The organism is Pantoea phyllosphaerae (assembly GCF_051025595.1).
GTDB lineage: Bacteria > Pseudomonadota > Gammaproteobacteria > Enterobacterales > Enterobacteriaceae > Pantoea.
This window is the reverse complement of sequence record NZ_JBPFDE010000022.1, coordinates 1-42,275: the sequence shown is the minus strand read 5'-3', so window position 1 is coordinate 42,275 and position 42,275 is coordinate 1. Positions and strand designations below refer to the sequence as shown.

Annotated in this window: 37 protein-coding genes, 1 tRNA gene and 1 rRNA gene; 22 read left to right on the top strand and 17 right to left on the bottom strand. The window is 58.1% G+C overall.

What is annotated here, in order from left to right:
- Position 1: 1 nt before the first annotated feature.
- Both ACR6A7_RS20170 and orn read right to left on the bottom strand, forming a co-directional pair.
- Positions 2-77: transfer RNA gene (locus ACR6A7_RS20170), tRNA-Gly, on the bottom strand.
- A gap of 154 nt (positions 78-231) precedes the next feature.
- On the bottom strand, positions 232-780 hold the full coding sequence (orn, locus tag ACR6A7_RS20165) for an oligoribonuclease (protein ID WP_434127038.1): 549 nt from the start codon (positions 778-780) through the stop codon (positions 232-234).
- A gap of 102 nt (positions 781-882) precedes the next feature.
- On the opposite strand from orn, the gene rsgA reads away from it, so the two are divergent.
- The 3 genes from rsgA (at position 883) to mscM (ending at position 6,316) form a co-directional block, all read left to right on the top strand.
- Positions 883-1,926 (top strand): small ribosomal subunit biogenesis GTPase RsgA, encoded by a 1,044-nt coding sequence (gene rsgA / locus ACR6A7_RS20160; RefSeq protein WP_434127037.1) that lies wholly within the window; start codon positions 883-885, stop codon positions 1,924-1,926.
- A gap of 137 nt (positions 1,927-2,063) precedes the next feature.
- Complete coding sequence (gene asd, locus ACR6A7_RS20155) at positions 2,064-2,960, top strand: archaetidylserine decarboxylase (RefSeq protein WP_434127036.1); 897 nt, start codon at positions 2,064-2,066, stop codon at positions 2,958-2,960.
- Between the two features lie 20 nt (positions 2,961-2,980).
- Positions 2,981-6,316, top strand: coding sequence for a miniconductance mechanosensitive channel MscM (mscM, locus tag ACR6A7_RS20150; protein ID WP_434127035.1), 3,336 nt, complete (start codon positions 2,981-2,983; stop codon positions 6,314-6,316).
- Between the two features lie 115 nt (positions 6,317-6,431).
- On the opposite strand, the gene mdh is transcribed toward mscM, so the two are convergent.
- Positions 6,432-7,370 carry a malate dehydrogenase gene (mdh, locus tag ACR6A7_RS20145; RefSeq protein WP_434127034.1) on the bottom strand — a complete coding sequence of 313 codons (939 nt, stop codon included), beginning with the start codon at positions 7,368-7,370 and terminating at the stop codon, positions 6,432-6,434.
- A gap of 420 nt (positions 7,371-7,790) precedes the next feature.
- On the opposite strand from mdh, the gene argR reads away from it, so the two are divergent.
- The 4 genes from argR to yhcN (ACR6A7_RS20125) all read left to right on the top strand — a co-directional run bounded on the left by argR (position 7,791) and on the right by yhcN (ACR6A7_RS20125) (position 9,715).
- Positions 7,791-8,261, top strand: a complete 471-nt coding sequence (gene argR, locus ACR6A7_RS20140) for a transcriptional regulator ArgR (protein ID WP_103794479.1) — start codon at positions 7,791-7,793, stop codon at positions 8,259-8,261.
- 473 nt (positions 8,262-8,734) lie between these two features.
- On the top strand, positions 8,735-8,998 hold the full coding sequence (gene yhcN, locus ACR6A7_RS20135; RefSeq protein WP_434127040.1) for a peroxide/acid stress response protein YhcN: 264 nt from the start codon (positions 8,735-8,737) through the stop codon (positions 8,996-8,998).
- Between the two features lie 92 nt (positions 8,999-9,090).
- The gene (locus tag ACR6A7_RS20130) at positions 9,091-9,357 is read left to right on the top strand and encodes a YdgH/BhsA/McbA-like domain containing protein (protein ID WP_434127033.1); all 267 of its coding nucleotides are present in this window, start codon (positions 9,091-9,093) and stop codon (positions 9,355-9,357) included.
- A 94-nt stretch (positions 9,358-9,451) separates the two neighbouring features.
- Positions 9,452-9,715, top strand: a complete 264-nt coding sequence (gene yhcN / locus ACR6A7_RS20125) for a peroxide/acid stress response protein YhcN (protein WP_434127032.1) — start codon at positions 9,452-9,454, stop codon at positions 9,713-9,715.
- 62 nt (positions 9,716-9,777) lie between these two features.
- Here the strand turns inward: yhcN (ACR6A7_RS20125) and ACR6A7_RS20120 are convergent, their stop codons facing one another.
- The 5 genes from ACR6A7_RS20120 to aaeX form a co-directional block, all read right to left on the bottom strand.
- Positions 9,778-10,047 carry a barstar family protein gene (locus tag ACR6A7_RS20120; protein WP_434127031.1) on the bottom strand — a complete coding sequence of 90 codons (270 nt, stop codon included), beginning with the start codon at positions 10,045-10,047 and terminating at the stop codon, positions 9,778-9,780.
- 50 nt (positions 10,048-10,097) lie between these two features.
- A complete protein-coding gene (locus ACR6A7_RS20115; protein ID WP_434127030.1) occupies positions 10,098-11,558 on the bottom strand; it encodes an NAD-dependent succinate-semialdehyde dehydrogenase in 1,461 nt (486 codons plus the stop codon).
- Between the two features lie 112 nt (positions 11,559-11,670).
- Entirely contained in the window at positions 11,671-13,626 is a 1,956-nt protein-coding gene (aaeB, locus tag ACR6A7_RS20110; RefSeq protein WP_434127029.1) for a p-hydroxybenzoic acid efflux pump subunit AaeB, read from the bottom strand.
- 11 nt (positions 13,627-13,637) lie between these two features.
- Complete coding sequence (aaeA, locus tag ACR6A7_RS20105) at positions 13,638-14,570, bottom strand: p-hydroxybenzoic acid efflux pump subunit AaeA (RefSeq protein ID WP_434127028.1); 933 nt, start codon at positions 14,568-14,570, stop codon at positions 13,638-13,640.
- A 7-nt stretch (positions 14,571-14,577) separates the two neighbouring features.
- On the bottom strand, positions 14,578-14,781 hold the full coding sequence (gene aaeX / locus ACR6A7_RS20100) for a p-hydroxybenzoic acid efflux pump operon protein AaeX (RefSeq protein WP_033754795.1): 204 nt from the start codon (positions 14,779-14,781) through the stop codon (positions 14,578-14,580).
- 271 nt (positions 14,782-15,052) lie between these two features.
- Between aaeX and aaeR the strand changes: the two genes are divergently transcribed.
- A complete protein-coding gene (aaeR, locus tag ACR6A7_RS20095; protein ID WP_434127027.1) occupies positions 15,053-15,970 on the top strand; it encodes an HTH-type transcriptional activator AaeR in 918 nt (305 codons plus the stop codon).
- A gap of 105 nt (positions 15,971-16,075) precedes the next feature.
- Here the strand turns inward: aaeR and tldD are convergent, their stop codons facing one another.
- The 8 genes from tldD to csrD form a co-directional block, all read right to left on the bottom strand.
- Entirely contained in the window at positions 16,076-17,521 is a 1,446-nt protein-coding gene (gene tldD / locus ACR6A7_RS20090) for a metalloprotease TldD (RefSeq protein ID WP_434127026.1), read from the bottom strand.
- A gap of 126 nt (positions 17,522-17,647) precedes the next feature.
- Positions 17,648-21,463, bottom strand: coding sequence for an AsmA2 domain-containing protein YhdP (yhdP, locus tag ACR6A7_RS20085; RefSeq protein WP_434127025.1), 3,816 nt, complete (start codon positions 21,461-21,463; stop codon positions 17,648-17,650).
- Between the two features lie 146 nt (positions 21,464-21,609).
- Positions 21,610-23,079, bottom strand: a complete 1,470-nt coding sequence (rng, locus tag ACR6A7_RS20080; RefSeq protein WP_434127024.1) for a ribonuclease G — start codon at positions 23,077-23,079, stop codon at positions 21,610-21,612.
- 1 nt (position 23,080) lies between these two features.
- Positions 23,081-23,662, bottom strand: coding sequence for a Maf family protein (locus ACR6A7_RS20075; protein ID WP_434127023.1), 582 nt, complete (start codon positions 23,660-23,662; stop codon positions 23,081-23,083).
- A gap of 8 nt (positions 23,663-23,670) precedes the next feature.
- Positions 23,671-24,159, bottom strand: a complete 489-nt coding sequence (gene mreD, locus ACR6A7_RS20070; protein WP_434127022.1) for a rod shape-determining protein MreD — start codon at positions 24,157-24,159, stop codon at positions 23,671-23,673.
- The gene (mreC, locus tag ACR6A7_RS20065) at positions 24,156-25,172 is read right to left on the bottom strand and encodes a rod shape-determining protein MreC (RefSeq protein ID WP_434127021.1); all 1,017 of its coding nucleotides are present in this window, start codon (positions 25,170-25,172) and stop codon (positions 24,156-24,158) included. Before mreC ends, mreD begins: the two co-directional genes overlap by 4 nt.
- A 147-nt stretch (positions 25,173-25,319) precedes the next feature.
- On the bottom strand, positions 25,320-26,363 hold the full coding sequence (gene mreB, locus ACR6A7_RS20060) for a rod shape-determining protein MreB (RefSeq protein WP_003855260.1): 1,044 nt from the start codon (positions 26,361-26,363) through the stop codon (positions 25,320-25,322).
- A 311-nt stretch (positions 26,364-26,674) separates the two neighbouring features.
- Positions 26,675-28,624, bottom strand: coding sequence for an RNase E specificity factor CsrD (gene csrD, locus ACR6A7_RS20055; RefSeq protein WP_434127020.1), 1,950 nt, complete (start codon positions 28,622-28,624; stop codon positions 26,675-26,677).
- A gap of 282 nt (positions 28,625-28,906) precedes the next feature.
- Here csrD and msrP point away from each other — a divergent pair, with 282 nt between their 5' ends.
- The 14 genes from msrP to ACR6A7_RS19985 all read left to right on the top strand — a co-directional run bounded on the left by msrP (position 28,907) and on the right by ACR6A7_RS19985 (position 42,084).
- Entirely contained in the window at positions 28,907-29,911 is a 1,005-nt protein-coding gene (gene msrP / locus ACR6A7_RS20050; protein WP_434127019.1) for a protein-methionine-sulfoxide reductase catalytic subunit MsrP, read from the top strand.
- On the top strand, positions 29,912-30,514 hold the full coding sequence (gene msrQ / locus ACR6A7_RS20045; RefSeq protein WP_434127018.1) for a protein-methionine-sulfoxide reductase heme-binding subunit MsrQ: 603 nt from the start codon (positions 29,912-29,914) through the stop codon (positions 30,512-30,514).
- 222 nt (positions 30,515-30,736) lie between these two features.
- On the top strand, positions 30,737-31,189 hold the full coding sequence (gene aroQ, locus ACR6A7_RS20040; protein WP_033755287.1) for a type II 3-dehydroquinate dehydratase: 453 nt from the start codon (positions 30,737-30,739) through the stop codon (positions 31,187-31,189).
- A gap of 21 nt (positions 31,190-31,210) precedes the next feature.
- Positions 31,211-31,678: an acetyl-CoA carboxylase biotin carboxyl carrier protein gene (gene accB / locus ACR6A7_RS20035; protein WP_434127017.1), complete on the top strand. Its 468-nt coding sequence runs from the start codon at positions 31,211-31,213 to the stop codon at positions 31,676-31,678.
- Between the two features lie 11 nt (positions 31,679-31,689).
- Positions 31,690-33,039: an acetyl-CoA carboxylase biotin carboxylase subunit gene (accC, locus tag ACR6A7_RS20030; protein ID WP_033792381.1), complete on the top strand. Its 1,350-nt coding sequence runs from the start codon at positions 31,690-31,692 to the stop codon at positions 33,037-33,039.
- Between the two features lie 124 nt (positions 33,040-33,163).
- Entirely contained in the window at positions 33,164-33,406 is a 243-nt protein-coding gene (locus ACR6A7_RS20025; RefSeq protein ID WP_434127016.1) for a YhdT family protein, read from the top strand.
- Positions 33,396-34,832, top strand: coding sequence for a sodium/pantothenate symporter (gene panF, locus ACR6A7_RS20020; protein ID WP_434127015.1), 1,437 nt, complete (start codon positions 33,396-33,398; stop codon positions 34,830-34,832). Before ACR6A7_RS20025 ends, panF begins: the two co-directional genes overlap by 11 nt.
- Positions 34,833-34,843: 11 nt before the next feature.
- Positions 34,844-35,725 carry a 50S ribosomal protein L11 methyltransferase gene (prmA, locus tag ACR6A7_RS20015; RefSeq protein ID WP_434127014.1) on the top strand — a complete coding sequence of 294 codons (882 nt, stop codon included), beginning with the start codon at positions 34,844-34,846 and terminating at the stop codon, positions 35,723-35,725.
- Positions 35,726-36,096: 371 nt separating this feature from the next.
- Positions 36,097-37,062 carry a tRNA dihydrouridine synthase DusB gene (gene dusB, locus ACR6A7_RS20010; protein WP_434127039.1) on the top strand — a complete coding sequence of 322 codons (966 nt, stop codon included), beginning with the start codon at positions 36,097-36,099 and terminating at the stop codon, positions 37,060-37,062.
- Between the two features lie 24 nt (positions 37,063-37,086).
- Complete coding sequence (gene fis / locus ACR6A7_RS20005) at positions 37,087-37,383, top strand: DNA-binding transcriptional regulator Fis (RefSeq protein ID WP_000462905.1); 297 nt, start codon at positions 37,087-37,089, stop codon at positions 37,381-37,383.
- Positions 37,384-37,929: 546 nt separating this feature from the next.
- The gene (locus ACR6A7_RS20000) at positions 37,930-38,955 is read left to right on the top strand and encodes an amino acid ABC transporter substrate-binding protein (protein ID WP_434127013.1); all 1,026 of its coding nucleotides are present in this window, start codon (positions 37,930-37,932) and stop codon (positions 38,953-38,955) included.
- 67 nt (positions 38,956-39,022) lie between these two features.
- Positions 39,023-40,201, top strand: a complete 1,179-nt coding sequence (locus tag ACR6A7_RS19995; protein ID WP_434127012.1) for an amino acid ABC transporter permease — start codon at positions 39,023-39,025, stop codon at positions 40,199-40,201.
- A 15-nt stretch (positions 40,202-40,216) separates the two neighbouring features.
- Positions 40,217-41,317, top strand: a complete 1,101-nt coding sequence (locus ACR6A7_RS19990) for an amino acid ABC transporter permease (protein ID WP_434127011.1) — start codon at positions 40,217-40,219, stop codon at positions 41,315-41,317.
- A gap of 8 nt (positions 41,318-41,325) precedes the next feature.
- On the top strand, positions 41,326-42,084 hold the full coding sequence (locus ACR6A7_RS19985) for an amino acid ABC transporter ATP-binding protein (protein WP_434127010.1): 759 nt from the start codon (positions 41,326-41,328) through the stop codon (positions 42,082-42,084).
- A gap of 117 nt (positions 42,085-42,201) precedes the next feature.
- Here ACR6A7_RS19985 and rrf read toward each other — a convergent pair.
- Positions 42,202-42,275: ribosomal RNA gene (rrf, locus tag ACR6A7_RS19980) — 5S ribosomal RNA — on the bottom strand; the annotation flags it as partial.

Below are 42,275 nucleotides of genomic sequence, written 5' to 3'. Positions count from 1 at the left end.
TTGGAGCGGGAAACGAGACTCGAACTCGCGACCCCGACCTTGGCAAGGTCGTGCTCTACCAACTGAGCTATTCCCGCGCCTTGTACCGTTGTATAAATTCTTCATCGGTACGGGGTGCGCATTATACGAGAAATTACTGCTGCTGCAAGAGTCTAAAAGCAAAATTTTGCGCTTTCGATTCGTTTGCCGATTAAAGCAGCAACCTGCTGTTTTCCTGCGCACCTTTCAGGGCTAAAGCTGCAAAAAGTGCTCGCGGTAGTATGCCAGCTCGGCGACCGATTCGCGAATATCATCCAGCGCCTGATGCGTGCCCGCCTTTTTGAAACCGGGCAGAATTTCCGGCTTCCAGCGACGCGCCAGCTCTTTTAAGGTGCTGACGTCGAGATAGCGATAGTGGAAGTAGGCTTCCAGCTCCGGCATGTATTTAAAAAGAAAACGGCGATCCTGACCAATACTGTTGCCGCAAATTGGCGAGCTGTTAGCAGGCACCCACTGCTTAAGAAATTCAATCGTCGCCAGTTCGGCGCGGCGATCGTCGAACTCGCTGGCTTTTACGCGCTCCACCAGCCCGCTCGCGGTATGGGTGCGCACGTTCCACTCGTCCATCAGCGCCAGCTGTGCGTCGGATTGATGCACCGCCATGACCGGCCCTTCCGCCAGAATATTGAGATTCGCGTCGGTCACCAGCGTGGCAATCTCGATAATGCGGTCGCGCTCCGGATCCAGTCCGGTCATCTCCAGATCGATCCAAATCAGATTACTTTCATTTCCTGTCGCCATGCTTTTTCCCGCCGTAGCCGTAGTCGTCATCAAGAGTGAATAAGGTGTATCATAGACGTTTTGCCCAACCGGGCGAAGTCTGACGAAAGCCTGAGAGGATGCGTGAGCAAAAATAAACTGTCGAAAGGTCAACAACGTCGCGTCAGCGCTAACCATCAGCGTCGTCTGAACCAGCGCGATGCGCCGGAAGCTGACGACAATCTGTTTGGTGAAGCGGCCGAAGGCGTCGTGATCAGCCGTTTCGGCATGCACGCAGACGTCGAGGACGCCGCAGGCGAGGTGCATCGCTGCAACCTGCGCCGCACGATCCGTTCGCTGGTGACCGGCGATCGCGTCGTCTGGCGTCCGGCGCTCGGCGGCGGCAAAGGCATCGTCGAGGCGGTGCACGAGCGCAGCAGCGTGCTGACGCGTCCCGACTACTACGACGGGCTAAAGCCGATCGCCGCCAATATCGACCAGATCATTATCGTTTCGGCGATTTTGCCTGAGCTGTCGCTTAATATTATCGACCGCTATCTGGTGGCGAGCGAAACCCTGGGCATCGAACCGCTGCTGGTGCTGAACAAGACCGACCTGCTGGATGACGAGGCGCGTGCCTTTGTCGACCAGCAGATGGATATCTATCGCCGTATCGGCTATCGCGTGCTGATGGTCTCCAGCCATGCCAAAGCGGGCCTGGCAGATCTTGAAGCGGCGCTGACCGATCGCATCAGCATTTTCGCTGGGCAATCTGGCGTCGGCAAGTCGAGCCTGCTGAACGCCCTGCTCGGCCTGGACGCGGCGCTGGAAACCGCCATCGTTACCAACGACGTCTCTGACGTTTCCGGGCTAGGCCAGCACACCACCACCGCATCGCGCCTGTACCATTTTCCCCACGGCGGCGACGTGATCGATTCGCCGGGCGTGCGCGAGTTCGGCTTATGGCACCTTGAGCCGGAACAAATTACCCGCGGATTTGTCGAATTTCGTGAATTTATCGGCGGTTGTAAGTTCCGCGACTGTAAGCACGGCAGCGATCCCGGCTGCGCTATTCGCGCGGCCGTCGAGGCGGGCCAGATAGACGTTTCGCGCTTCGACAATTATCACCGTATTCTGGAGAGCATGGCGCAGGTGAAAACGCGCAAGAATTTCTCCTCCAGCGAGTGATGCTCGCTGCTTACCGCGGCATTGACCCTGCATCGCCTCTGTAACGGACGGGATCACGGGGAAATTCGCCATCTGACCGGGGCGCTGATATGATTCGCCCCCTTTTGATTGACGCGAAACAAAGCCAGGAGGCTAAGGTGTTTGATCGTGTAAAACTCGGCCTGAATCATGTACTGCCGAAAAAATGGTTAACGGAACTTGCCGGTTGGGGTGCCAGCCGTCGTGGCGGATGGTTGACCAAACTGGTGATTGATATCTTCGTCTGGTTCTACAAAGTGGATATGTCGGAAGCGCGGAAGTCCGACACCGCCAGCTATCGCACCTTTAACGACTTTTTTGTTCGTCCGTTAAAAGATGACGCGCGTCCGGTCGATCCCGACGCGAACCTGATCGTGCTGCCTGCCGACGGCGCCATCAGCCAGCTGGGCCGCATCGAAGGCGATCAGATTTTCCAGGCGAAAGGCCATCACTATACGCTCGACGCGCTGTTAGCGGGTCAGGAAACGATGGCGGCGCAGTTCCGCGACGGCCATTTCGTTACCACTTACCTTGCGCCGCGCGACTACCATCGCGTGCATATGCCGTGCAACGGCATTCTGCGCGAGATGATCTACGTGCCGGGCGATCTCTACTCGGTGAACCCGCTGACGGCGCGCAATATCCCGAATTTATTCGCGCGCAACGAGCGCGTGATCTGCTATTTCGATACCGACATCGGCCCGATGGTGCAGATCCTCGTGGGCGCCACTATCGTCGGCAGCATCGAAACCAGCTGGGCCGGCACCATTACGCCGCCGCGCGAAGGGGTGATCAAACGCTGGCACTATCCGGCTGCGGATAGCGAAGGTGCCGTTGTGCTGCTGAAAGGCCAGGAGATGGGCCGCTTTAAGCTCGGATCCACCGTGATTAATCTGTTCGCGCCGGGACGCGTTAAGCTGGCAGAGAGCCTGGAAGCTGAAAGCAAGACGCGTCTTGGCCAGCCGCTGGCTATCGCGCTGCCGCAGACTGCCCCCGTCGACGTTGTCGCCGACTAACCGCTGAGAGTGTTTTTGCTGTGCGATCGTTTCTCATCCTGCTGCTGAGCCTCTGGCTCAGCACCTCAGCGCTGGCGGCCACCGTGCCGGACGCCAGCCAACTTAAACAGGCGCTGGACGAGGCGAAAGCGGCAAAAAGCTCTCCCGCGCAGGCGGATCAGGTGCAGTCTCTCGAGGCTGCCCTCAACTCTCTTTCCGAACGCGATGCGTCGCTGGAGCGCGCAAAGCAGTATCAGCAGGTCATCGACGATTTTCCCCGCCTCGCGCGCGAGCTGCGCCAACAAATCACCTCGTTAGACGACGGCAGCAAAAGCGTGCGCAGCACCAGCAGTATGAGCAGCGCCCAGCTCGATCAGGAGATTCTGCAGGTCAGCAGCCAGCTGCTGGAAGAGGGCCGCCAGGCGCAGCAGGAGCAGGATCGCGCGCGCGAGATCAGCGACTCGCTGTCGCAGCTTCCACAACAGCAAACCGACGCGCGTCGGGCCATGACCGAGAGCGACCGCCGCTTGCAGAGCGGCTCTGCCACTGCGTCGTCGCAGAGCCAGGCGCAGCTGTGGGCGCGCCAGGCGGAAAATGCGGTCAATAAGGCGCGCGTGGACGAGCTGGAGCTGGCGCAGCTCTCCGCCAACAATCGTCAGGAGCTGGCGCGCATGCGCGCCGATCTGCATCAGCGCAAAGCGGCGCAGCTCGACAACTATCTGCAGGCGCTGCGCAATCAGTTAAATGAACAGCGTCAGCGCGAGGCGGAGCTGGCGCTGGCGCGCACCGAGCAGCTGGCGGAAAACAGCGGCGACCTGCCACCGGTTATCAGCGATCAGTTTCGCGTTAACCGCGATCTTTCTGCCGCACTGAACCAGCAGGCGCAGCGTATGGATCTGGTGGCCTCTCAGCAGCGGCTGGCGACCAATCAGATTATCCAGGTACGTCAGGCGCTGGGCACCCTGCGCGAACAGTCACAGTGGCTCGGCGCCTCCAATTTACTGGGCGAAGCGCTGCGCGCGCAGGTAGCGCGACTGCCTGATATGCCTAAGTCGCAGCAGATCGACAACGAAATGGCGCAGCTGCGCGTGCAGCGCCTGCATTATGAAGATCTGCTGCAGCAGCAGGAGACGCTGCGCAAAGCGCATCAGCCCGACGGACAGCCCTTCAGTGCCGAACAGCGCCGTATTCTGGAGGCGCAGTTGAAGACCCAGCGCGAGCTGCTAAATTCGCTGATCTCCGGCTGCGATACGCTGATCCTTGAGATTACCAAGCTCAAGGTCGCCAATACCCAGCTGCAGGATGCGCTGACCGACGTGAAAGACGCCACCCACCGCTATCTGTTCTGGACGGCAGACATCAGCCCGGTCGGCCTGAACTACCCGGTGGAAGTGGCGCGCGATCTGTCGCGCCTGCTGTCGCTCGATACCCTGAGTCAGCTCGGCAAAGCGCTGGCGATGATGGTCACCAGCCGCGAGACCGTACTGCCCTTAATCGGCGCGGTGCTGCTGGTCGGCTTCAGCCTCAGAACGCGCCGCCACTTCAACGCCTTTCTGGCGCGCTCGGCGAGCAAGGTAGGTAAAGTGACGCAGGATCGCTTTCGCCTGACGATGCGCACCGTTTTCTGGTCGATTCTGGTGGCGCTGCCGCTGCCTGTGCTCTGGGCGGCGCTCGGCTACGGGCTACAGCACGCCTGGCCCTACCCCATCGCGGTGGCGTTTGGCGACGGCATTACGGCGACGCTGCCGCTGCTGTGGGCCTTTATGATCAGCGCCGCGTTCGCCCGGCCTAACGGCCTGTTTGTGGTGCATTTTCGCTGGCCGCAAACCCGCGTGGCGCGCGCGACCCGCTACTACTCGCTGACCATCGGCTTGATTGTGCCGCTGATTATGCTGCTGATCGCCTTCGCCAATATGGAGGATCGCCAGTTTTCCGCCTCGCTTGGCCGACTCTGCTTTATCCTGATCTGCGGCGCGCTGTCGATCGTTACCGTGAGCCTGAAGCGCGCCGGCATCCCGCTCTATCTGGATAAAGAGGGTAACGGTGAGAATCTGGTAAACCGCGTGCTGTGGAACCTGATGATCGCCATTCCGCTGGCGGCCGCCCTCGCCTCGATGATTGGCTATCTGGCGACCGCGCAGGCGCTGCTGGCGCGACTGGAGACCTCTGTCGCTATCTGGTTCCTGCTGCTGGTGATCTACCACATTATCCGCCGCTGGATGCTGATCCAACGGCGGCGCATCGCCTTTGACCGCGCGCGTCAGCGCCGTGCCGATATGCTGGCTAACCGCGCGCGCCATGAAGATGAGAAAGAGTCCGCCGCGCAAAATGGCGAGGTTGAGATCGATGAGCCGATTATCGACCTTGACGCCATCAGCGCGCAGTCGCTGCGGCTGGTGCGCTCAATCCTTACCCTAGTTGCGCTGGTGTCAGTGATTGTGCTCTGGTCGGAGATCCATTCCGCCTTCGGCTTTCTCGAGAATATTCGACTGTGGGACGTCAGCACCACGGTACAGGGCGTGGAGAGCATTCAGCCGATTACGCTGGGCTCGGTGCTGATTGCGATTCTGGTGCTGATTATCACCACCCAGCTGGTGCGCAATATGCCCGCGCTGCTGGAGCTGGCGCTGCTGCAGCACCTCAATCTGACGCCCGGCACCGGTTACGCCATTACCACGCTGACCAAGTATGTGCTGATGCTGGTTGGCGGCCTGATTGGCTTCTCAATGATCGGCATCGAGTGGTCGAAGCTGCAGTGGCTGGTCGCCGCGCTCGGTGTGGGGCTCGGTTTTGGTCTGCAGGAAATTTTCGCCAACTTTATTTCTGGCCTGATTATCCTCTTCGAGAAGCCGATCCGTATCGGCGATACCGTAACCATCCGCGATTTGACCGGCAGCATTACGCGCATCAATACGCGCGCCACCACCATTATCGACTGGGACCGCAAAGAGATTATCGTCCCGAACAAGGCCTTTATTACCGAGCAGTTCGTCAACTGGTCGCTTTCCGACTCGGTGACGCGCGTAGTGCTGACTATCCCTGCGCCCGCGCATGTCAACAGCGAAGAGGTAACGACGGTGCTGAGACAGGCGTGCGAACGCTGCAGCTATGTGCTGGACGTGCCGGCGCCGGATGTCTTCCTGGTCGATCTGCAGCAGGGCATTCAGCTGTTCGAGCTGCGTATCCATGCGGCGGAGATGGGCCACCGCATGCCGCTGCGCCACGAGCTGCATCAGCTGATCCTGAAAGGCTTTGCCGAGCACGGTATCGAAATGCCCTTCCCGCCTTTCCAGGTGCGTATGGAGACGCTGGGCAAGAAGACGCCAGCCAGCAACGGCACGCCGGCAGCGCGCACCTTTAAATCTGGCGGCCTGTAGCGCGGCGGTGAACGGGTAAAGGCGCGTAATGAAAGGAAGGGAAAAGCGGTTCACACGCTGCAGAGGCCCGTTAAGCCGGGCCTCGTCAGCGGTGAAAAGAGTCTGAACGCAGCGCTTACTGCTTCACGAACTCCTCGCCCTGCGCGATATCTTTTTTCAAGGTCTCCAGCATGCCGTTTAACGCCTGCTGTTCAAAATCGCTCAGCGCGCCGATAGCGCGTCGCTCGGCGATGCCGTTCTTGCCCAGCAGCAGCGGCTGCGAGAAGAAGCGAGCGTACTCGCCGTCGCCCTCTACGTAAGCGCACTCCACTACGTTCGCTTCGCCCTGCAGGGCGCGCACCAGCGACAGGCCGAAGCGCGCCGCGGCCTGACCCATCGACAGCGTCGCCGATCCGCCGCCCGCTTTAGCTTCGACCACCTCCGTCCCCGCATTCTGGATACGTTTCGTCAGGCTGGCGACCTCGTCTTCGCTAAAGCTTACGCCTTTCACCTGCGACAGCAGCGGCAGGATGGTCACGCCGGAGTGGCCGCCGATTACCGGCACCTCAACCTCATCTGGCTGCTTGCCTTTTAGCTCGGCGACAAAGGTATTTGCGCGGATAATATCCAGCGTGGTGACGCCGAACAGCCGGTTTTTGTCATAGACGCCGTGCTTTTTCAGCACGTCAGCGGCGATGGCTACCGTGGTATTGACCGGGTTAGTAATAATGCCAACAAGCGCTTTAGGCGCGGTTTGCGCCACCTGCTCGATCAGGTTGCGCACGATGCCTGCGTTAACGTTAAACAGATCGGCGCGATCCATGCCTGGCTTACGCGCGACGCCCGCTGAGATCAGGATGACGTCCGCACCCTGCAGCGCAGGCGTCGCGTCTTCGCCGCTAAAGCCCTGAATTTTGACCGCGGTGGGAATATGGCTGAGATCCACCGCTACACCGGGCGTCACCGGCGCAATATCATAGAGCGTAAGTTCAGAACCCGCAGGAAGCTGGGTTTTTAACAGAAGGGCGAGCGCCTGACCAATTCCGCCAGCAGCGCCAAGAACGGCAACTTTCATTCTGTACTCCTTATTAAGGTGGGGCAGAGTAGAGCCGAATTTCCATCTGTGTTAAGACCTGAATCAACTTCTCAGACGATGACAAACCCACTGTTCATTATGCGTGCAGCAGCACTTAATCTTTTGGGTTGCTACTTTGTCAGCACAACGCGCCTGAATGACCAACAACAATGTCGATGGCAGATAGAGCACGGCCATGATAGCTATCCATATGACACCTCAATTGTATAACAATTCTGCAACCTTCGCTTTTCCTGCTCTTGCGTCTTTTTGGTCTGTGCTAAAAATTTTGCTATCATTGCCGCCCGCAACCCGCTGCGCCTGCCTTTTTTATCGACTAATTGCATAAAAATTCATTCATATGCATAATAATGTATCTGCCGTCGGCGGGCGTTCGGCATTTTTCTTTACTGGTAGCTTATGCGAAACCCATCTAAACAAGACGAATTGATTAAAGCGTTTAAAGCCTTGTTAAAACAAGAGAAATTCAGCTCTCAAGGCGAAATTGTACAGGCGCTTCAGGAGGAAGGCTTCGACAATATCAATCAGTCGAAGGTGTCTCGTATGCTGACTAAATTTGGCGCGGTGCGCACGCGTAACGCCAAAATGGAGATGGTTTACTGTCTGCCGGCGGAACTGGGCGTGCCGACCACCACCAGCCCGTTAAAAAATCTGGTGCTGGATATCGACTATAACGATGCGCTGATCGTGATTCGCACCAGCCCTGGCGCAGCGCAGCTGATCGCCCGTCTGCTTGACTCGCTAGGCAAAGCGGAAGGCATTCTCGGCACCATCGCTGGCGACGATACGATCTTTATCACGCCCGCGCGCGCGTTCACCGTCAGAAAACTGCATAGCGCGCTTCTTACCGTATTTGAGCAAGAGCTTTAAATCGCTTCTTTTGACCGGCAGCCCTGCTGCCGGTCGCTCTGCCTGCCCTGCTTGCCCCTCATTCACCGCTTATTCAGTTCCTTAACTTATTCCTCTACCTGCTGACGTCATGAGTCTGTATGGTCATACCTATTTGCCTGCTTAACCTTCCGCGCTATTTTACGCTGCTTTACACTATGTGATTAGCGGTAATGCCCAGATCTAAATCAATAACCAGCGACATTCACCATAGCCTTTCGCACAAAAAGATAAAGTCACCCATCCTGCTATTTTTAAAGGCATTTAACCGCTATAGCCTGGTTTTTAACCCGTTTTTATAACCATAAAGAATAAAAATGAGCCATAAGGATAAAGAATCACAACAAAACATTATTAGGCAGGTATTAATTTCATGCGTTATTAGTTCTATACTTCTTTTCGTGACGCAAATCACATCAAACAAAAAGAGAAAAACAGACGACGAGGAAATATATATGAACGTTAAAACTACTATCGCAACTTTGAGCATTCTGTCTGCCCTGTCATTCGGTGCTTTTGCAGCGGAATCTATCGACGCCCAGCAGGCGCAAAATCTGCAGTCAATTGGCTCAGTCAGCGTAAGCGGCGTAGCGGGTTCTCCAATGCAGATTAAAGAAGAGCTGAATGCGAAGGCAGAGCAGAAAGGCGCCAGCGCTTACCGCGTTATCGAGGCTTATAACAACGGCAACTACCACGCTACCGCCGAGCTGTATAAATAAGCGCGTTAGCCAGATGTCGTTGGACGGGCAGCCTTATTGAAGCGCGCATTGCGCATCGGGTGGCCTTATCGATGAATTCAGGAGAGTAGACCATGAAAACCAAATCTCTTATTGCTTTAGCCGCGCTGACCGCCACGCTGTCATTCGGTGCCAGCGCAGCCAGTCTGGTATCGAATCAACAGGCCCAAACGCTGCAGCCGCTGAATCAGACCATCAGCATCAGCGGTCATGACGGCGATCAGACCAATATCCGTCAGGCGCTTTCTCAGAAGGCGGATGCGCAGGGCGCAAGCCACTACCGCATCATTGAGAACAACCAGGACGACACCTATCACGTCACGGCTGAACTCTATAAATAATTAACCGATCGGGCGCCCACGCGACGCCTGCTATATCGACGACCCGCATCATGATGTCAACCGCAGGTTGTTGATTGTAATGAGGAGACGAACAATGAAAATCAAAACAACCATCGCAACCGTTAGCCTGCTTTCCGTCATCGCATTCGGCGCTCAGGCAGCGCAGTTGGTTACCGGCGATCAGGCACAGAACATGCAGCCTGCGGGCACAGTGACAATCAGTGGTACAGCGGGCGCGCCGATGGATTACCGCGCACAGCTTTCGCAGAAAGCCGATGAACAAGGTGCCAGCGCTTATAAAGTGATCGAAGCGCGCACTGGCGACAACTATCACTTTACTGCTGAACTCTATAAATAATTCCTCGTCAACAACTGCTGACGAACCCTTTGGCCTCGCTTGTCGGGGCCCTTTTTGTCGGGTTACCGGATATTAAAGCGGAGCTGGCCCTCCAGCTCCTCTTCCGCCTCATCAAATAACAGGATCAGTGCGCCGTAGCGCCGTTTCTGCCCCTTTCCCAGATTGATAAATTCAATTTCCAGCGGCATCGGCAGCTCCTCGCCGGTGAGGACGTCCCATAACGCATCCAGGTCGCCAATACGATACATGTTCAGGGCAAAGCGCTCGCTGAACTGGCGGAAAAAATGCGACTGGTCGACGATCTCGTCAAAGTCGAAACGCTCGGTTTTCATAGTGAAGGCTCCTGTCCTTCCTCACCGGGCGGCGCGGGGCCGCCCGCGCGTTAGCTGTCGCTCAGGCCGCCGATATGCAGCGCCTTGACCTCCAGGTACTCTTCCAGGCCAAGCACGGAACCTTCGCGCCCCAGCCCCGACTCTTTTACACCGCCAAATGGCGCCAGCTCGGTCGACACCGCACATTCGTTGATGCCGATCATGCCGCTTTCCAGCGCGGCAGAGACGCGAAAGACGCGCTGCAGGTTCTGGGTATAAAAGTAGGCCGCAAGGCCAAACTCGGTATCGTTAGCGCGACGAATCACCTCCTGCTCGTCGCTAAAGCGGAAGCAGGCCGCCACCGGGCCAAAGGTCTCTTCCCGTGCCAGCTTCATCTCTTCGTGCGCGTCGGCGATTACCGTCGGCTGCCAGAAATTGCCGCCCAGCGCGTGACGTTCACCGCCGGTGACGATCCGTCCGCCTTTTGCTTTGGCGTCCTTCACGTGCTCCTCCACTTTATCCACGGCAGAAGCCTCAATCAGCGGGCCTACCACCACGCCCTCCTCTACGCCGTTGCCGACCTTGAGCTTTTTCACCTCCTCCGCCAGCTGGTTGACAAAGCGGTCGTACACGGCGTCGCGGATATAGAAGCGGTTGACGCTGACGCAGACCTGGCCGGCATTGCGGAATTTATTGGCGATAGCACCTTTAACCGCCGCGTCGATATCCGCATCTTCAAAAACGATATAGGGTGCGTTGCCCCCCAGCTCCATCGACACCTTTTTCATGGTGTCAGCGGCGTTGCGCACCAGCGTTTTGCCGACTGCGGTCGAGCCGGTGAAGGAAATTTTGCGCACCGCCTTGCTGGCCATAATTGCATCGCTAATGGCGTGGGTATCACCAGCCACCGCGTTAAGCACGCCGTCCGGCACGCCTGCTTTTTTCGCCAGCGCCAGCAGCGCAAAAGCGCTCAGCGGCGTGTTGTTTGCCGGCTTGATAATACCGGTACAGCCTGCCGCCAGTGCGGGACCAAGTTTGCGCGTCAGCATTGCCATGGGAAAGTTCCACGGCGTGATCGCGGCAACGACGCCGATCGGCTCGCGCGTGGCCAGAATGCGCGAGCCCGGTTTGGCCGGTGGAATAATTTCGCCATTAGCGCGCTTCGCCTGCTCGGCGAACCACTGAATAAAGCTGGCGGCATATTCCACCTCGCCTTCCGCCTCTTTCAAAGGCTTGCCCTGTTCGGCTGTCATCAGCTGCGCCAGCCAGGCTTTGTTGTCGATCATCAGCTGATACCAGCGATAGAGGATCTCGGAACGCGCTTTGGCGGTCTGCGAACGCCAGGCAGGAAAGGCGCGTTCGGCGGCGGCGATCGCCCGTTCTGTTTCGGCCTTGCCCGCCTTCGCCACGGCGGCCAGTACTTCACCGGTGGCCGGGTTCAATACGTCAAAGGTGGCGGCGGCGCGATGCCATTCACCATTAACCAGATAGCCGGTTTGAAAAAGTTCGCTGTTGTGTAGCGGGGTCGTCATGAGGTCGCTCCTGTCAGTTTCTCTTCCTGTCAGAAAAGTATAGATGGCAAAAGCGAGGGTTTTAGGAAAGGCGTGGCGCTGGCGCGGCCGCTGCGCCGGGCAGCGGCCAGATTCAGATTTGGATGAGGGTGTTCTGGTATTTGCTGAGCATATCGGCAAGGCGCTTCACCGGCTCGGTGACGCTGAGCGGCGCATCGTACTGCACCAGCTTCTGCTGATAGACCTCAAACTCCGCCAGCAGCTGTTCAAAATAGTGGCGCCGTTTCTCATCGCTGCGCGCTGAAATCACGCGATCCGCCGTAGCACGCAGCTGGCGATGGAAGGCCGACAGATCGGCGTTGACCGGCACGTCCGCACTGCGCAGCCGCTGATGGCCGATAATCAGCGTCAGCGCAATACGATACTTGTCGATATCGCCAGGAAACAGGTTCAGCAGCATAAACAGCTGTTGATAGAGCGCGGGAAGATGGTTTTCGCGACGGCGCGCCTGGTTGGTGGTCAGCGCCGACACCGCAGCATACATAAAGCGGTTAAGCAGCTTACGTCCGGTGCGCGCTTTCGATTTGTCGCGAATAAGCAGGATGACCATCAGGGCGACGAACGCACCGATCATCTGCCCCAGCACGTTGTCGATGAACACGCTCAGGTGGAAGGTCATGGGATTATCCAGAACCAGCACGTTGATGGTTCCGGCCAGCGCACCGAGCGTGCCTATCTGACGACGCTGTATCAGGATGCCGCTAATGAAGCCGAGCAGGCCGATGGCGATGCAGAGCAGCAGCACGCTCTGCTGGGTGCTGGGCAGCAGGTACATAAAATAGAACGAGCTCAGCGGCACCGCAAAAATCATACCGTAGAAAAAATCCTTCGCCATCATCAGCGGATTCGGCACGCGCATCGCCAGCGCGGTGATCACCGCCAGCATCACCATACAGCCGCTGCCGGAGGTCCAGCCGGTATAGAGCCAGAACAGCGAGCCGAGGGCAGTGGCGACAAAGGTACGGATGCCGTTAATCATCGCGTGGTGGGTTTCAGCGGAGCGCGCCTGGATAACGATTTCGCGCTTGAGAATGCTCTCTTCTACCGTTGTGATGCGGCTGTTGCTTTTAATCCCTTTCAGCAGCAGCAAATATTCCGTTGCCGCGCCGACCCAGCTTGCCAGCGTCACGGGCGCCTTGCCCTCTTCGCTGGCGCCGATCACCCGGCGCATCACTTTCATGCGTCGGTGCACGTCGGCAACGCTTTCCACCTTCTTCTCAATCAGCAGACGATACTGCGAGGGAATATATTCGGGGCGCGAATTCTGGATAAGGAAGGTTTCCGCCGCCTGGGTAATCATGGTCAGCGACAGCGTGTTGAGCATCTGCAGCCGACGGTTGGCGTTTTGCCAGCGCGACGACTCCATCATCAGCTGGCCGCGCATAGTGCCGAGCGCCGAGGTGCGGCGCACCAGCGCGCTCCACGCCTTGTCGACCTCCTCTTTGTCCTCGTGCGCCACGCAGAGCTGCAGCAGGCGATAATGCGCCACCAACAGCGCATCGACTTCACTGTCGATGACCTTTTTAATCGAGCGCGGCGAGAAGAGCATATCCGCCAGAATGGCGCAGAGAATGCCGAGCACAATCTCGCTGCAACGCTCAACCGCAAACTGCGGCACCAGCGTCAGGCCATTGTTGGCGTCGGCGGTCACCACGATAATCAGCGCGGTATAGCCTGCGAGCCCCAGCGCATAGGAGTTTTCGACTTTGATCAGCGAGGAGAGCCAGACGCAGACGCCCGCCCAGATGCAGCAGAGCAGCAGCATCACCACCGGCGCGCGTACCGTAGCGATCATAATGGTCAGCGCGGCGATACAGCCGATAAAAGTCCCGATAATACGCAGCACGCCGCGATAGCGCAGCGCGCCGGAATAGGGATCGCCGCCGGCGACAAAAGCGGTGCCGCCCGCGACGATGCCGGCGGTCATTACCGCCCAGCGAGGCGTTTCAAGATTAAGGTGAAAGCCGATCATCAGCGCTGCCACCAGCGCGAAGGTCAGCTTGATCGGGAAACGCAGGAACTCGATCATATCGCCCCCGCTTAACCAAACTCACGCAGGCGATTGAAGAGACGCGACATCGGCGACACCTGCGTATCGGCGCGATCGTGCTGGCCGGTAATCACCACCGTCGCGGTAGTGCCCGCCGGGAAGCGATTGCCGGGCTGCCTATCGAGACGAACGCGCACCGGAACGCGCTGCGCCAGACGTACCCACTCGAGGTTGGAATCCACGGTCGCCATGCCTTTATTGTCGACCGAGCTGCTGCTGTTGGTCACGCCAGCGGCGACGCTGTCGACGGTGCCACGCAGCACCACGTTGCTGCCGAGCGGCGTCACTTCGGCGCGATAACCCGGCTCGACGCCGTGCAGCTTGGTCTCTTCAAGATAGGCCAGCACGTAGAAAGAGTGCTGCTGCACCAGCGCTACCGCCACCGAACCACGGGTAATGAATTCGCCCTTGTAGACGTTGAGGTTGGTCACCCAGCCGTCGGACGGCGCGGTGATGGCAGTGCGATCCAGATCGATCTTCGCCAGGTCCCGCGTGGCGATCGATTTCGCCAGCTGATGTTCCGTGGTTTGCAGATCGTTGTTCGCCTGGTCGATCGCTTCGCGCGACATCGCCGAGGTGCCCAGCTGGTTGCGGCGCGACGCCTCACGACGTTTTTCGCTGACCAGCGCCTGGTAGTACTCGACGTCGGCCTGCGCCTGATCCAGCGCTTTTTGATAGCGTGGACGATCCACGACAAACAGGGTATCGCCCTTTTTTACCAGCTGGTTGTCATGCACGGGTACGTCGGTAATCAAACCCGTCACGTCCGGCGAAATCGCCACGACATCCGCCGCGAATTTAGCGTCGCGCGTCCACGGCGACTCGGTGTAAAACACCCAGGCGCGAAAGATGATAACAATAGCGATGATAACCAGCAGGATAGTAATCGCGTAACGCGCGATTTTTCTTATTAGCGATTTCACTTAGACCTCAGACGAATAGACGGGATACCAGGTAAAACACACAGCAGTAGAGCGCCGTGTTAAAAAGCGCCGGATGCCATACGAGATCGTAGATACCGCTTGGCGTCAGCAGTCGTTTCACCAGCCAGAACAGCATTAGCGAGACGATTAACTCAATGAAGATGGGCGGGAAAGAGAGCCCAAATACGACAAAAACCGGAAGCACACTCATCAGGGATCCTTAGTACGACCATGCCGGGATGATCCTTAGCCTGCCCGGCTGCAAGCCGCAACGGCTGGGTGGCGGATGACAGCATCCGAACCACTGCTGAGTAAATAATAGCGTATCATCGGGCGGCAACAGACGTTTGCATCAGGTCAGCTTGACCCTTCCCGGGCAAAAGCGAATCACCGGGAAATACCCGGGCGCGCATATAGTAACGCGCCTGACTATACGTTTTCTACAGAATGTGAGCTAAATCACTTTTTAATCAGAGTAAACAATGGAACGACTGAAAGGCATGTCAATTTTCGCCAAAGTGGTTGAATTAGGTTCTTTTACCGCCGCCGCACGCCAGCTTCACCTCAGCGTTTCGTCTATCAGTCAGATTATGGCGAAACTGGAAGATGAGCTACAGGTTAAGCTGCTGAACCGCAGCACGCGCAGTATCGGCCTGACCGAGGCGGGTAAAATCTATTATCAGGGCTGTCGCCGCATGCTGGCTGAAGCCACGCAGGTGCACGAGCAGCTCTACGCGTTCAACAATACGCCGGTCGGCACGCTGCGCATCGGCAGCTCCTCTACCATGGCGCAAAACGTCCTCGCCGAAATGACCAGCAATATGCTGCGCGAGTACCCCGGCCTGAGCGTAAATCTGGTGGCGGGCATTCCGGCGCCGGACCTGATCGCCGACGGGCTCGATTTAGTGATTCGCGTGGGCGCGCTGAAGGACTCCAGCCTTTTTTCTCGCCGCCTCGGCGCGATGCCAATGGTGGTGTGCGCGGCGAAAAGCTATCTGCAGCAGCACGGCGTGCCAGAGAAGCCGGCAGATGTCGATAACTTTTCCTGGCTTGAGTACAGCGTGCGTCCCGATAACAATTTCGAGCTAATCGCGCCCGAAGGGCTGGTTTCGCGCCTCTCGCCGCAGGGCCGTTTCGTCACCAACGATTCGCTGACGCTGATCCGCTGGCTCAAGGCTGGTAACGGTATCGCCTATGTGCCGATGATGTGGGTGATTGAGGAGATTAACGCAGGGGAGATCGATATTCTTTTCCCGCAGTATCAGTCCGATCCCCGTCCGGTGTATGCGCTTTATACCGAGAAGGATAAGCTGCCGCTGAAGGTGCAGGTGTGCATCGACTATCTCACGGAGTATTTCCAGCAGGTGGCGGAGCAGTATCAGCAGCATCGCGCCAGCTGACGACCTGCGCCGTGACCAGCGCTCAAAGCGCTAGGGCTGGCATCCTTGCCAGATGCGCGCGCGGGGCGCGTAGCCCTGCGCGCGCTGTCAGCGATGGGCGGACGATCAGGCGGTGCCGCCGACGGTGAGTTTATCCAGCTTCAGCGTCGGCTGACCGACGCCGACCGGTACGCTCTGGCCCTCTTTACCGCATACGCCGACGCCTTTATCCAGCGCCAGATCGTTGCCGACCATTGAGATTTGCTGCATTGCTTCAATGCCGGAACCGATGAGCGTGGCACCTTTCACCGGCTTCGTCACCTTGCCGTTCTCAATCAGGTAGGCCTCTGAGGTCGAGAAGACAAATTTGCCGGAGGTGATGTCGACCTGACCGCCGCCGAAATTAGGCGCGTAGATGCCATATTCGACGCTTTCGATAATCTCCTGCGGCGTCGATTTGCCCGCCAGCATATAGGTGTTGGTCATACGCGGCATCGGCAGATGCGCATAGGACTCGCGGCGGCCGTTACCGGTCGGCGCGACGCCCATCAGACGCGCGTTGAGCTTGTCCTGCATATAGCCTTTCAGCACGCCGTTTTCGATCAGCACGTTGTACTGGCCCGGCACGCCTTCGTCATCTACCGCCAGCGAACCGCGCAGCCCTTCGAGGGTGCCGTCATCCACTACGGTGCAGAGTTCGGACGCCACCAGCTGGCCCATCTTGCCGCTGAATACCGAGGTTTCGCGGCGGTTGAAGTCGCCTTCCAGGCCGTGGCCTACCGCTTCATGCAGCAGCACGCCCGGCCAGCCCGCGCCCAGCACCACCGGCAACGCGCCTGCCGGTGCGGCGACGGCGGAAAGGTTGACCAGCGCCATACGCACCGCCTCTTTCGCCCAGGCGTCGGCGCGCACGTCGCCGTTTTCATCAGCGAGGAAGAATTCGTAGCCGACGCGCGCGCCGCCGCCGCTGGCGCCGCGTTCGCGTTTGCCGTTATCCTCAACCAGCACGCTGACGGAGAGGCGCACCAGCGGACGCACGTCCGTTGCCAGCGTGCCGTCGGTCGCCGCCACCAGCACCTGCTCGTAAACGCCGGTCAGGCTGGCGTTGACCTCCTGCACGCGCGCGTCTGCGGCGCGCGCCACTTTGTCGACGCGCTGCAGCAGCGCAATTTTATCTTCGCGCGTCAGGCTGTCGAGCGGGTTAATCGGCTGATAGAGCGCGCGATGCATCACGCTGGAAAGAGTATGCGCCTTGCCGTTGCCCTGCTCGCGCACGATGCTGCGCGCCGCTTCCGCCGACTGGCGCAGCGCGTTCAGGGTAATCTGGTCCGCATAGGCGAAGCCGGTTTTTTCGCCGCTGACGGCGCGCACGCCCACGCCCTGGTCGATATGCCAGGAGCCGTCTTTGATAATTCTGTCCTCCAGCACCCAGGATTCATGGAAGCTGGACTGAAAGTAGAGGTCGGCATAATCCAGACGACGTTCTGAAAGCTGCCCTAACAGGGAAAACAGATCCTGCTGATTAATATTGTTAGCAGTTAGCAACTGCTCACTTACCAGGTTCAGAGTCATCGTATCTCGCTCGTTTTATGCTCAGATAATGAGGGTGTGACACGCATTATGCGTCAGTGCCTTGTGGCCCTGCGCTAATAACGTCAGATTTTACTAGCCTGCGGCAATTCCCTGACGGCGTCAAATTCACTGCTTCTCTTCTTCACGCGGTTTGCGTAGCACTTCATTGATTTGCGGCTTATCCAGCGGGCCGCTGATGTGATAGCGCAGCAGCGAAATCTTATTCCACAGCGGACCCAGCACCTTGCTTGCGGCGAAGACCGCCGCGCCCACAACCGGGTTAATCACGAAGGCGGTCGCAACCCCAACCGAGGCAGAAATCTCGGGCGCGACCACCGCTTCCATATCGATATTGCGCTTCACTAAATCGACCTTGCCCTGCATAGCGATATCCGCTTCAAGGCCATCCACCAGCAGGTTATCGGTGCGCATCACGCCGTTTTCAATCCACGCGGTGCCGCTGATCGAATCGAAGTAAAAGCCGTCGTTATTAAATGTATCGTTAAAATCGAGACGCAGCTTGCGCAGCAGCGCATCGAAGCTCACCAGGCGCAGCAGCTGTCCCGCCGCACCGGTATTGACGTCGGCAATCTGCCCTTTGCCGAAGTGGGTTTTCAGCGTGCCGCTCAGCGTCTCCTCCGAAGGCTGCCACGGCGCTGAGCGCCAGTGCAAATCGTAATCGACCTTGAATGGAGCATCGCGCAGCGGCGTATTAACGCCGAACCAGTTGACGGCATTGTTAATATTGCTGCCGCTCAGCGAGCCCTTCAGCGAGGTGCGCGGAGCGTCAGGGCTGTTGACCCATTCGCCGGAAACCTTGAGGCGCGAGCTGCCGGTATCCACCAGACCGTTAGTAAGCGCTAACGTATCACCTTTCGGCGCGACCTGCGCCTGAATGCGTCCGAATTTCTGCCCCCGCAGCCAGCATTCGGCGCAGCTCAGCTGCAGCGCGGGCCAGCGGCTAAAGTCAATATTACTCGCCTGCTGCTGCTGCGGATGTGCCGCGCCGCTGCTGCTTTGCCATTCAGGATTGTAATAGAGGTAGTCGAGGGCGACGCGCCAGGCGGCGTTTTGCGCCATCGCCAGCGTGCCGCGGATTTCGCGCCCTGTAATGCTGACGTTGCTGCTGCCCTTAGCGCCTTGCTCCAGCGTCGCGTCGATATCATGCCACTGCTGCCCCGCCAGGGTGACCGCTGGCGTGCGCAGGGTGAGGTCGCCCGGCAGGGCCACGCCGCCCATCTCGCTCATGCCGCCGCCCTGAGCGGCGCCGCCTGCCATCATCAGTCCGGCCCAGGCTTCCCCGTCCAGTGCAGGCAGGTTCAATACCATGCCCGCGCGATCCGGCAAGGCGGGTTTGCTGCGGGCATCGTTTAGCCAGACGCCGCGCTCGACGCGCAGCTGTGGCTCAAGCAGCCAGCGGCTATTGAAGCGATGGCGATTCGCCACGCTGCCGCTGAGTTCGAACTGTTTCAGATCGCCGCTGGCATTGACCGCGATGGGCATCGCTTCGCCGCCGGTCTTGTTGAGCGGCGCCGGTAAGCGACTGCTTACTTCTTTTGCATCGCCTTTTAATTCGACGTCATAATGCGCTTCGCCCTGATGCGGCAGCTGGATGTTAACCTTGCCCTGCCACGGCAGATGGCCGCTAAGCTGGCTGGCGATCTGCGCGGGCACCTGCGACAGCTTCGCCGGCTGCCAGTCGCCATCGAGTTGGATGTTGACGCCGAAGTCCTGCGGATTCTCTTTGGTGCTAAAGCTGACGTTGACCGGCTGACCGAACCAGTTCGCGCGCAGCGTATCGCTGTCCAGATTGCCGTTATTAAAGCGGAAACGGCCGGTAAGGTTTTCCAGTGTCGTGCTGAGCGGCTTAATGTGCAAAGCGTTATTGTTAAGATCGACGTTGCCGCTGGCGTGCACCAGCTCGCCGTCGAGCGGAATATCAAGCTTCAGGTGCCCCTGGGTTTTTCCCTTTATCTCCAGCTGCTCCAGCGCTGCGCCCAGCGACTTTTTCAGCGGCGTATCCTGGAAATAGCGCGCGATCTGATCGCCGTTGCCGCTGATATCGCCGTCGATCAGCAGCTTCTCTTTCAGATAGTCCGGGATAGCCGCGCTGAAGTTGCTGACCTCCACTTCGCCCAGCCTGAAGCGCGGCGCCCGCATCCACAGCCCGTCGTTGATAAAGTCGAGGTCGATATCGACCTGCGTCACGTCAGGCCAGTTGGGCTGAAATGCGTAGGTTGCGTGCCGCAGCGGCACCCAGACCTGAAACATGCCGTCGTTGTGGCTAAAGGGGAACAGCTTCGGATTGCCAGCGAAAAGCAGCGTGGCGTTGTCGACCTGCCCGCCTTTGATGGCGCCGCTCAGATAGCGCGTTAGCGCCTTGCCCATCAGCGGCTGCGGAAAGTAGCGCCACGCGTCGCCCGCGTCGGTGACGCGGATGCCGGCGAGAATGTCGAGACGCGGCTCGCGCCCAGGATTTTGCTGATAGCGGAAATCACCGCGCGCCCAGAGCGATCGTGCCTGCACATTGAGATCATGACCGTCGAGCGTCAATCCGTTCGCGTCGCGCAGCCAGCTCAGCGAACCATGTAGCTGGTGGATCTCCAGCGGCGCGTTGAACATGGCGCTATAGGCTACATCGGTGCGGCCCATTGCGACCTTGACCTGCCCGTTACTCAGACTGCCGCGCGCCTCGCCGCTCAGGTTGCTGACGCCCGGCAGCAGCTGCCAGGGCTGCCAGCGGAAGTCGCGCCATTTGACCTGCATCCGCGTCTGATCCGGCTGATCCAGCGGAATATCCAGCGCCAGCCCTTCGATAGTGCCCTGCGGCTGCAGCGCGCGCCAGTTTTCGAACAGCGACGGCGACAGCGGCGCAAAGAGCGGCACCAGCGGCGCGATGCGGTTCAGCACCAGCTGCGTCGCCCTGACCCGCACTTCACCCTGATGTTCAGGGCCGAGCAGCTCTTTATCCTGCGGACGCCACAGCAGCGCGAAGTGCCCTGCTGGCCATGCCTCGCCGTCGGTGCTGAGACGCGTCTGCGGCACGTTGACCATCCAGCCGTTTTGATAGCGTGAGAGATGCGCGGTCAGGCCGTCGACCTGCAGGTGATGCGCGCCCTCTTCGCTCTGCCAGTTCGCACCGCCTTTGCGCAGCAGCAGATCGCCTGCGTAGAGCTCGCCTTCGCGCAGGCTGGCCCAGGCCGCCAGGCTAAAACGCGCGCTGTCGAGCCGCGTATTGTCGCGCATCCAGCGCCCCAGCCACGGTCGCACGTCGACATCGTCCGCCTGCATCCAGATGCGGCCGTCGTTGAGTAAGCCTTCGCTATCGTTTAAGTCGAGCCGCACCTGCACCACGCCGTGCTGGCCGGTAAAGCTGGAGAGGCTGACCTCGCCTTCCGCGCGATGGCGGGTCTTTTCGTTCAGCCAGGTCAGTTTCGGGATCGCCAGCTCTGCGCGCTGACCGGAAGGGGTACGGAAAAAGATCGAGCTGTCGCGCAGGTCGAAGTGGTCGAACTGACGCAGGAAAAGCTCATTGATGCGGCCGGGTCGGAAGCTGTTTTTCTCTTTATCGCTGGAGAAAAGCGGACGGTTGCTGTCGAGGCGCAGCTGCCAAAAGGTGAGATCGCGAAACTGCCAGCGCCAGTGAAGCAGCGACTGCCAGACATCCAGCGCCAGCGTAACGCGCGCAATGTCGAGCTTGCCGTTCTCCTGCATATCGACGCGCAAATCGCGGATCTGCAGAGTCGGCCCAAAAGTTTCCCAGCGGCCGCTCAGCGCGTTGGCGGTCACGCTGACGCCGCTGGCGCGCGAGACCGCCGACAGAATGTCGCTGCGGTAGCTGTCGAGGTGCGGCATCGCCAGACGCAGCCCGCTGACCAGCAGCGCCACGATCACAATCGCGGTCGCAACCAGCAGTAACATAATCCTCGGCAGCTGCCTCACACACCTCTCCTTGTCTTCCGCACTGGACGGATGGTTATCTCTCATACTCAACCGTCGCCAGACAATCAGCGGTATGAATGCGCATTTTAACCTAAGCGAGGCCGCTTTTTCAGCCCGTCGACGAGGGATTCGTCGAAAGCGAGGGCTCACATCATAACAACGTCAAACTGCTCCTGGGTATAGAGCGGTTCAATATGCACCTTGACCTGTTTGCCGACGAAAATCTCCACCTCCGCCAGCGCGTGCGACTCATCGCTTTTTAACGCTTCACCGACGGCCGGGGAGACATAGACCAGAAAACGGTCGGAGTCGTAGGCGTGATGCACGCGGACGATTTCACGCATGATTTCGTAGCAGACCGTTTCCACCGTTTTTAGCGTGCCGCGCCCTTTGCAGACCGGGCAATCCTCACACAGCACATGCTCAATGCTTTCGCGCGTGCGCTTGCGCGTCATCTCTACCAGGCCGAGCGCCGAGAAGCCGTGGATGCCGGTTTTGACCCGATCCTTGCTGAGCGCCGCCTCCAGCGAGTGCAGCACGCGACGGCGATGCTCGTCGTTGCTCATGTCGATAAAGTCGATGATGATGATGCCGCCGAGGTTGCGCAGCCGCAGCTGGCGCGCAATCGCCTGCGTCGCCTCAACGTTGGTATTAAAAATGGTTTCGTCGAGATTGCGGTGGCCGACAAAGGCGCCGGTATTGATGTCGATGGTGGTCATCGCCTCGGTCTGATCGATGATCAGGTAGCCGCCTGATTTCAGCTCTACCTTGCGGTCCAGCGAGCGCTGAATTTCATTCTCGACGTCGAAAAGATCGAAAATCGGCTGCTTGCCCGCGTAGAGCTCCAGCTTGCCAGCCATTTCCGGAATATATTCGCGCGTGAATTCCACCAGCAGTTCGCAGGTGAGACGCGAATCTACGCGGATGCGATCCAGCGCCGCGCCGGCGAAATCACGCAGAATGCGCTGCGCCAGCGCCAGCTCGCCATAGAGCAGGCAGCGGGTCTGATTGCGCTTTTTCCGCTCGGTGACTTTGGTCCAGAGGCGCTTCAGAAAAGCGGCGTCCTGGGCCAGCTCCTCTTCGCCAATGCCTTCGGCCGCGGTGCGGATAATAAAGCCGCCGAGATCGTCGCAGTAGTCCGCCACTACCGCCTTCAGGCGTTCGCGCTCGCGCTCGCTTTCGATACGCTGTGAGACGCCGACGTGCGAGGCGCCTGGCATAAAGACCAGATAGCGCGACGGCAGCGTGATGTCGGTGGTAAGGCGCGCGCCTTTAGTGCCAAGCGGATCTTTCACCACCTGCACCATCAGATCCTGTCCCTGCCGCACCAGCTCGGCGATGTCGCGCACGATGAAGTTTTTCTTCTCATCGCCAGCCACGCACTCGGTGTGCGGCATGATATCGGAAGCGTGCAAAAAGGCGGCTTTGTCCAGACCGATATCGACAAAGGCCGCCTGCATGCCCGGCAGTACGCGACTGACGCGCCCTTTATAGATATTGCCGACGATGCCGCGCCGCGCTTCGCGCTCGATATGTATTTCCTGCAGAATGCCGCCGTCGATATAGGCAACGCGCGTCTCGGAAGGCGTGACGTTGACCAGTAATTCAGCCGTCATGTTATCCCCTTACGGCACGCAGTGACTGAAAATGGCTGAATAACTCGCCTGTCTCAACCAACGGCAATCCGACAACCGCGTGATAGCTTCCATTAATTTTACGAACAAAGTTTCCACCTGTGCCCTGAATACCGTAGGCGCCGGCTTTGTCCATCGGCTCGCCGGTCGCGATATAGTCGGCGATCTCCGCCGCGCTCAGCAGGCGAAAGGTGACGTCTGTCGTCACTAAGCAGTCGAGCGCGCGCGCGCGATCCGCCAGCGCAACGGCGGTCATTACCTGATGCGTCTGTCCGGAGAGTAGCCCCAGCATGCTGGCGGCGTCGGCGGCGTCGCGCGGTTTTTCCAGCACGTCGCCGTTGAGCACCACGATGGTATCCGCGCCCAGCACCGGCAGGTCCTGTTCCGCCACGGCGACGCCAGCGCGCGCTTTATCGTGCGCCAGGCGACGCACATAGCTTTCCGCCGCTTCATCAGGACGGCGTTGCTCTTCAACATCGGTATGGAGACGTTCAAACGACAGGCCAAGCTGCGTCAGCAGCTCACGTCGACGCGGTGAACCGGAAGCCAGATAGAGGGATAGCATAAAATTCCTTACTGAACAGCGAACTGACGACGAATCTTTCTCATTAATAAGAATAGCCAGGGCCAGAGAATTCCGTCGATAACGCTGCTCCAGAAAATTTCCGGCCTGAACGAGACGTTAATGACCAGAAATTCCGCCCAGAAGACAATGACATCCACCGCCAGCGACAGCACCATAACCATTAACGCCTGCTGCCACAACGCCAGGTTACGAAAAAGCTGGAATTTAAAGGCAACCAGATAGGCAATGATGCTGAGCGCCAGCGCGCGTACGCCAAGGGTAGATCCGGCGATCAAATCCATCACCCCACCCAGCACGAAGCCGGTGCCGACGTTGACGCGGTGCGGCAGCGCCAGCACCCAGTAAACCAGGATAAGCAGGATCCATGAAGGCCGGAACATATAGAACTGTTCCGGCCACGGCATGATCTGCAGCACGAGGGCGACAAGAAAGGAGAGCCAGATAACCCAACGACCCTGGCTGCGGTAACGACTCAATGCTGGCCTCCGCGCGCGCTAGCAGGCGCGCTTTGCGTCCCGCTGCTGGCTGGCGCGGGCGGCCCCATCTGCGCGGACGGCGCAGGCGGCCCCATCTCGCCCGCTGGCGGCAGCACCTGCGGCATCATCTGCATCAGGCGTTCGTTAGCGACGCGGTGCACTTCATCCGGTGCCATCGGCATATCGCCGTTTTTATCCGCACCCCACAGCAGCAGCAAATAGCGCAGGCGCTGCAGGCCGGCGGTCGGACGCGCCTGAATCACGGTATAGGCGCGCTGGGTATCAACCTTGACGGAGGAGACCACCGCAACTGGGTACCCTTCCGGGAAACGTCCACCCAGGCCAGAGGTCACCAGCATATCGCCGACGCGAATATCGGTGTTGCCTGGCAGATGCTCCAGCTGCAGATCTTCGGTGCAGCCGTTGCCTGCCGCGATGACGCGAATATCGTTGCGCAGCACCTGAATCGGCAGCGCATGCGACGCGTCGCAAATCAGCAGAACGCGACTGGTCACCTGGCCGACGGCAATCACCTGACCAACGACGCCTTTGTCGCTGATGACCGGCTGGCCTTCATAGACGCCATTAACGCTGCCTTTGTCGATCACCACCTGATCGGTGTAAGGATCGGTGCCGGTGGAGATCACCTGCGTCACCATCTTGTGCTCGTCCTGACGCAGCGGTGAGCCCAGCAGTTCGCGCAGGCGTGCGTTTTCCTGCTTATATTGCCCCAGCATCAGCAGGTCGCTGTTTTTCAGGAAAAGCTCGCGGCGCAGGGCTTTATTCTCCAGCTCAAGCTGCTGGCGCGACGCCAGCGAACCGGAAATGCCGTCAAGAATCTGACGTGGGCCGTTGGCCAGGAAATAAAACGGACTGACCGATGTGTCCAGATAGTTGCGGATTTGGGTAAACGAACCCAGGCGGCTATCGGCGACGATAATCGCGATGGCTACTATCACCGCCAAAAACAGGCGCAACTGCAGGGAAGGCCCCCTGCTAAAAATCGGCTTCATATATTCTGCGTGTTCCTCGACAACAGGTAAGGAAGTACGGCCATCGCCGTACTTCCCTGGGCTGGACATCTGACGCCGACGCGCGCGGCGTCAGCTTCCACGCGACTCCCTGCGCATTTCGATTCAGGTCTCAGCCGATTGAGGCGATTATTCTTCGCTGAACAAATCGCCGCCATGCATGTCGATCATTTCCAGCGCTTTACCGCCACCGCGCGCCACGCAGGTCAGCGGATCTTCTGCGACAACCACCGGAATGCCGGTCTCTTCCATCAGCAGACGATCCAGGTTGCGCAGCAGCGCGCCGCCGCCAGTCAGCACCATGCCACGTTCGGAGATATCCGATGCCAGTTCCGGCGGGCACTGCTCCAGCGCGACCATTACCGCGCTCACGATGCCGGTCAACGGCTCCTGCAGCGCTTCCAGAATTTCGTTAGAGTTCAGCGTAAAGCCGCGCGGCACCCCTTCCGCGAGGTTACGGCCGCGTACTTCGATTTCGCGCACTTCGTCGCCCGGATAGGCGGAGCCGATCTCATGCTTGATACGCTCAGCCGTCGCTTCGCCGATCAGTGAACCGTAGTTACGACGCACATAGTTGATGATCGCTTCGTCGAAGCGATCGCCACCGATACGAACAGAGGAGGAATAAACCACGCCGTTCAGGGAGATGACCGCCACTTCGGTGGTGCCGCCGCCGATATCGACCACCATAGAGCCGGTCGCTTCTGAAACCGGCAGGCCAGCGCCGATCGCGGCCGCCATCGGCTCTTCGATCAGGAAAACTTCACGCGCGCCCGCGCCCTGCGCGGATTCACGGATAGCGCGACGCTCGACCTGGGTCGCGCCGACCGGCACGCACACCAGCACGCGCGGGCTAGGACGCATAAAACTGTTGCTATGCACTTGTTTAATAAAGTGCTGCAGCATTTTTTCAGTAACGAAAAAGTCCGCGATCACGCCATCTTTCATCGGGCGAATCGCTGCAATATTACCTGGCGTACGGCCGAGCATTTGTTTTGCATCATGGCCTACGGCCGCCACGCTCTTTGGGGATCCGGCACGGTCCTGGCGGATAGCAACCACGGAAGGCTCGTTCAGCACGATGCCTTGTCCTTTTACATAAATCAGGGTATTCGCGGTACCCAGGTCAATGGACAAGTCATTGGAAAACATGCCACGAAATTTTTTAAACATATCTAAAGGATAATCCTGCAAGCTGGGGGCGGAAAATAAAATCCGCTTACTTTACCAACCACGCGAAGCCGCCACAAGGCGCAAAAACGTTCTGCTTCGGTGAAAAAATAGACCAATTTGGCTTTACACAATCGTCAACGAGAACTCACGGGTGCAAAACGGCGATATTCACCCGTTTTGTTGGCTCCCTGGGCCCTTTCACAGGCGCTCGTTCGACATAAAATCTAACATTTCCGCCGCAGGAGACTGGCGATGCCGCCGCCTCTTCCTGCCGCCCAGATCCGGCTTTAGAGAGTAGCCACCGGAAATGGCTAAATATGATAGCGTTGTGAATACTTTTTCACATTACTGTTTACCGGCAGCGAAGGTGCGAAGAGATCGCCCTGCCCGCCCGATACGCCCAGTCCGATCAGCGTCTGCCACTCGGCATGCGTGCGAACGCCCGTCGCGAATACCTGCGTCTGAGTCGACTTGCACACCTCCAGCAGGCTCTGCACGAACAGCTGATTTTCGGTGCGCCGATCGATGTTGCGCACCAGGCCAGGATCAAGCTTGATTAAATTGATGGGAAGTTGCCTGATATAAGCGCTACTCACCACGGTTAAACCCGCCTGATCGACGGCGATACGACAGCCAAACGCCTGTAGCGCATGCAATACCGGCGCTAAGCGGTTGATGTGTTGACAGACATCTGCCTCAGCAAGTTCAAATAAAAATCGTTTTCTTTGTGCTTTGGTGCACTGCAGCAGCATGTTCTGCAGCCAGCTGAAGAAAGGACGCTGCAGCAGCGAGTCGATATTGATCGGCAGCGCCAGCGTTTCGTCAGGCCAGACGTCAGACAGGGCGACGATACGCGTGACCAGCTGACGGTCCCATCCGTCCGCCATGCCGAACTGCAGCACCAGCGGCATAAACTCCGCCGCCAGCACCTCTTTATCACCGTCGAAGATGCGCATCAGCAGTTCGCGATGATGTACGCTGCCGTCCAGCAGCACCGCCGGTTTCTGGTAGAGGCGCGGACCGCCGCGGCTCAGCGTGTTTTCCAGCAGGGTTCGCCAGCGCACGCTGCCACGTCCGGCATCGAGAGGGTTACCCTCGCCGTTGGACCAGTTGTTACCACCCAGCAGTGTCGCCCGCCGCGTCGCCATCTCGACGTTGTCCATTACCTGCGACACGCTCTGTCCGCTGTGCCAGGCGCTGATGCCAATATGAATCAGATCGTCGCGATTCACCATGCGCATCGGCGGCAGCGAATCGACGGCGTTAATGAGCTGATCCGCGATGCCGTTGGCCTCTTTCAGGCTGCGGTGCGGCAGCAGCACGGCAAAGTCGCTGCGAAAGTAGCGGGCCAGCAGCGCGCCCGGGTAGCGCAATACGAAGGTCGAGAGCATGTTGACCAGATCGTAGAGATACTCATCCACCAGCGTCGTTCCCAGGGTCTCATTGAGCATATCGAGATCGGGCAGGCGCACCATCATCACCACGCCGTGCGTGCCGACATCCTCCTGGTCTTCCAGCAGCGTCGCCAGCTGATTGTCAAAAAAGAGCCGGTTGTTGAGGCCGGTGCGGCTGTCCTGCGCAGCGAAAGCGCGAATCAGCGTATCGATGCGCAGGCGCTGCTCGCCCGCCTCTTGCAGATCGCTCAGTAACACGTCGATGGCGCTGCTGGCGCGCGGTGGCCACTCGTCGACGTCGCCTTTGCGCAACTGCGTTCGCTCGCCCGCCAGGATCGCCTCGGCACGTTTCTCCAGCCGCTCCATGCCGCGCCACTGGCGGTTGAGCCAGCAGTGCATCATAAACAGCAGCAGGCTCATCACCAGCACCACGAAGAGGATCGCGGTCAGGATATAGGCGCCGGTAAAGGACTGGAACCAGGTTTTGGCGGGATCGAGCGCCACGACGCGCATCGTCACGCCAGGCTGATGAACCAAAGGTACGTCGAACTGGATAAAGCGGTTGGTTTCATCTTCCAGCATCGGGTTTTCATGCCGGCTGAGTCGGAACAGGATAGCGTCGCCGTTGCGCAGCTCGATCCGCTCGGTATTCATCACCGTCATGGTGTGCTGCAGCCAGCCGCGCAGCGCGTCAGGCGGTTGCTTCAGCAGCGCCTGATCCACTTCGGTCACCAGCGTCTGCACGCGTCCTTCGACGCGCTGATGGGTTAGCCAGTAAACGCTAAAAGCGCAGCCCACCAGCATTAAAAACATCGCCAGTAAGCTTAAAAATGTAATAAACGCAGATAGTTTCGTGGTTAATCGCATCCCTGTGCCTGTTCGCTGCGGTAATGACCCATTTACGCTCGCCCTGCGCCGCGCCTGACGCAAGCGCGAGCAAAATAGCATAAATCCCGCTCTGCGGCAGCGCCGCTGCGTAAGATGAGCAAGTATATCCGTACCAGACAACGGTTAGCCCGTGTTGTTCAGCTTTTCGGCGCATTCTCATCGGCGCGTGGTGCCAGGAAATTTCATATTTTAGCGGCGAAAGTCGCGGCGATCGGCAATAGTCATCATGCTGGAAGAGATATTCGAGCCGGGAGGTGAGCAATGAAACCCACAAAATATCTGACTGAAGCCGACGTGACGCCGGAAAGCATCTTTAATATGCGGCGCCGGCAGGTGCTGAAAACCCTCGGCCTGAGCGCTGCGGCGCTCGGCATGCCCGGCGTCGCGCAGGCGGATGTACTGAGCTGGTTCAAGGGCAACGATCGCCCTGCCGCGCCAGCCGGACGCCCGCTGACCTTCAGCAAGCCGGAAAAGTATCAGGCCAGCCTGACGCTGACGCCTGAAGATAAGGTTTCCGGCTATAACAACTTCTATGAATTCGGCCTTGATAAGGCGGACCCCGCTGCCAATGCCGGCACCCTGAAAACCGATCCCTGGCAGCTGACCATCGACGGCGAAGTGGCAAAGCCGATCACGCTGAATATGGATGATATTTTCAAAAAGTTCGCGATGGAGCAGCGAATCTACCGCATGCGCTGCGTCGAGGCCTGGTCGATGGTGGTGCCCTGGGTCGGTTTCGAGCTTAACAAGCTGCTGAAGCTGGCGGAGCCCAACAGCCATGCGCGCTTCGTCGCGTTTCAGACGCTTTATGCCCCGGATCAGATGCCTGGCCAGAAAGATCGTTTTATCGGCGGCGGGCTGGACTATCCTTACGTAGAAGGGCTGCGCCTTGACGAGGCGATGCATCCGCTAACCCTGCTCAGCACTGGCGTGTACGGCAAAGCGCTGCCGCCGCAGAATGGCGCGCCGATTCGCCTGACCGTGCCGTGGAAATATGGTTTTAAAGGCATTAAGTCGATCGTCAAGATTACCCTGACGCGGAATCGTCCGCCGACAACCTGGAACCAGATCGCGGCCAACGAATATGGTTTTTACGCCAATGTTAATCCGCACGTCGACCATCCGCGCTGGTCGCAGGCGACGGAACGCTTTATCGGCCCCGGCGGCACGCTCAGCGTGAAGCGTCAGCCGACGCTACTGTTTAATGGCTATGCCGACGAGGTGGCCTCGCTTTATCGCGGGCTCGATTTGCGGGAGAACTACTGAGTGCGTCTGACGCTAAAACAGATCGTCTGGCTAAAGGCGGTCCTGCATCTGGCGGCGTTTCTGCCGCTGGTTTATCTCTTTATGGCAGCGAACCAGGGCTGGCTGAGCGCCGACCCGGCGAAGGATATTCAGCACTTCACCGGCCGAATGGCGCTGAAGCTGCTGCTGGGCACGCTGCTGGTATCGCCGCTGACGCGCTACGCGAAACAGCCGTTGCTCATCCGCACTCGTCGCCTGCTCGGCGTCTGGACTTTTGTCTGGGCCTCTCTTCACCTGCTGAGTTACTACCTGCTGGAGCTGGGCGTCGACAATCTGGGACTGCTGGGCCGCGAGCTGGTCACGCGCCCCTACCTTACGCTAGGCATCCTGACCTGGCTGATTCTACTGGCGCTCGCAGCGACGTCGTTTCAGCGCGCCCAGCGCAGGCTCGGCCGCCGCTGGCAAACGCTGCATAACTTTATCTATCTGGCGGCGATCCTCGCGCCGGTGCACTATCTCTGGTCGGTAAAGGTGCTCTCACCTCAGCCGCTGCTCTATGCGCTGGGCGCGCTGGCGTTGTTAGCGTGGCGTTACAAAAAGTTTCGTCAGTGGTTGCCGCGCTAAGTTGTCTTCTCCCCGTTATTTCTGATAAAAGGTGTGGCCTTCGGGCCACGCTGGATCAACTTCGCAGATAAGACCAGTATTTTGCTGCGAATTGCCCCGAAACGGATATAATGCCCGGCTTTGTTGCGCGCGGCGTCCTGTTTTTGGGCGCGACGGGTGACAAACGGAAGATAGCAAGGTATTTTACGCGATGCCTCAATGATTGCGGGAGATGGCAGCACGATGGCGCATAAATTTCACATTCTGCTTTTGAACGGTCCCAACCTTAATTTGTTGGGCACGCGTGAGCCGGAAAAGTATGGTCGCGCTACGCTGCAGCAGATCGTCAGCGATTTAGCCGCACAGGCGGACCAGCTCGATGTGGAACTGAGCCATTTGCAGTCCAATGCGGAATATCAGCTGATCGATCGCATTCATGAGGCCAGAGGCAATGTGGATTACATTATCATTAATCCCGCTGCATTTACGCACACCAGCGTAGCATTGCGCGATGCCCTTCTGGCGGTAAGCATTCCTTTTATCGAGGTGCACCTCTCAAACGTGCACGCGCGTGAACCTTTCCGCCATCACTCCTATCTTTCCGACGTATCTGCCGGCGTCATTTGCGGTTTAGGCGCCGACGGCTACTCATGGGCTTTACAAACGGCAGTAAAACGCCTGTCTCACTCCAATTAAACAGAGTACGGAACCACACTCATGGATATTCGTAAAATTAAAAAACTGATCGAACTGGTTGAAGAATCTGGCATCGCTGAGCTGGAAATTTCTGAGGGCGAAGAGTCCGTTCGTATCAGCCGTGCACCTGCCAATGTGGGTTATCCCGTTATGCAGCAGGCTTACGCCGCGCCCGCTCCGCAGCCTGCGTTAGCTAACGCTGTCGCGCCGATCGCCGCGCCAGCAGTTGAGTCCGCCAAGCCTGCTGAAATCAGCGGCCATATCGTGCGTTCGCCGATGGTCGGCACCTTCTATCGCACCCCGAGCCCGGATGCGAAGGCCTTTGTTGAAATCGGACAGAAAGTGAACGCTGGCGACACCCTCTGCATCGTTGAAGCGATGAAGATGATGAACCAGATCGAAGCCGATAAATCTGGCGTCGTGAAAGCCATTCTGGTCGAAAGCGGCCAGCCGGTTGAATTTGACGAGCCGCTGGTCGTCATCGAATAACGAGGCGCACCATGCTGGATAAAATTGTCATTGCTAACCGCGGTGAAATCGCGCTGCGTATTCTCCGCGCCTGTAAAGAGCTGGGCATCAAGACCGTGGCGGTGCACTCCACCGCGGACCGCGATCTGAAACACGTGCTGCTGGCGGACGAAACCGTCTGCATCGGCCCGGCGCAGTCGGTTAAAAGCTATCTCAACATCCCGGCGCTCATCTCCGCTGCCGAGATTACCGGCGCGGTCGCCATCCATCCCGGCTACGGCTTCCTCTCCGAGAACGCCGATTTCGCCGAGCAGGTTGAGCGTTCCGGCTTTATCTTTATCGGCCCGAAAGCGGATACCATCCGCCTGATGGGCGATAAAGTTTCCGCCATTACCGCCATGAAAAAAGCGGGCGTGCCGACCGTTCCGGGTTCCGACGGCTCGCTGGGCGACGACATGGAGAAAAACCGTGCCATCGCTAAGCGCATCGGTTATCCGGTCATCATCAAGGCGTCAGGCGGCGGCGGCGGTCGCGGCATGCGCGTCGTGCGCAGCGATAAAGAGCTCGAGCAGTCCATCAACATGACGAAAGCGGAAGCCAAAGCGGCTTTCAACAACGACATGGTTTACATGGAGAAGTATCTCGAGAACCCGCGCCATATCGAAATTCAGGTACTGGCTGACGGCCAGGGCAACGCCATCTATCTGGCCGAGCGCGACTGCTCTATGCAGCGTCGCCACCAGAAAGTGGTCGAAGAGGCGCCCGCGCCGGGCATTACGCCGGAACTGCGTCGCTATATCGGCGAGCGCTGCTCCAACGCCTGTATCGAAATCGGCTACCGCGGCGCAGGTACCTTCGAGTTCCTGTATGAAAACGGCGAGTTCTACTTTATCGAGATGAACACCCGTATTCAGGTTGAGCATCCGGTTACCGAGATGATCACCGGCGTGGATCTGATCAAAGAACAACTGCGCATCGCTGCCGGTCAGCCGCTCTCTATCAAGCAGGAAGATGTGATCATTCGCGGTCATGCGGTCGAGTGCCGTATCAACGCGGAAGATCCTAATACCTTCCTGCCGAGCCCGGGCAAAATTACCCGTTTCCACGCGCCGGGCGGTTTTGGCGTGCGTTGGGAGTCGCATATTTACGCTGGCTACAGCGTGCCGCCGTACTATGATTCCATGATCGGCAAGCTGATCTGCTATGGCGAAACCCGCGACGTGGCAATCGCCCGCATGAAAAATGCGCTGGCGGAGCTGATCATCGACGGCATCAAGACCAACATTGAGCTGCAGATGCGCATTATGTCCGACGAATACTTCCAGCAGGGTGGTACCAACATCCACTATCTGGAAAAGAAACTCGGACTGTACGATAAGTAAGCGCAACAGCAAGGGCGATGCAGGAGTTTACAGACTGCTGACAGCGCCCAGGTTGGCACCTTGTCAACAAGACCAGGCCGGTGATACCGGCCTTTTTCATTTTTGTCGCCGTAGAGGTTGCATAATGGACTGGCGTTTTCTGCAAGCGAATAAAGAGGCGCGCTGGGCGCTCTACCTGACGCTCGCCTATCTGGCCGTCTGGGGTCTCTCCGCGTGGCTGGGTGGCGATGAGGCGGGTTTGACCGGCCTGCCGCGCTGGTTTGAACTCTCCTGCGTGTTTGCCCCGCTGCTGTTTATCGTGCTGTGCTGGCTGATGGTACGCCTGGTGTTCCGCGATATGCCGTTAGAGGATAACGATGGAAACTGAAATCATTCTTCCGCTGCTGGCTTACCTGGTACTCATCGCCGGGCTGTCGGTGTTTGCCATGCGCAAGCAGCGCCAGGGCAGTTTTCTCACTGAATATTTTCTCGGCAGCCGCTCCATGGGCGGTTTTGTGCTGGCGATGACCATCACCACCACCTATATCAGCGCCAGTTCGTTTATCGGCGGACCCGGCGCAGCCTATAAATATGGACTCGGCTGGGTGCTGCTGGCGATGATTCAGGTGCCGGCGGTCTGGCTGTCGCTCGGCGTGTTAGGAAAGAAATTCGCTATTCTGGCGCGCCGCTATAACGCGGTAACGCTGAACGATATGCTTTATGCTCGCTACGGCAGCACCCTGCTGATCTGGCTGGCAAGCATCAGCCTGCTGGTCGCCTTTATCGGCGCGATGACGGTGCAGTTTATCGGCGGCGCGCGCCTGCTGGAAACCGCGGCGGGCATTCCTTACGATACCGGCCTGCTGATTTTCGGCGGCACTATCGCGCTCTACACCGCCTTCGGCGGCTTCCGCGCCAGCGTGCTCAACGACGCCATGCAGGGCCTGGTGATGCTGGTAGGCACCTTTCTGCTGCTGTTCGCCGTAGTTCACCAGGCAGGCGGGCTCGACACGGCGGTGACCAAACTGCGCGCTATCGATCCGCAACTGGTGTCGCCGGAAGGCGTCGACAACGTCATCAACCCGACCTTCCTCAGCTCCTTTGCGGTGCTGGTCTGTTTCGGCGTTATCGGCCTGCCGCACACCGCCGTGCGCTGCATCTCGTATAAAGACAGCAAAGCGATGCATCGCGGCATTATTCTCGGCACCATCGTGGTAGTGGTACTGATGCTCGGCATGCATCTGGCCGGCGCGCTCGGCCGGGTGATCATCCCGGATCTCACTATTCCCGATCGCGTCATCCCGACGCTGATGATCACCGTGCTGCCCCCAATGGCGGCGGGTGTGTTTCTCGCCGCGCCGATGGCGGCGATCATGTCGACCATCAACGCGCAGCTGCTGCAGTCCTCCGCAACCCTGATTAAAGATCTCTATCTGCGCATCGCGCCGCAGCAGAGTGAAAATGAAGCGCGTCTGCGCCTGCTATCCGGCACCATTACCTTCCTGTTGGGCGCGCTGCTGCTGCTGGCGGCATGGAATCCGCCAGATATGATTATCTGGCTCAATCTGCTGGCCTTCGGCGGTCTGGAAGCCGTTTTCCTCTGGCCGCTGGTGCTCGGCCTTTACTGGTCGCGTGCCAATGCCGCTGGCGCGATCTCCGCCATGCTGGCGGGCGCCGGAAGCTACACGCTGCTTGCCAGCCTCAATATTCAATGGGGTGGCTTTCACCCTATTGTTCCGTCATTGACCATAAGCCTGTTGGCTTTTCTGGTCGGTAATCTGTTTGGCCGCGCGCCTGGTGCCGCGCTGGAATAAAGAGAAACGCTATGCCATGGATTCAAATCAAAATTAACAGTACAGGCGAGCACGCCGAACCCCTCAGCGATGCGCTGATGGAGAGCGGCGCGGTCTCTGTGACCTTTCAGGATACGCACGATAATCCGGTTTACGAGCCGCTGCCGGGTGAAACGCGCCTGTGGGGCGATACCGACGTGATCGGCCTGTTCGACGCGGAAACGGAGATGGAGGATGTGGTTGCAGAGCTAAGCCAGCATCCGCTGCTGGGATCCGGCTTTCGCCATAAGATCGAACAGATCGAGGATAAAGACTGGGAGCGCGAGTGGATGGATAACTTTCATCCAATGCGCTTCGGCGAGCGCCTCTGGATCTGCCCAAGCTGGCGCGACGTCCCGGATCCTGACGCCGTTAACGTCATGCTCGATCCGGGCCTGGCGTTCGGCACCGGCACGCACCCCACTACATCGCTCTGTCTCACCTGGCTGGACGGCCTGGATCTGGCGGGCAAAACGGTGATCGATTTCGGCTGCGGCTCCGGCATTCTGGCGATTGCCGCGCTGAAGCTGGGCGCAGCACAGGCGATCGGCATCGATATCGATCCGCAGGCGATCCAGGCCAGCCGCGATAATGCAGAGCGTAACGGCGTCGCCGATCGCCTGTCGCTCTACCTGCCGCATCAACAGCCTGAGAACCTGCAGGCCGACGTCGTGGTCGCCAATATTCTCGCCGGTCCGCTGCGCGAGCTGGCGCCGCTGATTGGTGTGCTGCCGAAAGCGGGCGGTTATTTGGGTCTTTCCGGCGTGCTGGCCAGCCAGGCAGAGGGTGTTTGCGAGGCCTATGCCGATCGCTTCGCGCTCGATCCGGTGGCGGAAAAAGAGGAGTGGTGCCGCATTACCGGCGTGCGGCGCTAATAAGATGGCAGGTCGGTTATGCCGGCCTGCTTTTTTTTGCTAAACCAGGCGCCAGCCAGCCTGTTAATTACGTTCAGGCCGCAATCAAATGGCGCAATAAAACACCATGTGGGCGTCATATCTCTGGTTATTTCCCTGATGTGGCGCTTTTTATATTGTGATTTACGCCATGTTTTGAGAAAAATTTTTGTTCACAATTTCAGCGTATTTTTTTAATTGATTGATTTTTATATCAATTTAAAAAATTGACTGCTGTTTAACCGGCTTTGTCCCGATATTTACGGCGAATTGTTCAAAGTTTGGCCTTTCATCTTCAGTAAAAAATGCGTAATATACGCCGCCTTGCGAACAGTTACGGTCACTTCTTCTTCATGCGCATTGGACACCACCAGCTACGTAATCGACTCATTGCTGCGCCGATGGCCGGGATTACCGACAGGCCGTTCCGCACACTCTGTTTTGAGAACGGCGCCGGTATGGCGGTCTCCGAGATGCTGTCATCTAACCCTGAAGTCTGGGCCAGTGACAAATCCCGTTTGCGTATGGTGCACAGTGATGAGTCCGGCGTTCGCGCCGTGCAGATAGCAGGTTGCGATCCCGATGATATGGCGGCGGCCGCGCGTATTAACGTGGCGTCCGGCGCGCAAATCATTGATATCAACATGGGTTGCCCGGCCAAAAAAGTGAATCGTAAGATGGCAGGTTCAGCGCTGCTGCAGTATCCCGAGCTGGTGAAATCTATTCTCACCGCCGTGGTTAACGCAGTGGATGTGCCCGTTACGCTGAAGATTCGCACCGGCTGGGATACGGAAAACCGTAACTGTGTAGAGATTGCCCAATTGGCTGAACGCTGTGGCATTCAGGCCCTGACGATACATGGACGCACTCGTGCCTGCCTGTTCAACGGGGAAGCTGAATACGACAGCATTCGGACAGTTAAGCAGAGTGTCACCATTCCTGTTATTGCGAATGGCGACATAACTGACCCGCATAAAGCCAGAGCTGTGCTTGACTATACGGGGGCAGATGCCCTGATGATAGGCCGCGCGGCTCAGGGAAGACCGTGGATCTTCCGGGAAATCCAGCATTATCTGGACACTGGGGAGCTGCTTGCGCCGCTGCCGCTGGCAGAGGTGAAGCGTATGCTCGTTGCGCATATACGTGAGCTGCACGACTTTTATGGTCCAGGCAAGGGATACCGTATATCGCGAAAGCACGTCTCCTGGTATTTGCAGGAGCATGCCCCTAATGACCAGTTTCGGCGCACATTCAACGCCATAGAGGATGCCAGCGAACAGCTGGAGGCGTTGGAGGCATACTTCGAAAATCTTGCGTAAACGAAATAAAGAGCTGAAAGAACTATGTTCGAACAACGCGTAAATTCTGACGTACTGACCGTTTCTACCGTTAACTCACAGGATCAGGTGACGCAAAAGCCTCTGCGTGATTCGGTTAAACAGGCACTGAAGAACTATTTTGCTCAACTGAACGGTCAGGATGTTAATGACCTCTATGAGCTGGTACTGGCTGAAGTCGAGCAGCCCCTGTTGGACATGGTGATGCAGTATACCCGTGGCAACCAGACCCGTGCTGCGCTGATGATGGGTATCAACCGTGGTACTCTGCGTAAGAAACTGAAAAAATACGGCATGAACTGATTTTTAGTTGATGCGGTAAATGACGCCAGCCTGAGTGCTGGCGTTTTTATTGGCGCAGCCTTTCACAATAAGGCTGAACAGATGAAACAACTCGCTCGCAAATGGTAACCTTAGTTGCAATTGCGCCAGTGAAAATTACCTGCGCATTGATTCCCGATCCTCTCTGGCGCGCCTCCCCTTTTCCTCGCTTGTTTCCCCGCAGCGCCAGCGCTGACGGCCGCTCAGTGATCTTCATTGCCGAAAAACGTAACTCATCCTTCGCATACATTCTTTCCTGAGCTTTGGCTCACATTGCGTCTATATCGTGAAACTATTTGCACTAATTGTGATCGAGGCGACTCGCTTTGCTTCCTTTTGGTGCGCGATAGTAACGCTGCTTTCCTGCTACTTCAGATTAATAAGAGATCTTTCCAGCCCACTCAGCTTTCTGCAAACCTGGCACTGGCTTTGCAGTGCTATGCGTGGCTGACCGCCACAGACAGGTAATAACGCGCTGAAGAGTGCGTATCAAACATAACAAAATAATTACGCCACACAGGATGCTTTATGAAAAAGATGATGCTCTCTACGTTGGTCGCCGCCGCTGCGCTTCTCGCGGTTACTCAGCAGGCGCACGCTGGCACCACGCTGGATGCGATTAAGAAGAAAGGTTTTGTGCAGTGCGGTATCAGCGATGGTCTGCCGGGCTTCTCCTATGCTGACGCCAGCGGCAAATTCTCCGGCATTGACGTTGACGTCTGCCGTGCGACAGCCGCCGCCATTTTCGGCGACGCCAGCAAAGTGAAATATACGCCGCTGACCGCGAAAGAACGTTTTACCGCGCTGCAGTCAGGCGAAGTGGATATCCTGTCGCGCAACACCACCTGGACTTCTTCGCGTGACGGCGGCATGGGCTTCCTGTTTGCTGGCGTGAACTACTATGACGGCATCGGCTTTTTAACTCACCAGAAGGCGGGTCTGAAGAGCGCGAAAGAGCTGGACGGGGCCACGGTCTGCATTCAGGCGGGCACCGATACAGAGCTTAACGTGGCGGACTTCTTCAAAGCCAACAAAATGCAGTATACCCCGGTGACCTTCGATCGCTCTGACGAATCCGCCAAAGCGCTCGACAGCGGTCGCTGCGATACCCTGGCGTCCGATCAGTCGCAGCTCTACGCGCTGCGTATCAAACTCGGCAAGCCGGACGAATTTATCGTACTGCCGGAAGTGATCTCGAAAGAGCCGCTGGGCCCGGTCGTGCGGCGCGGCGACGATGACTGGTTCACCATTGTGAAGTGGTCGCTCTACGCCATGCTGAACGCGGAAGAGATGGGCATCAACTCGAAGAACGTCGATCAGATGACCGCCAAACCGACCACGCCGGATATGGCTCACCTCCTGGGCGCGGAAGGTGACTTCGGCAAAGACCTGAAGCTCGACAACAAGTGGGCCTATAACATCATCAAGCAAGTCGGCAACTATCAGGAAGTGTTTGACCGCAACGTGGGCAAAGAGAGCGCGCTGAAGATTGCGCGCGGCCAGAACGCGCTGTGGAATCAGGGCGGCATTCAGTACGCCCCGCCGGTCCGCTAATTACCCATGTTAACGGGACGCCGCATTGCGCGGCGTCCTGCCTGTGCTTTGTCTCTGAGGTTTCAACATGTCACAACGCCCACGCGTGAAAAGGGACATTTCATTCGGTAATCCCGCGGTTCGCGCCTGGCTTTACCAGATTTTCGCCATTGTTGCGGTGGTTATCGTAGTGGGTTATCTGATCCACAATACGATTATTAATCTTGCCAGCCGCGGCATTACGTCAGGATTCGGCTTTCTTGAGCGCAGCGCCGGTTTCGGTATCGTTCAGCATCTTATCGACTACACCGAAGGTGACACCTACGCACGCGTGTTTCTGGTAGGCCTGACCAATACTCTGCTGGTTTCTGCGCTCTGCATCATTTTCGCGTCGCTGCTGGGATTTTTCATTGGCCTGGCGCGCCTGTCGGATAACTGGCTGCTGCGCAAGCTCTCGACTATCTATATCGAGACCTTTCGCAATATTCCGCCGCTGCTGCAAATCTTCTTCTGGTACTTTGCGGTGCTGCGCAATCTTCCCGGCCCGCGACAGGCGTTAAGCGCGTTCGATCTCGCCTTTATCAGCAACCGCGGACTCTATGTGCCCTGGCCACAGTATGCGCCAGGATCCGGGCCTTTTATCGTTGCGCTGGCATTGGCGGCCGCAGGCAGCTATGCGCTGTTCCGCTATCATCGCAAATATCAGCTCAAAACCGGCCAGCTGCGTCGCACCTGGCCCGCCGCTCTCGCCATGTTTGTGCTGTTCCCCGTGGTGGCGCATCTGGGCTTCGGCGCCGCCACGCACTGGGACGTGCCGACGCTGCGCGGCTTTAACTTCCGCGGCGGCTTCGTCATGATTCCGGAGCTGGCGGCACTGACTCTGGCGCTCTCTGTTTACACCTCATCGTTTATCGCCGAAATCATTCGCGCCGGTATTCAGTCCGTGCCGCACGGCCAGCATGAAGCCGCTCGCTCGCTGGGGCTGCCTAATCCGGTGACGCTGCGTCAGGTGATTATCCCACAGGCGATGCGCGTCATTATTCCGCCGCTGACCAGTCAATATCTCAACATCGTGAAAAACTCTTCGCTGGCAGCCGCGATCGGCTACCCCGATATGGTGTCGCTGTTTGCCGGTACGGTGCTGAATCAAACCGGCCAGGCGATCGAAACTATCGCTATCACCATGGGCGTCTATCTGGTGATTAGCCTGGTGATTTCGCTGTTGATGAATATCTATAACCGCAAAATTGCGCTGGTTGAGCGCTAAGAGAACGGGATGACGATGTCTGTTACCACACACGAAACCTCGCCGGCCGCCGCCACGCCGCTGAGCCGCGCCTGGGCCTGGGCGCGAAAAAATCTCTTCTCCAGCGGTTTAAATACGCTGCTTACGCTGTTTTGCCTTTGGCTGATGTGGGAGGTTATCCCACCCGCGCTGGAGTGGCTGGTATTCCAGGCGAACTGGATTGGCGAGACGCGCGCCGACTGCACCAAAGAGGGTGCATGCTGGGTGTTTATTCATGCGCGCTTCGGCCAGTTTATGTATGGGCTCTATCCGCATGAGCTGCGCTGGCGTATTAACCTGGCACTGGTGCTGGGCATCGCCTCGATTGTCCCGATGTTTGTGAAATCCCTGCCGCATCGCGGTCGCTATATCGCCTGCTGGGCGGTGAGCTATCCCCTCACCGTCTGGCTGCTGATGTATGGCGGCCTCTTTGGCCTGGAACACGTTGAAACGCGCCAGTGGGGCGGACTGACATTAACGCTGATTATCGCTGCGGTCGGCATCGCCGGCGCGCTGCCGCTGGGCATTCTGCTGGCGCTGGGACGTCGCTCGCGTATGCCGGTCGTACGTACGCTCTCGATCATTTTTATCGAGTTCTGGCGCGGCGTGCCGCTGATTACCGTGCTGTTTATGTCGTCAGTGATGCTGCCGCTGTTTATGTCGGAAGGCACCAGCATCGATAAGCTGGTGCGCGCGCTGGTCGGGGTGATTTTGTTCCAGTCGGCTTACGTCGCCGAAGTGGTGCGCGGCGGTTTGCAGGCGCTGCCGAAAGGTCAGTATGAAGCGGCGGAGTCGCTGGCCCTCGGCTACTGGAAAACGCAGATGCTGGTGATTTTACCGCAGGCGCTGAAGCTCACGATCCCTGGCCTGGTGAATACCATTATTGCGCTGTTCAAAGATACCAGTCTGGTGATCATTATCGGCCTTTTCGATCTGTTCAGCAGCGTACAGCAGGCTACCGTCGATCCCGCCTGGCTGGGGATGTCGACCGAAGGCTATGTTTTTGCCGCGCTGGTTTACTGGATTTTCTGTTTTAGCATGTCGCGCTATAGCCAGCATCTGGAGAAGCGCTTTCACACCGGGCGTAAATCGCATTGAGGTTTTCCATGACACAACATTTGCATCACGATTCAGCTTTGATGATTTCGCTCGAAAACGTAAATAAATGGTATGGGCAGTTTCATGTGCTGAAGGATATTAACCTGCAGGTGAAGCCGCGCGAGCGCATCGTGCTGTGCGGCCCTTCCGGTTCCGGTAAGTCTACAACGATCCGCTGCATTAACCATCTGGAAGAACATCAGCAAGGACGCATTGTGGTTGACGGTATCCATTTAAATGATGATGTACGCAACATTGAACGCGTGCGGACCGAAGTAGGCATGGTGTTTCAGCACTTCAATCTTTTTCCGCATCTGACGGTGCTGCAGAACTGCACGCTGGCACCCATCTGGGTGCGTAAGACCTCGAAAAAAGAGGCTGAAGCGCTGGCAATGCACTACCTGGAGCGCGTACGCATCGCCGAGCATGCGCATAAGTTTCCGGGCCAGCTCTCTGGCGGACAGCAGCAGCGCGTGGCGATTGCGCGTTCGCTCTGCATGAAGCCGAAAATCATGTTGTTCGATGAGCCAACCTCAGCGCTGGATCCTGAGATGGTTAAAGAGGTGCTGGATACCATGATTGGGCTGGCGGAAGACGGCATGACGATGCTGTGCGTTACCCATGAGATGGGTTTTGCCCGCACCGTGGCCGATCGCGTGATCTTTATGGATCGCGGTGAGATCGTGGAGATGGCGCCGCCGGAAACCTTCTTCTCAAATCCGACATCTGAACGTACACGCGCGTTTTTATCGCAGGTTATCCATTAACGCTGAGCACAGCTTCAATGCCCCGGACAGGTTCCGGGGTGTTTTATGGCTGGAAAAGGTAAAGCGCAGAAAAGAAAAAAGCCCTTTGCATATGCAAAGGGCTTTTTCTTGTTTGATGCCTGGCAGTTCCCTACTCTCGCATGGGGAGACCCCACACTACCATCGGCGCTACGGCGTTTCACTTCTGAGTT

What these genes read in the sequence shown, in the direction of transcription:
- panF (WP_434127015.1), top strand. Translation starts at nt 33,396, where the DNA reads ATGGAAACTGAAATCATTCTTCCGCTGCTGGCTTACCTGGTACTCATC.
- aaeB (WP_434127029.1), bottom strand. Translation starts at nt 13,626, where the DNA reads ATGATCGAGTTCCTGCGTTTCCCGATCAAGCTGACCTTCGCGCTGGTG.
- msrP (WP_434127019.1), top strand. Translation starts at nt 28,907, where the DNA reads ATGAAACCCACAAAATATCTGACTGAAGCCGACGTGACGCCGGAAAGC.
- ACR6A7_RS19995 (WP_434127012.1), top strand. Translation starts at nt 39,023, where the DNA reads ATGTCACAACGCCCACGCGTGAAAAGGGACATTTCATTCGGTAATCCC.
- fis (WP_000462905.1), top strand. Translation starts at nt 37,087, where the DNA reads ATGTTCGAACAACGCGTAAATTCTGACGTACTGACCGTTTCTACCGTT.
- accB (WP_434127017.1), top strand. Translation starts at nt 31,211, where the DNA reads ATGGATATTCGTAAAATTAAAAAACTGATCGAACTGGTTGAAGAATCT.
- mreB (WP_003855260.1), bottom strand. Translation starts at nt 26,363, where the DNA reads ATGTTTAAAAAATTTCGTGGCATGTTTTCCAATGACTTGTCCATTGAC.
- csrD (WP_434127020.1), bottom strand. Translation starts at nt 28,624, where the DNA reads ATGCGATTAACCACGAAACTATCTGCGTTTATTACATTTTTAAGCTTA.
- ACR6A7_RS20115 (WP_434127030.1), bottom strand. Translation starts at nt 11,558, where the DNA reads ATGACGACCCCGCTACACAACAGCGAACTTTTTCAAACCGGCTATCTG.
- ACR6A7_RS20120 (WP_434127031.1), bottom strand. Translation starts at nt 10,047, where the DNA reads ATGAAAACCGAGCGTTTCGACTTTGACGAGATCGTCGACCAGTCGCAT.
- rng (WP_434127024.1), bottom strand. Translation starts at nt 23,079, where the DNA reads ATGACGGCTGAATTACTGGTCAACGTCACGCCTTCCGAGACGCGCGTT.
- ACR6A7_RS20130 (WP_434127033.1), top strand. Translation starts at nt 9,091, where the DNA reads ATGAAAACCAAATCTCTTATTGCTTTAGCCGCGCTGACCGCCACGCTG.
- aroQ (WP_033755287.1), top strand. Translation starts at nt 30,737, where the DNA reads ATGGCGCATAAATTTCACATTCTGCTTTTGAACGGTCCCAACCTTAAT.
- orn (WP_434127038.1), bottom strand. Translation starts at nt 780, where the DNA reads ATGGCGACAGGAAATGAAAGTAATCTGATTTGGATCGATCTGGAGATG.
- ACR6A7_RS20075 (WP_434127023.1), bottom strand. Translation starts at nt 23,662, where the DNA reads ATGCTATCCCTCTATCTGGCTTCCGGTTCACCGCGTCGACGTGAGCTG.
- dusB (WP_434127039.1), top strand. Translation starts at nt 36,097, where the DNA reads ATGCGCATTGGACACCACCAGCTACGTAATCGACTCATTGCTGCGCCG.
- yhcN (WP_434127032.1), top strand. Translation starts at nt 9,452, where the DNA reads ATGAAAATCAAAACAACCATCGCAACCGTTAGCCTGCTTTCCGTCATC.
- ACR6A7_RS19985 (WP_434127010.1), top strand. Translation starts at nt 41,326, where the DNA reads ATGACACAACATTTGCATCACGATTCAGCTTTGATGATTTCGCTCGAA.
- ACR6A7_RS20025 (WP_434127016.1), top strand. Translation starts at nt 33,164, where the DNA reads ATGGACTGGCGTTTTCTGCAAGCGAATAAAGAGGCGCGCTGGGCGCTC.
- aaeX (WP_033754795.1), bottom strand. Translation starts at nt 14,781, where the DNA reads ATGAGTGTGCTTCCGGTTTTTGTCGTATTTGGGCTCTCTTTCCCGCCC.
- tldD (WP_434127026.1), bottom strand. Translation starts at nt 17,521, where the DNA reads ATGACTCTGAACCTGGTAAGTGAGCAGTTGCTAACTGCTAACAATATT.
- accC (WP_033792381.1), top strand. Translation starts at nt 31,690, where the DNA reads ATGCTGGATAAAATTGTCATTGCTAACCGCGGTGAAATCGCGCTGCGT.
- ACR6A7_RS20000 (WP_434127013.1), top strand. Translation starts at nt 37,930, where the DNA reads ATGAAAAAGATGATGCTCTCTACGTTGGTCGCCGCCGCTGCGCTTCTC.
- mreC (WP_434127021.1), bottom strand. Translation starts at nt 25,172, where the DNA reads ATGAAGCCGATTTTTAGCAGGGGGCCTTCCCTGCAGTTGCGCCTGTTT.
- argR (WP_103794479.1), top strand. Translation starts at nt 7,791, where the DNA reads ATGCGAAACCCATCTAAACAAGACGAATTGATTAAAGCGTTTAAAGCC.
- prmA (WP_434127014.1), top strand. Translation starts at nt 34,844, where the DNA reads ATGCCATGGATTCAAATCAAAATTAACAGTACAGGCGAGCACGCCGAA.
- aaeR (WP_434127027.1), top strand. Translation starts at nt 15,053, where the DNA reads ATGGAACGACTGAAAGGCATGTCAATTTTCGCCAAAGTGGTTGAATTA.
- yhcN (WP_434127040.1), top strand. Translation starts at nt 8,735, where the DNA reads ATGAACGTTAAAACTACTATCGCAACTTTGAGCATTCTGTCTGCCCTG.
- mdh (WP_434127034.1), bottom strand. Translation starts at nt 7,370, where the DNA reads ATGAAAGTTGCCGTTCTTGGCGCTGCTGGCGGAATTGGTCAGGCGCTC.
- ACR6A7_RS19990 (WP_434127011.1), top strand. Translation starts at nt 40,217, where the DNA reads ATGTCTGTTACCACACACGAAACCTCGCCGGCCGCCGCCACGCCGCTG.